At 30.7% G+C, this 57,671-nt stretch carries 52 protein-coding genes and 1 tRNA gene (1 of these 53 running past the window's edge); 14 read left to right on the top strand and 39 right to left on the bottom strand.

The annotated features are described in order from the left end of the window. The 3 genes in view from B0A57_RS05090 to B0A57_RS05080 are tightly spaced (at most 7 nt apart) and all read right to left on the bottom strand, a layout consistent with a single transcriptional unit that may run on beyond the window. A protein-coding gene (locus tag B0A57_RS05090) for a hypothetical protein (RefSeq protein ID WP_034098268.1) crosses the window boundary here: on the bottom strand, positions 1 to 224 show its 5' portion. 121 nt of this gene lie to the left of the window's left edge; the window shows 224 of its 345 coding nt (coding positions 1-224); the start codon lies at positions 222 to 224; the stop codon falls past the left edge of the window. Between the two features lie 7 nt (positions 225 to 231). Next, complete coding sequence (locus B0A57_RS05085; protein ID WP_034098266.1) at positions 232 to 813, bottom strand: YIP1 family protein; 582 nt, start codon at positions 811 to 813, stop codon at positions 232 to 234. Between the two features lie 3 nt (positions 814 to 816). Further along, positions 817 to 1,095 (bottom strand): DUF2089 family protein, encoded by a 279-nt coding sequence (locus B0A57_RS05080; protein WP_011963064.1) that lies wholly within the window; start codon positions 1,093 to 1,095, stop codon positions 817 to 819. 375 nt (positions 1,096 to 1,470) lie between these two features. On the opposite strand from B0A57_RS05080, the gene B0A57_RS05075 reads away from it, so the two are divergent. Next, a complete protein-coding gene (locus B0A57_RS05075) occupies positions 1,471 to 2,115 on the top strand; it encodes a peroxiredoxin (RefSeq protein ID WP_011963065.1) in 645 nt (214 codons plus the stop codon). A gap of 121 nt (positions 2,116 to 2,236) precedes the next feature. On the opposite strand, the gene B0A57_RS05070 is transcribed toward B0A57_RS05075, so the two are convergent. The 14 genes from B0A57_RS05070 to B0A57_RS05005 form a co-directional block, all read right to left on the bottom strand. Further along, on the bottom strand, positions 2,237 to 2,638 hold the full coding sequence (locus B0A57_RS05070; protein ID WP_034098264.1) for a hypothetical protein: 402 nt from the start codon (positions 2,636 to 2,638) through the stop codon (positions 2,237 to 2,239). Positions 2,639 to 2,715: 77 nt separating this feature from the next. After that, positions 2,716 to 3,600 carry a helix-turn-helix domain-containing protein gene (locus tag B0A57_RS05065; RefSeq protein ID WP_052079123.1) on the bottom strand — a complete coding sequence of 295 codons (885 nt, stop codon included), beginning with the start codon at positions 3,598 to 3,600 and terminating at the stop codon, positions 2,716 to 2,718. Positions 3,601 to 3,606: 6 nt separating this feature from the next. Next, entirely contained in the window at positions 3,607 to 4,005 is a 399-nt protein-coding gene (locus B0A57_RS05060; RefSeq protein ID WP_011963068.1) for a cytochrome c, read from the bottom strand. A gap of 2 nt (positions 4,006 to 4,007) precedes the next feature. After that, entirely contained in the window at positions 4,008 to 4,268 is a 261-nt protein-coding gene (locus B0A57_RS05055; protein ID WP_034098263.1) for a hypothetical protein, read from the bottom strand. Between the two features lie 5 nt (positions 4,269 to 4,273). Continuing rightward, entirely contained in the window at positions 4,274 to 5,287 is a 1,014-nt protein-coding gene (locus tag B0A57_RS05050; protein WP_034098261.1) for a cytochrome c, read from the bottom strand. Between the two features lie 6 nt (positions 5,288 to 5,293). Beyond that, on the bottom strand, positions 5,294 to 7,462 hold the full coding sequence (locus B0A57_RS05045) for a cbb3-type cytochrome c oxidase subunit I (protein WP_034101133.1): 2,169 nt from the start codon (positions 7,460 to 7,462) through the stop codon (positions 5,294 to 5,296). Between the two features lie 122 nt (positions 7,463 to 7,584). Next, complete coding sequence (locus tag B0A57_RS05040) at positions 7,585 to 8,265, bottom strand: ABC transporter ATP-binding protein (protein WP_011963072.1); 681 nt, start codon at positions 8,263 to 8,265, stop codon at positions 7,585 to 7,587. Continuing rightward, positions 8,262 to 9,506: an ABC transporter permease gene (locus tag B0A57_RS05035; RefSeq protein ID WP_011963073.1), complete on the bottom strand. Its 1,245-nt coding sequence runs from the start codon at positions 9,504 to 9,506 to the stop codon at positions 8,262 to 8,264. The genes B0A57_RS05040 and B0A57_RS05035 overlap by 4 nt, the downstream gene beginning before the upstream one ends. Positions 9,507 to 9,624: 118 nt before the next feature. Then, entirely contained in the window at positions 9,625 to 10,755 is a 1,131-nt protein-coding gene (locus B0A57_RS05030) for an efflux RND transporter periplasmic adaptor subunit (protein WP_034098259.1), read from the bottom strand. After that, positions 10,752 to 11,330: a TetR/AcrR family transcriptional regulator gene (locus B0A57_RS05025; RefSeq protein ID WP_034098257.1), complete on the bottom strand. Its 579-nt coding sequence runs from the start codon at positions 11,328 to 11,330 to the stop codon at positions 10,752 to 10,754. The genes B0A57_RS05030 and B0A57_RS05025 overlap by 4 nt, the downstream gene beginning before the upstream one ends. Positions 11,331 to 11,493: 163 nt before the next feature. After that, the gene (locus B0A57_RS05020) at positions 11,494 to 12,120 is read right to left on the bottom strand and encodes a Crp/Fnr family transcriptional regulator (protein ID WP_011963076.1); all 627 of its coding nucleotides are present in this window, start codon (positions 12,118 to 12,120) and stop codon (positions 11,494 to 11,496) included. Between the two features lie 476 nt (positions 12,121 to 12,596). Continuing rightward, positions 12,597 to 12,678: transfer RNA gene (locus B0A57_RS05015), tRNA-Tyr, on the bottom strand. Between the two features lie 148 nt (positions 12,679 to 12,826). Beyond that, positions 12,827 to 13,243 (bottom strand): TlpA family protein disulfide reductase, encoded by a 417-nt coding sequence (locus B0A57_RS05010; protein WP_074460262.1) that lies wholly within the window; start codon positions 13,241 to 13,243, stop codon positions 12,827 to 12,829. 8 nt (positions 13,244 to 13,251) lie between these two features. Then, positions 13,252 to 13,974 carry a DUF4369 domain-containing protein gene (locus B0A57_RS05005; protein ID WP_016362008.1) on the bottom strand — a complete coding sequence of 241 codons (723 nt, stop codon included), beginning with the start codon at positions 13,972 to 13,974 and terminating at the stop codon, positions 13,252 to 13,254. Between the two features lie 110 nt (positions 13,975 to 14,084). Between B0A57_RS05005 and B0A57_RS05000 the strand changes: the two genes are divergently transcribed. The 5 genes from B0A57_RS05000 (at position 14,085) to B0A57_RS04980 (ending at position 20,824) form a co-directional block, all read left to right on the top strand. After that, the gene (locus B0A57_RS05000; protein WP_011963077.1) at positions 14,085 to 14,459 is read left to right on the top strand and encodes a YchJ family protein; all 375 of its coding nucleotides are present in this window, start codon (positions 14,085 to 14,087) and stop codon (positions 14,457 to 14,459) included. Between the two features lie 109 nt (positions 14,460 to 14,568). Further along, the gene (locus B0A57_RS04995; RefSeq protein ID WP_052079124.1) at positions 14,569 to 14,949 is read left to right on the top strand and encodes a hypothetical protein; all 381 of its coding nucleotides are present in this window, start codon (positions 14,569 to 14,571) and stop codon (positions 14,947 to 14,949) included. A 171-nt stretch (positions 14,950 to 15,120) separates the two neighbouring features. Further along, entirely contained in the window at positions 15,121 to 16,203 is a 1,083-nt protein-coding gene (locus tag B0A57_RS04990) for an efflux RND transporter periplasmic adaptor subunit (protein ID WP_011963079.1), read from the top strand. A gap of 24 nt (positions 16,204 to 16,227) precedes the next feature. Next, positions 16,228 to 19,395: an efflux RND transporter permease subunit gene (locus tag B0A57_RS04985; protein ID WP_034098253.1), complete on the top strand. Its 3,168-nt coding sequence runs from the start codon at positions 16,228 to 16,230 to the stop codon at positions 19,393 to 19,395. Beyond that, positions 19,388 to 20,824, top strand: coding sequence for a TolC family protein (locus tag B0A57_RS04980; RefSeq protein WP_034098251.1), 1,437 nt, complete (start codon positions 19,388 to 19,390; stop codon positions 20,822 to 20,824). The genes B0A57_RS04985 and B0A57_RS04980 overlap by 8 nt, the downstream gene beginning before the upstream one ends. A gap of 191 nt (positions 20,825 to 21,015) precedes the next feature. Here B0A57_RS04980 and B0A57_RS04975 read toward each other — a convergent pair whose 3' ends face one another. After that, positions 21,016 to 21,480 carry a universal stress protein gene (locus B0A57_RS04975; protein ID WP_034098292.1) on the bottom strand — a complete coding sequence of 155 codons (465 nt, stop codon included), beginning with the start codon at positions 21,478 to 21,480 and terminating at the stop codon, positions 21,016 to 21,018. A gap of 265 nt (positions 21,481 to 21,745) precedes the next feature. After that, complete coding sequence (locus B0A57_RS04970; RefSeq protein WP_034098249.1) at positions 21,746 to 22,909, bottom strand: glycosyltransferase; 1,164 nt, start codon at positions 22,907 to 22,909, stop codon at positions 21,746 to 21,748. A gap of 107 nt (positions 22,910 to 23,016) precedes the next feature. Here B0A57_RS04970 and B0A57_RS04965 point away from each other — a divergent pair, with 107 nt between their 5' ends. The 3 genes from B0A57_RS04965 to B0A57_RS04955 are packed head-to-tail and all read left to right on the top strand — an operon-like array spanning position 23,017 to position 28,884. Beyond that, positions 23,017 to 26,106, top strand: coding sequence for a membrane protein (locus tag B0A57_RS04965; protein WP_034098247.1), 3,090 nt, complete (start codon positions 23,017 to 23,019; stop codon positions 26,104 to 26,106). After that, a complete protein-coding gene (locus B0A57_RS04960) occupies positions 26,106 to 27,344 on the top strand; it encodes a hypothetical protein (RefSeq protein ID WP_034101131.1) in 1,239 nt (412 codons plus the stop codon). The genes B0A57_RS04965 and B0A57_RS04960 overlap by 1 nt, the downstream gene beginning before the upstream one ends. Next, entirely contained in the window at positions 27,328 to 28,884 is a 1,557-nt protein-coding gene (locus B0A57_RS04955; RefSeq protein ID WP_011963086.1) for a glycoside hydrolase family 2 TIM barrel-domain containing protein, read from the top strand. Before B0A57_RS04960 ends, B0A57_RS04955 begins: the two co-directional genes overlap by 17 nt. Here B0A57_RS04955 and B0A57_RS04950 read toward each other — a convergent pair. Next, positions 28,881 to 30,047: a glycosyltransferase family 4 protein gene (locus tag B0A57_RS04950; protein ID WP_034098241.1), complete on the bottom strand. Its 1,167-nt coding sequence runs from the start codon at positions 30,045 to 30,047 to the stop codon at positions 28,881 to 28,883. The two genes, B0A57_RS04955 and B0A57_RS04950, sit on opposite strands and share 4 nt — an antisense overlap. 24 nt (positions 30,048 to 30,071) lie before the next feature. After that, the gene (locus B0A57_RS04945; protein WP_011963088.1) at positions 30,072 to 31,331 is read right to left on the bottom strand and encodes an oligosaccharide flippase family protein; all 1,260 of its coding nucleotides are present in this window, start codon (positions 31,329 to 31,331) and stop codon (positions 30,072 to 30,074) included. Between the two features lie 1,471 nt (positions 31,332 to 32,802). Between B0A57_RS04945 and acs the strand changes: the two genes are divergently transcribed. Continuing rightward, positions 32,803 to 34,710 (top strand): acetate--CoA ligase, encoded by a 1,908-nt coding sequence (gene acs / locus B0A57_RS04940; RefSeq protein ID WP_038466936.1) that lies wholly within the window; start codon positions 32,803 to 32,805, stop codon positions 34,708 to 34,710. Between the two features lie 137 nt (positions 34,711 to 34,847). Here the strand turns inward: acs and B0A57_RS04935 are convergent, their stop codons facing one another. The 5 genes from B0A57_RS04935 to B0A57_RS04915 all read right to left on the bottom strand — a co-directional run bounded on the left by B0A57_RS04935 (position 34,848) and on the right by B0A57_RS04915 (position 41,020). Next, entirely contained in the window at positions 34,848 to 35,414 is a 567-nt protein-coding gene (locus B0A57_RS04935; RefSeq protein ID WP_011963091.1) for a PolC-type DNA polymerase III domain-containing protein, read from the bottom strand. A gap of 1 nt (position 35,415) precedes the next feature. Then, complete coding sequence (locus B0A57_RS04930; RefSeq protein ID WP_034098239.1) at positions 35,416 to 37,326, bottom strand: DUF294 nucleotidyltransferase-like domain-containing protein; 1,911 nt, start codon at positions 37,324 to 37,326, stop codon at positions 35,416 to 35,418. A gap of 136 nt (positions 37,327 to 37,462) precedes the next feature. Further along, positions 37,463 to 38,797: a DEAD/DEAH box helicase gene (locus B0A57_RS04925; RefSeq protein ID WP_034098237.1), complete on the bottom strand. Its 1,335-nt coding sequence runs from the start codon at positions 38,795 to 38,797 to the stop codon at positions 37,463 to 37,465. Between the two features lie 89 nt (positions 38,798 to 38,886). Continuing rightward, entirely contained in the window at positions 38,887 to 40,431 is a 1,545-nt protein-coding gene (locus B0A57_RS04920) for a DEAD/DEAH box helicase (protein WP_011963094.1), read from the bottom strand. Between the two features lie 73 nt (positions 40,432 to 40,504). Continuing rightward, the gene (locus B0A57_RS04915) at positions 40,505 to 41,020 is read right to left on the bottom strand and encodes a DUF6155 family protein (protein ID WP_011963095.1); all 516 of its coding nucleotides are present in this window, start codon (positions 41,018 to 41,020) and stop codon (positions 40,505 to 40,507) included. Between the two features lie 104 nt (positions 41,021 to 41,124). On the opposite strand from B0A57_RS04915, the gene B0A57_RS04910 reads away from it, so the two are divergent. Together B0A57_RS04910 and B0A57_RS04905 are read left to right on the top strand one after the other, a co-directional pair. Then, positions 41,125 to 41,403 (top strand): DUF3817 domain-containing protein, encoded by a 279-nt coding sequence (locus B0A57_RS04910; protein ID WP_034098235.1) that lies wholly within the window; start codon positions 41,125 to 41,127, stop codon positions 41,401 to 41,403. Further along, positions 41,396 to 42,658 (top strand): mechanosensitive ion channel family protein, encoded by a 1,263-nt coding sequence (locus tag B0A57_RS04905; protein ID WP_011963097.1) that lies wholly within the window; start codon positions 41,396 to 41,398, stop codon positions 42,656 to 42,658. The genes B0A57_RS04910 and B0A57_RS04905 overlap by 8 nt, the downstream gene beginning before the upstream one ends. A gap of 144 nt (positions 42,659 to 42,802) precedes the next feature. Here B0A57_RS04905 and B0A57_RS04900 read toward each other — a convergent pair whose 3' ends face one another. Both B0A57_RS04900 and B0A57_RS04895 read right to left on the bottom strand, forming a co-directional pair. Next, positions 42,803 to 43,189, bottom strand: a complete 387-nt coding sequence (locus tag B0A57_RS04900) for an acyl-CoA thioesterase (protein WP_011963098.1) — start codon at positions 43,187 to 43,189, stop codon at positions 42,803 to 42,805. Next, positions 43,186 to 43,602 carry an NUDIX domain-containing protein gene (locus B0A57_RS04895; RefSeq protein ID WP_034098233.1) on the bottom strand — a complete coding sequence of 139 codons (417 nt, stop codon included), beginning with the start codon at positions 43,600 to 43,602 and terminating at the stop codon, positions 43,186 to 43,188. The genes B0A57_RS04900 and B0A57_RS04895 overlap by 4 nt, the downstream gene beginning before the upstream one ends. 88 nt (positions 43,603 to 43,690) lie before the next feature. Between B0A57_RS04895 and B0A57_RS04890 the strand changes: the two genes are divergently transcribed. Further along, positions 43,691 to 44,083: a hypothetical protein gene (locus B0A57_RS04890; protein ID WP_034098230.1), complete on the top strand. Its 393-nt coding sequence runs from the start codon at positions 43,691 to 43,693 to the stop codon at positions 44,081 to 44,083. 11 nt (positions 44,084 to 44,094) lie between these two features. Here the strand turns inward: B0A57_RS04890 and hisIE are convergent, their stop codons facing one another. From hisIE to B0A57_RS04845, 9 genes are all read right to left on the bottom strand, one after another. Further along, complete coding sequence (gene hisIE / locus B0A57_RS04885) at positions 44,095 to 44,694, bottom strand: bifunctional phosphoribosyl-AMP cyclohydrolase/phosphoribosyl-ATP diphosphatase HisIE (RefSeq protein WP_034098228.1); 600 nt, start codon at positions 44,692 to 44,694, stop codon at positions 44,095 to 44,097. Positions 44,695 to 44,696: 2 nt separating this feature from the next. Then, complete coding sequence (gene hisF, locus B0A57_RS04880) at positions 44,697 to 45,452, bottom strand: imidazole glycerol phosphate synthase subunit HisF (RefSeq protein ID WP_034098226.1); 756 nt, start codon at positions 45,450 to 45,452, stop codon at positions 44,697 to 44,699. A gap of 3 nt (positions 45,453 to 45,455) precedes the next feature. Beyond that, positions 45,456 to 46,181, bottom strand: a complete 726-nt coding sequence (hisA, locus tag B0A57_RS04875) for a 1-(5-phosphoribosyl)-5-[(5-phosphoribosylamino)methylideneamino]imidazole-4-carboxamide isomerase (RefSeq protein WP_011963103.1) — start codon at positions 46,179 to 46,181, stop codon at positions 45,456 to 45,458. A 168-nt stretch (positions 46,182 to 46,349) separates the two neighbouring features. After that, positions 46,350 to 46,931, bottom strand: coding sequence for an imidazole glycerol phosphate synthase subunit HisH (gene hisH, locus B0A57_RS04870; RefSeq protein WP_038466940.1), 582 nt, complete (start codon positions 46,929 to 46,931; stop codon positions 46,350 to 46,352). A gap of 80 nt (positions 46,932 to 47,011) precedes the next feature. After that, positions 47,012 to 48,148, bottom strand: coding sequence for a bifunctional histidinol-phosphatase/imidazoleglycerol-phosphate dehydratase HisB (gene hisB, locus B0A57_RS04865; RefSeq protein WP_034098290.1), 1,137 nt, complete (start codon positions 48,146 to 48,148; stop codon positions 47,012 to 47,014). Then, complete coding sequence (hisC, locus tag B0A57_RS04860; RefSeq protein WP_034098221.1) at positions 48,148 to 49,188, bottom strand: histidinol-phosphate transaminase; 1,041 nt, start codon at positions 49,186 to 49,188, stop codon at positions 48,148 to 48,150. The genes hisB and hisC overlap by 1 nt, the downstream gene beginning before the upstream one ends. Next, entirely contained in the window at positions 49,181 to 50,470 is a 1,290-nt protein-coding gene (gene hisD / locus B0A57_RS04855) for a histidinol dehydrogenase (protein ID WP_034098219.1), read from the bottom strand. The genes hisC and hisD overlap by 8 nt, the downstream gene beginning before the upstream one ends. 11 nt (positions 50,471 to 50,481) lie before the next feature. Then, positions 50,482 to 51,339, bottom strand: a complete 858-nt coding sequence (gene hisG / locus B0A57_RS04850; RefSeq protein ID WP_034098217.1) for an ATP phosphoribosyltransferase — start codon at positions 51,337 to 51,339, stop codon at positions 50,482 to 50,484. Positions 51,340 to 51,630: 291 nt separating this feature from the next. After that, complete coding sequence (locus B0A57_RS04845) at positions 51,631 to 52,074, bottom strand: hypothetical protein (RefSeq protein ID WP_011963109.1); 444 nt, start codon at positions 52,072 to 52,074, stop codon at positions 51,631 to 51,633. Positions 52,075 to 52,167: 93 nt separating this feature from the next. Between B0A57_RS04845 and B0A57_RS04840 the strand changes: the two genes are divergently transcribed. Next, positions 52,168 to 54,261, top strand: coding sequence for an LTA synthase family protein (locus tag B0A57_RS04840; RefSeq protein ID WP_011963110.1), 2,094 nt, complete (start codon positions 52,168 to 52,170; stop codon positions 54,259 to 54,261). Positions 54,262 to 54,343: 82 nt separating this feature from the next. On the opposite strand, the gene B0A57_RS04835 is transcribed toward B0A57_RS04840, so the two are convergent. Both B0A57_RS04835 and fabG read right to left on the bottom strand, forming a co-directional pair. Further along, positions 54,344 to 56,371, bottom strand: coding sequence for a hypothetical protein (locus tag B0A57_RS04835; RefSeq protein WP_038466944.1), 2,028 nt, complete (start codon positions 56,369 to 56,371; stop codon positions 54,344 to 54,346). Between the two features lie 281 nt (positions 56,372 to 56,652). After that, positions 56,653 to 57,399, bottom strand: coding sequence for a 3-oxoacyl-[acyl-carrier-protein] reductase (gene fabG / locus B0A57_RS04830; protein ID WP_038466947.1), 747 nt, complete (start codon positions 57,397 to 57,399; stop codon positions 56,653 to 56,655). Positions 57,400 to 57,671 lie beyond the last annotated feature (272 nt).

The raw sequence follows: 57,671 nt of genomic DNA, 5'->3' as shown, positions 1-57,671 counted from the left end.
CAAAAGTTGCGTTTACCTTTATAATAATATGTACCAGCAGTGATTAAAAAAGGTATAAAAGTGCCAAATTTAATGCCTTTAAAACCTTTTAATTCCTCTTTATTTTGATATACTTTAACTATGTTTTTTTTGGCTATTTTTATATTACTTTTTAAAGACCAAATTTTATGTAATCCTTTTACTTCAAAAATAAATTCGTTTTCGGTTGTTATTATTTTTACCATAATTTTATTATAAAAGTTTGTAAATGATTATTTTAGATGTTATTTCGGCAATTATAATAGCTAGAATAAACAATAAAGTATGTTTTGTTTCTTTCGAGTTTGTTGCAATTTTAAATCCGTTATAAAGAAGCGAGATAAACCAGATTAAAGCAATAATTAATATTATAGATTGAAATAGGATAAACCCAATATCATTGGTATTTAATGTGTTTATTTTTTTAGAAACGGCTAATTCTAATATTTTATTACCAATACTATATGATTTATTATTGATGTTAAATAATGTACAAAAATATAATGGGATTCTCGAAATTAATACCGTAATGAGAACATCGACTAATCTTGTTTTTTTATTAATGTATTTTCCAACCCAATATAGTGAAGCAGTTAATATTAAAATGGCTAAAAATTGGTAAGTCGCAGATTCAAAAAAATTAACTTGACTGTCAAAATGTAAATCGATCACACCATCAAATTTGGCATTAAAATTATAGGCTAGGAGAGAACCAAATACCGTAAAAGTAATTCCGAAAAGTAATAAAATAGTATCAGAATATTTCTTAAAAGGATTCAAAAAAAGGATTTTCATAAATTAAGATTTAGTTTTTAAATTATTTATTTTCTGAATAATATCATCTAATTTGTTTCTCACAGTTGGGTAACTATTGCCCATTTGCGAGGCCATTTCTTTCAGGCTTCCGCTGGTTAGGAAAAATTGTAGTATAAAGTTTTGTTCCTCTTCAGATATTTGAAGTAAAATGGGTAATGGGTAATGACCAGAAACCAATGTAGTACAATTACTACAAGATAGCTGTGTTACCAAAAGCGAACTTTCGCAACTAGGACATTGTATGGGAAGTTTAGGTTGCATAATGTTTATTATATATTACACAAAGTTAAATAAAATTAGTTTTAAATTAATATTATTAATATAAAAATTAATAATATTAATATTTTGTAACTATTCAAACTGCAAAATAGGAATAGTTTTAAAGGCCTTCAAGATATTTTGCCAATTTTCAGGCAAGCATCAATAACAATTTTAAAGTAATCTAATATTTTTTTGTACAGTTTTTAGAAGTAAAATTTCTAATTATTCTATAATTTCATTTCTTTTTTGATACTCTTATTTGATTTTAAATAAATAGATTTTAAAAAACTATTAAACGTGATAAATATCACAAAATCATACTTTTATATAACCTACATTTACTTCATTAAAACAATAAATTTAAAACCAAAAAAAATGGAAGATAAAGTATTTTTAATGCCTAGAATTGGAGATATGGCTCCAGATTTTGACGCACTAACCACAACAGGAATGTTAAAATTTTCAGAGTACAATAAAGGAAGTTGGGTCGTGTTTTTTTCGCATCCTGCCGATTTTACTCCAGTATGCACAACAGAAATGAGTGGTTTTGCTAAGGAAAAAGAGTTCTTTACAAAAAACAACACAAAATTAATGGGTTTGAGCATAGATAGTATTCATGCTCACATTGCTTGGGTAAATGCAGTTAACGAAAAAACAGGCATTTTATTTGATTTTCCAATAGTGGCAGATATTTCTATGGAAGTCTCTAAATTATACGGAATGCTACAACCTGGCGAAAGCCAAACAGCAGCAGTTAGAGCTGTTTTTATTATAGATCCAGAAGGTAAAGTTAGGCTAATGATGTATTATCCACTTAATATAGGTAGAAATATGGCAGAAATAAAAAGAGCATTGTTAGCACTTCAAACTTCTGATGAGTACAAAGTTGCAATGCCCTTAGACTGGCAACCTGGTGATAAAGTAATTGTTCCGGCCCCAAAAACGATAGAAGCTCTGGCCGAAAGAAAAAGTAGCGACTTAGAAATGGTAGATTGGTATTTAGCTAAAAAATCTATTTAATAAATTGTACAAAAAAAAAGATTGCTTCAAAAGAGCAATCTTTTTTTATAGAAGGGTTTAACTTTCAAAAATAACCATTTGCAAACAAATACTAATACTCAGCGGCAATAAATGTGCATGATTATTTTATTTTAGTATTATTTTTATGATATTGATCATCACCACCATAAAATGCGGTTAGCCAAATTACTCTTGACAAACGCATTAACCAAGGTTGCATAAATAATAAAGCTGTAATATTAATGGGTAACCACCAAAACAATTCTTTATTTTTGAAAGTATATCCAGTAATTAGTATCCAAATAATAAAAGTAACAATAGAAAAACCAACAGTTAAAGCGTAACTTACATAACCAGTACCTTGGTAAAACCCAGGTTCTAGTTCGGTTCTTTGGCTACATACAGCACATCGTTCGACCATTTTATTGCTTTTTGAAAAATTGTACCATTTGTTTACAAATAGTTCGCCTTTATGGCATCTTGGGCATTTAAAAGACAGTAAGTTTTTAAGGAATAATAGCATTTTTTTTATTTTGAACAAATTAAGATTAATTGTAAAATTAGATTTTTGATGTAAGTAATGTAACACTCGTTACTTTATTAAATTTGGAAAAATTTACTAGTATTAATAAATTTACGTTTAAAACCATCGGGGGTTATATTTTCATATTTTTTGAAGAAACGACCAAAATAGGAGTTGTCTTCAAAACCTAGTTCGTAGGCAATTTCAGAAACTGTTTTTTGCTCATGTATAAGCAATCTTTTTGCTTCAAGAAGAATCCTATTTCGTATTAACTCTCCAGCAGAAATATTTGTAATCTCATTGCAAACTGCATTTAGATAATTAGGACGAACATACATTACAGAAGCATAATCTTTTACAAAATGTTTTTGTTTGTAGTGTTTGTCTATCAATTCCTCAAAATGGCAAATGAGTTGTAAAGACTGACTAAATTCTTTGTTTTTAGGCATAGGTTCAAATAGTCTATTGAGGTCTAAAAGCATTAAATTGAGTAATGAACGCAGACTTTTTTCAAAATCAGTTTGGTTATCATTCCATTCTTTTAACATCCAAAGTACGATTGATTTGAGATGTTGAAATTTTTCTTCTGAAACTTTTACGTAAGGTTGTTTGTGCCTGCAGGTTAGAAATGAAAACTCACTTAATTGATAATTTTGATACCGAAGCGCAAAAAAATCGCTTTCAAAGACCAATATGTAACCTTCTATTTTATCGAAATTTAGCCATTGGTGTATTTGACCATAATGCAAACAGGTTACAGATAATGGTTCTATGTCAAATTCTTTAAAATCGATTAATTGAGAGCCAAAATTATTTTCGTTAAGCAAAATCATAAAATAATTGTGCCTGTGCGGAATGTTTAATTTTTGCATAAAAGGCAAAAAATCTGATGTGTGGTACACGGCAAACTTTAATTCGTTTTGTGTTACTTCGCTACATTTTATGTTTTTAATGTCGCACATAATTAGTTATCCTAAAGAGGTTATAGTAAAATAAATTGCCCATGCAACAAATGCAATTATTGCTGCAAATAACCAAGAAGGTACGCTTTTGGGTGTTTCGCTTCCATTTATTAAAAATTGTTTTTGATTTCCTTTGCCATAAGCGTTAATCATTAGTGGTAAAACTCCATCAACTACGTCATTATCATTTAGCCCTTCTATGGTAATTGCTGGTCCGTTTCTAACTATAAAAGGGATAATTTTTATGCCTTCTTTTCCTGTTGGGTCTTTACTTACTATTTTTAGTTGGTGCAATCCATCGGGAAGTTTATGAGTATCTAATTCAAAATTTACTGGCGCTTCAAATTTGCCTATTGGTTGAATTTCATTATCAACAAATATAATCACTTTGCTTTTACTATCCATAATTATTCAAAATTTATAATGGTTCTTTTTATGTGATTAGTTTGGTTTTCTTTTGGTTTTATTAGGTATTTTAATGCAAAAAATAAGGTTATTAAAACGGTTATTACCATTGTCCAAACGATAACATAATCTAAATTACTTTCTGGACCTGCACCGTGAGTAATGCCCCGTAAAACTTTTGGTTGTTGTTTTTCGCACATTGGGCAGGCATAAGTTGTTATAGATATTGTTGCAAGAAGTATTGCGTATAATTTTTTTTCCATTTTGCTTATTGTTTAGGAGCGCTTAATTTGGCTAGATCCATTAGTTTTTGAACTTGCTCTGGGCTTACTTTTTTAGCATTATTTCCCCAACTTGATTTTTCGTGGTTCATGATTGCGGCTATTTCTTGGGCAGATAAATTTGCATTTATGCCCACAGGAGGCATTACCCCGTATTCTTCTCTTGGGTTATAACCATTCATAATGATTCCTACCATAATTTCGGGATTATCATCTAATACAATTTTGCTTGCTTTAAGGGCTGGAAAAGCGCCATTTAGTCCTTCTCCATTTTGCTGGTGACAGGCCATGCAATTTGCAGCATATAAATCGCTACCATTTAATTCAGTTTTTGTGTCGCTAGGGGCAGTATTGGCTTGTGTTTTTGCTTTTTTGTAAAGAAATTCAGGACTAGGCATACCGTCTGGAAGTTTTACTTGTTTTAAGGATTGTAAATAAGCCACTAAGTTTAATGCGTCTTTTGTTGCTACAACAATGCCTTTTTGGCCATGCATAAATTCTTCAGGTACATTTACTTTGATGTCGTCTTTTGTTGCTTTATCCTTAATTTCAAACAACCATGGGAATGGCGCCATGATTGATTGTGGCATTACAATTCTTGGATTGTATAAGTGTACCAAGTGCCAGTCTTGGCTGGGTTGTCTTACTCCAATGTTAGATAAATCTGGCCCTGTTCTTTCTGTTCCCATTAGTGTTCCTGCGCTTTGCCAAATACTTTTTCGTGTGCTTAATGCGTAATCTGAAGCAACATTAGGTCTATCGCCCCAGATCTTGTCCATGTCAACATCTCTAACTTGTTGAGTATGGCAACTCACACAGCCGTTGCTAATATATATTTGTCTTCCTGCTTCTTGCTCTGCTGTAAGGGGAATACTTCCGTATAATGGTTGGCTTATCATTTCATTATGTACTGATGGGAATACTGCTACAAAAAGTGTTAATGTACCAAAGAAAAGGGTTGCTATTAGGTATAATTTTTTGTGGTCGTTAAATATATTCATTGGTATTTATTGTTTAGATTCAACAGAATTGAGTTCCAGATTTTGATTTATTATTTCAAAGGCTTTTTCTTTAACATCAATTTCATTATTTGGTTTTATCATTTTATACATGTTATACACTAATACAATATGAGAAAGCCACATTAATGAACCGCCAATTGCTCTCCAAAGCCAATAAGGTCCCATCATAACTACACTGTCTATAAATGGTTTTCCTTCTGCCCACATTAATCCTTTTAGTGTGCCACCAATCATTAGTGGTATGGTGTAAAATTGTAATCCGATTAATGCCAACCAGAAATGTGCTCCAACCCCTAGTTGTGGTGGTTCTTGTCCTGTAAGTCTTGGTACGATAGCATAGATACTTCCAAATAATAGAAAAGTTATAATGCCATACATTGTTATATGCGAATGGGCAATGGTAAAATCTGTAAAATGCCAAATTAAATTAGTAGATCTAAATGCTTCAGCAGTTCCTTGAAATGAACCTGTAAAATAGTAAACAACACCTACTAAAAGGAAAGGCAACGAATAACTATTGCTAACTTTACTCCAAGAACCTTTAAATGTCATTAAATAATTTATAGTTCCAGATGTTACTGGAATTAACATGCCAACACTTCCAATAATAGCAACAGTTTGTAACCACCACGGCAAAGAACTAAAAACAAAATGATGCGTGCCTATGGTGGTATAAAAAAGAATTTGTGACCAAAAAGCTAAAACGCCTAAACTATAGGAATAAATAGGTTTGTTTACTTGTTGGGGTAGTATATAATATAAAATACCTAGCATAGAAAACATAAACCACATTCCAACTGCTTGATGCATATAATATCCTTGCACAATAGTTTCTCCAATGCCATCTTGTCCCATCGGAATGTAGGAAAGAAATGCAACTATAAGTATAAATATATAAGAAGCAACTATAAACCAATTAGAAATATAAATTTCGTGAGTTGTTCTTTTTGCAATAGTTTTTATAAAATTAGTAACAGTTAGTAGCAAGCCATAAGCCCAAACAGCCATTATGGGCCAAATAATTTCTCGGTATTCGCCACCAGCATTATTTATTCCTGCCATAAGTGTAATTGCACCAACGAACATTGCCAAATTTACCGCAATTAGAGCCTTCCAGCCATTTTTTATATTGTTTAAAGGGGTATTACTTACCATAGGAACAATATAATATCCCAAACCCATAATTCCAATAGTAGACCATGCCCAAAATACTAAGTTGGTATGTACCGCACGTAGTCTTCCTATGCTTAGCCAACTATAAGTATCGGCATCAGGGGCAATAAATTTGATGCCAACATATTCTCCAATACTACTTCCTATTAGGAGCCAAAAAACTGCGGTTCCTAAAAACCATAATACTAATTTTGTTAATTCAGGATCTATTTTAGGACGTTTTATAGCTGGTCTTTTAGAAGCAAAAAAGCGATAATTAGTTTCTGAACTTATGTTTTTTAATAATCCCTTTGCATCATTAGCTTTTTTATTACCAGATAATTCATTTGAAGTTATACTATAATTCAATTTTTTTCTAATTCTCTCTAGCTTTGCATTGGTTGGAATGTTGTCTGCTAACGAAATATAAGCAGCAAAATCTTCTGCTTCTTTTGTTTTTTGAAAATAAAAATAATCATTAAAACCCTTATACACTTTTGTAGCCAAATAAAGTAAAGCAAGAAATAAAGGTATAAATATTAGAACTAACGTAATTAGTACACCTGGTTGCGAAAAAATACCCTCTCTTTTTGCTGGAGCTGTTTGCGCAAATGTAAATTGTGGTGCTAATGAAATGAAACCTAAAATAAGGATAGAAATAATTTTATTTATTTGATTTCGCTTCTTTTTTAATACTTCAATTTGCCAAGAATTTAGATTTACTAAATATTTTTTAAATTTTTTATCATTGCCTAAATTTGTATCTTCTAGATTATCATTTGCTTTTGTAATTATTTTTAAGACTAAAAAAAGTACAAAGCCCACAATAATCATTACAAATATTGTTAAAATTTCTATAAAACCTATCGATTTATTAGGAAAAAAGCTAACTCCATTATCTGTTTGTGCAGATGCAATTAACGGATAAAAAAATGCCATTAGTCCCAGTAATGTAAACTTTTTTTGAGGTTTAGAAATGAGATTTTTGTTTTTGAGTTTCATAATTGACCTGTTTTTAAATGATTAGGCAAAATTGAAACAAAAAGACACATTACCAATGGCAATAAAAGGGTTATTGATGGTACTTTTTACTTTAAATAAAAAACACTGATAAATATCATTGTTTATAAAATTATCCCATCAGCCATTTCAATAATGCGATCACTAGCTTTGGCAAAATCATTATCGTGGGTTACGGCAAGAACAGTTTGGTCGAATTGGGTTGTAAGTTGCTTAAATAAATCGAAAACAATAGCTGCATTTTTACTATCTAAATTGCCTGTTGGCTCATCTCCCATAATAATTTTGGGATCATTTATTAAAGCTCTTGCAATGGCTACACGTTGTTGTTGTCCTCCTGAGAGTTTGTTAGCAGGTTTAAGTGCTTGGTCTTTTAAATCTAATTTTGTTAGAATCGAATAGGCTCTTTCTTCAATTTCTGGTTTAGAATATTTGCCTAGTTTTAATGCTGGTATCATGACATTTTTTAAACTCGAGAATTCAGGTAATAAATAATGAAACTGAAAAACAAAACCTATTTTCTCGTTGCGTATTGCGGCTAATTCTTCTTTTGTTTTGTGGGTTAAATTTTCGCTATCAAAAAAAATATTTCCTTCATAATCTGTGTCCATTGTAGAAAGAAGGTATAGTAAAGTTGATTTTCCTGAACCCGATTTTCCTACCATAGTTACAAATTCGCCCTTATGTATATCGAATGAAATATTATTTAGAACCTTAAATTTTTCAGGTTCATAAAAATATTTACTTACATTTTTTGCTTGTAATAAAAGTTCTTTTTGTATCATTTTCTAAAAATTGTTATTGGATCTAATTTTGCTGCTTTTCTTGCAGGAATATAGCCCGATAAGGTTGTTATTAGTAATCCTAGACCAATTCCTGATGCGAAAAATGTTGGGAAAAACCGAATTGGAAAAAAGCCAATATCGCCACCAACCCACATATTACCCATTAATTTGACTAAAATTAAGGCTAAAATTAATCCAAATGCAATTCCTATTATTCCGATAATCATGGCTTCTTTTACAAAAATCTTAATCACATCTTTACCAGAAAAACCAATGGCTTTTAGGATTGCAATGTCATTTAATTTTTCGATAATAGTCATATTTAGAATATTATAAATACCAAATCCTGCCACTAGCATTATTGATAATGAAATTGCCATTGCCATCATTTTTCTAATTTTGTTGGATGCTGATGCTGATGCGTTTGCGGTTTCCCAATCTTCGACCTCGTAACCACTTAATTGTTTGAATTCGGGTAAAACTTTTTTAGCGGTTTCGAAATCTTTAATGTTTACAAATATATCTGTAATATAGTTTGCGCCTTGCTTGTTTAGTTGTTGTGCTGCCGAAATGTTTGTATAGGATAGGGTTTTGTCTGTATTGGAAACGCCTGTTCTTAATAATGCGACGACTTTCATTACTTTTGAAACGCCATAGGCTGTGGCTACCGAAATATTATCGTTTAATCGTACGTTGAGTTTTTGGGCTATGCTAACGCCAATGATGATTCCGTTTTGGTTTGATTTTAAGTCGGAGTATTTGCCTTCTACAATATAATTTTCGAGATGAAACATTGTGTTTTGCTCTTCGATATTTACACCAGATGTTCTGCCTATTACTTGTGCTTCGCCATTGTTATAAAAAACATTTGCCGAAACATTTGGTGTTACGCCAATTACTCCAGGTTGTTTTTTTAGTGTTTCGATGATTAAATTGGGATTGATTAGTCTCTTGTTTTCCTTTGTGATTTTTGGGTTGGCGAGTATTGCTAGATTGTTTGCTGAATCTGCTACTAGGGGTTGACTAATTTTTTCTTCTTTGTAAATGCGTAAATGTGGTGTTGATTTGAATAAACTTTCGATCGAATACACTTCAAAGCCATGCATTAGCGAATTCATAAATATGAAAATGGCAATTCCTATTGTTACACCAAATGCGGCTACTAAGGTTTGTTTTTTTTTTGAAAATAAATGGGTGTAGGCTATTTGAGCATTAATGTTGTGGTTGTAGTTTTTAGCCATCTGGTTTTTTTGCGTTAAGGATTGTAGTGAAAATCCTTTTTGGCGATTTTTCTTCGCCAAAAAGATTGTAACGGAAAGCCTGACCCCGATTTTTCTTCGGGGTAACGCCCTAGTTTTTCTAATCTAATTCTTTTAGAATGGTTTGGTTTTCTTTTAGACCTTGTAAAATTTGTACGTAATTTGAGGAGATAATGCCTGTTTGTACATTTATTTGTTTTTTATTGGTGTTTAAAACTTTATTTCCATAGCCTAGATAGCTTCTTGGAATTACTAATGTGTTTTTGCATTGGCTCACTAGAATATTGGCTTCTAGTTGTGTTCCTGATATGGCAAAATCTATTGGTTTGGTAAAAATGGCTTTGACTATGAAGGATTGCGATTGCTCATCGAAGGTGGGTAGGATTTCTGAAACTTTGGCTTTGTATCTTTTAAGGGCATTTACATTTAGTTTGATAATGATTTCTTGGTTAAGTTTTATTTTTGCTATGTTGGTTTCGTCTATGTTCAGGTTGGCATAAATTTTTTTGTTATTGGCTAGTATTGCAATAATATCGCCTTTGCGTACATAATCGCCAACTTGCTTTTTTTGTTTGTAAATTTTGCCGTTTGCTAATGCTTTTACTTGGTTAAAATCCTGAATTGTTTGGCTGTTTTCGAGTTGTTGGTTTAGGATGATTACTTGCTCATTGGCTTGAATTAGGAGGTTTTGATATTGTTGGGCTAATGATAAAAGTGTTGCTTTTGATGTTTTTGTAGCAATAATTTTATTCTCGTATTCTAGTTTTGACGTGGCGTTGGCCTCTATGAGTCTTTTGTAGCGTGCTTCTTGTAGTTCGTCTTGTTGTAATTTTGCCTTGGCTACTTCAAGATTTGCTTTGGTTTGTAGTAATAGTGGTGCTTTGTAAGTGCTATTGTTTTTTGCGATTTTTAATAATTTTGAGCTGCTATTTGTGTTTGTTGCACTTTGAGGATTGTTTATTATAGCTAGTATTGTTCCTGTTTGTACTTCGTCGCCTTCATTAAAATTAATTTTGGTAATGTAACCTTCGGTTTGTGACATCAGGTTGTATTCCTTGTCTGCTTTTAGTGTTCCTGAGGCAAAAATCATTTCGGTAATGTTCTTGCGTTCTACTTTTGTTTGTTCTGTTTTTTTGCCACATGCAAATAGGGATAGAAGTGCGATTACAGGGCTTATTTTGTTTAATATTTTTGTGCTATTTTTGTTTCGGAAATATTTTTTTTCTTTCATTTTATAATTGTTAGTAATGATTGGATTGTTTTATTTCCTTGGGTTTCTATATCAAATTTAAAATTTGCAATGCGCCATTTGTACATTTGTAATCTAAAAGTTCCCATGGCAATGTGTGTTATGTCATCTGCTGAAATTGTGTTTTTAAATAGGCCTTTGTTTTGGCCTTCAATAATAATTGGTTTTAAATGTTTTATTTTGATGCGCATCAAATTTAATATGGCTTCATTAATTTTTGTGCTTTCTTCCCATAAACCATCAGAAAGTAAGGCTACTAAAAAGTGCGGATTTGCTTTGAAAAAGATAAATTGGTTCTGAAATAATTGCACAAATTTTGTTTGGCTATTTTGATTTGAAATGTAGTTTTGTGATAATCGCTGATCGATATTTTCTGCCAGAAAAGTAAGCATTGTGATTATTATTTCTTCTTTGCTTTTGAAATGTCTGTAAATGGCACTTTCTGAAAATTGCATTGCAGATGCCAATTTTTTTATTGTAAATCCGCTTGTGCCAAAGGAAGTTAAAATTTTTCCTGAGGCTTCAATGATGGCTTGTTGTTTCTCTGAAATTTGCATTTTATATACTTGTTAGTGAATACTCACTCTGCAAATTTGCAATATTATATTTTTTTGTAAAGTGATAATTATCACATAGTTGAAATAAAATTTAAAAAATAATAATTTTACTGATAAATTAGGAAAGAAAATATTGAAGAAAATACAATTACTAGTGCCTGTTTTATTTTAAAAATTCGATATGATTTCGTTGTAATTTTAATACTCCACGTTGTTCTAATTTTTTTAATAATCGAGAAATAACTTCTCGTGAGGTATTTAAATCGGTAGCAATTTCCTGATGCGATAATTTTAAATTTAGGCAACCGCAAGTATCTTTATGGCGTTTTAAATAAAACTCCAAACGTTCATCCATTGCTTTAAAGGCAATACTGTTTACTACTTCTAAAACTTCTTCAAAACGACTTCTGTATGTATCAATAACAAATTCGTACCAACTGCGGTGTTCCATCATCCACTTGTTCATAAGGGTTAAGGGTACCATAACTAATTCTGTGTCTTCAACAACTTTTGCCATTATCTGGCTTTGTTCATTTTTTGTAGCACAAATCATAGAAATTGCACAAGCTTGCCCTGGCTGCAAATAATACATGAAAAACTCACCACCATCAGCGTCTTCACGATAAATTTTTATGCTCCCGCTTAAAACCAATATCGTATTTTTGATGTACTGACCTGTTCTCATTACAACATCTCCTACTACAAAAGATTGATCGATTGCATTAGCATTTATATCTTCTATTAGTGTATTTGAAAACGATGGAAATAGTTTTTTAAGATTCTTGTTCATATTTGTACAGTTTATAAAAAAATCTGTTAGATGTTATTATTTAGTGCTTAATTGTAGATTTTCAAAACGTTATGATGTGAGTTGATTTAATTTTGATTCAAATTTAGGGTATTCTTTTTAAATTTATTGGGTGTTTTTATTAACATTTTAAGGTTTTAATTGATTACCATTTTTCTACAACATTAAAAGGTATTTTTATTTTTAGACTAACTAATATTTATGCCTAATTTTTGTCAATCTACAGGTTTTCGACTTGATCTATTTATTGCTAAAAGCGTTTCTCAAAATTTGTCGATAGAAACCACAATGAAGTTCTTAAGCTTATTGCCAAAGCTTTTTCCAAATAGGGCAAAGTGTATTGAATATTTAAGTGTTGATCCGATTGATCCTAGTTCTGGATAATTTTTAGGGTGCAATATATAAATAAAAAACACATTTTTAATGAAGCAAGCTTCTTAAAAATGTGTTTAATTTTGTGGGGAGAGTAGGATTCGAACCTACGAAGACGTAGTCAGCAGATTTACAGTCTGCCCTCGTTGGCCGCTTGAGTATCTCCCCTTAATAGCCAGTGCAAATATAATACATTTTTTTTGTTTTGCAAGCAAAAAAACAAATAAAACTTATAATTTTTTATAACTATTTGAATGTAAGTAAAATAAAAATCTCCTATTGCTAGGAGACTTTTAGTATTGCCTTATTTTCTAATTTATTTAGCTAATAATTCAGTAATTTTAGCTTTTAGTTCGTTGCCAATAAGATTTTTTGCAACAATATTCCCACTTGCATCTAATATATAAGTTGTAGGAATGCTTTCTATATTATATATTAGGGCAATAGGATCATTCCATTCTTTTAAATTAGAAACTTCTATCCAGGTTAGTTTATCTTTTGCGATAGCTTCTTTCCAGTGGGTTGCCTCTTTATCTAAAGAAACACCAATAATATTTAAACCCTTGCTATGAAACTCTTTATATAAGCTTACCATATTTGGATTTTCTTTTCGGCAAGGTGCGCACCAAGAAGCCCAAAAATCTATAACTGTTACTTTACCAAGAGATTCTTTAAGCGAAACTAATTTTCCATCAGCATTTTTTGCTGTAAAATTTGGGGCGCTTTTTCCTATGGATAAATCTATTTTTTTAGATTTTTTTTTTCTGCGTCAAGTTTTGTTTCAATGTTTTTTCCAGGTTTTGTAGCTTTTACATCAGCATCTAAAGCACTGTAATATTTTTTTATTTTTTCAAAATTAGCTTGTGGATCATTAAACATACCTTCAACAAGTAAAACGGAAAGAAATGATTTAGGATTGTTTTCGATATATTTGTAATTTGTTGTTGTAAATTCTTCCTGAAATGCAGTATATTCTTTTCTAAGTTTGTTTATTACAACTGTATCCTTTTTTTCTGATGCAGTCTGCATAACTGACATGTTTGTGTTTTGAAATGCCATCATTCTTTTCTGAATTTTCATCATTTCAGCGTTATATTTCACTAATTCGTCGTTATTAAATGTTCCAGAAACTTTTGCATTTTGTATGCTATCTTTGTTTATTATAACATTAATATTTCCTTTTTCAACCACAACTATAAATCCACCTTGGGTTTTGTCGAAACGTATGCTGTGTATTTCTGGTTCTTCAGCTTTACCTTCAAAAGTAAATTTACCATTCTTCACTTGTACAGTATCTATGGTTATTGGGCCACCTGCTGCGGCAGAACTATTTTGTTTTTCTAAGAAAACATTTGTACCATCTGCTAATCCTTTAATTTCTCCCGAAATTTTAAACCCATTTCCAATAATTCCTGTACATGACATTACAAAGGCAGAAAGAGCAATTAAAATTATTTTTTTCATTTTTTTTAAATTATTTTTGAATGCAAAAATAGATTTTTTATTTGTTCTACAAACTTTATAAATACAGATTTTTAGTTATATTGTTGTTAAATTATTATTTTTAAATATTTATGAAAAATTGTTATTGTAATAAAAACAAATTATTTTCAGAATGCTGTGAACCATATATCTTAGGTGCAAAAAAAGCACCTACGGCCGAAGCTTTAATGCGTTCTAGATATGCTGCTTACTGCATTAGTGATGTAAGTTATATTCTGGAAACAACACATATTTCGACTAGAAAATTTCATAAAAAGAAAGAAATACTTGCTTTTGCCTCACAAAATGAGTGGGTAAAACTCGAAATTGTAAATGTTACTGAAACAATTGTAACCTTCAATGCTTTTTATTTAGATAGTAAGCAAAAATATGCGATGCATTGCGAAAAATCGACTTTTAAAAAAGAAGGAGATACATGGTTTTATGTAGATGGGGAATGGGATTGAAAATTAGGCACTATACATACGACTCTATAAAAATGATTTTCGGTACTTTATGTTTTTCTTAACTAAGATTATTTTTTTCTTTTTTAAAATTCATTACTTTTGTTTCCAAATGAGAATAGTAGTTTTTTTTGTATCACTTTTTTTCCTCTTAGTTGGCGCTAAAGATTCCTCTTTTGCAGCTAATTGTCATAGTCATGTCCTTTATTCTTCAGCCAAAACATTTGTTAGTAAGCTCAATGCAGGTTTTATGAATGAAGATTTTGATCTTACCATGATTGATGATACAGATTTAGATGAAGATTATTTAACATCTCATGATGTTACTGAAAACAAACTGTTTTTAAAAAAATACAATATTCAAAATATTTGGTTTTTACCAAAATTTTGTTCAAGCACGATAAAATCCTGCAACAATCGTTTTAAAATATTTTCTAATTTTTGCGGTTATTCATATCCTATTTACATTTCACAAAGGGTATTAAGAATTTGATCCTTTAATTCTTCAGGATAACCAAAATTGTAATCTCCTATCTTTAAGGAGTTTATAGCAGTTACTTTTGCTTTATATGATTTTATTTCATGTTTAGTAAATAATCTATATTTTAAATACCAGATTTTTCCAAATTTAAGCGTTTTATCGCCCCACTTTTTATTTAAACAAATGAAAAAAAATGTTTTATTTATAGGCGTAATGGCCTTGTTGTGTCTTACAAGTTGTACAACTAAAAAACAAGAAAAAGAAGAAGCAATTAAATTTACCGTTACCAATGCAATGGTTATAGATACCTCTTTTACCAAAGAATATGTTTCTCAGATAAAATCTGTTAGAAATATCGAAATTAGAGCACAAGAAAAAGGCTTTTTGCAAAATATTTATGTAGATGAAGGTCAATATGTTGCGGCGGGTCAATTATTATTTCGAATTATGCCTAAATTGTATGAAGCAGAACTGCTAAAAGCACAAGCAGAAGCCAAAGGTGCCGAAATCGAATTGCTTAACGCTAAGAGTCTTGCCGATAAAAATATTGTATCTAAAAGCGAACAAGCTTTGGCACAAGCCAAACTAGAACAAGCACGAGCCGAAGTTGCTATGGCAAAACTTCATTTGTCATTTACAGAAATTAGAGCACCATTTGCAGGAACTATAGATAGGCTTCCAAAAAAATTAGGAAGCCTCATAGATGAAGGAGAATTGCTAACTAGTCTTTCTGACAACAGCAAGATGTTTGCTTATTTTAATGTATCTGAACCAGAATATTTAGAATATCAAGCCAATGTAAAAGGTCGAGGTAGTAATACTGTAGGCCTGCTTTTAGCAAATGGAAAACCTTTAAAATACAAAGGAAGAGTAGAGCTTATAGAAAGTGAATTTGATAGCGAAACGGGTAATGTTGCCTTTAGATCTAGTTTTCCAAATCCAGATAAATTATTAAAAAATGGTGAAACTGGAAAAGTTTTGATGACCATACCTGTTATAAATGCATTAGTCATTCCTCAAAAAACAACTTACGAAATTCAAGACAAAAAATATGTTTTTGTGATAGACAAAAATAATATTGTAAAATCGAGAGAGATTACAATAACTGGCGAAATGACAGATTTATATGTAGTAAAAAGTGGAATTTCGGCAACCGATAAAATTTTGCTTGAAGGCGTTCAGAAAGTGAAAGATGATGATAAAATTGTATATGATTTTGAAAAACCAGAAACAGTACTCTCACATTTGAAATTACACGCAGAATAGCCATAACACCTTAAATCATAAAAAATGTTTAATAAATTTATAGAAAGACCAGTACTATCGATAGTAATATCGCTAATGATTGTCTTGCTTGGGGTGTTGGCAATGACCAGTTTACCTGTTACTCAACTACCTTCCATTTCGCCTCCAAAAGTGAATGTTGCAGCCTCATATCCTGGAGCTAATAATGAATTATTAATTAAAGCAGTTGTAATCCCTTTAGAAAGAGCTATAAATGGAGTTCCTGGAATGAAATATATTGCTTCTGATGCAGGAAATGACGGAGAAGCTTCAATACAAGTTATTTTTAATTTAGGAACAGATCCCAATCAGGCTTCTATTAACATTCAAAACAGAGTAGCATCGGTAGTAAATAAATTACCACCACTTGTTGTTCGTGAAGGCGTAAAAATTACTAGAGAAGAATCTAATAATTTAATGTACATAAACTTGTATAGTAAGGATCCAACGATGGACCAAAAGTTCTTATTTAACTTTGCAGATATTAACCTAATTTCAGAACTAAAAAGAGTTAATGGAGTAGGGGTTGCAGATATTGTTGGGAACAGAGAATATGCGATGCGTGTTTGGTTGAAGCCTGACCGAATGTTAGCGTATAAAATTTCTGCAGCGGAAGTCATGGAAGCATTAAGCCAACAAAGTTTAGAAGCTGCACCAGGAAAAACAGGCGAAAGTTCCGGCAAACGATCGCAAGCCTTTGAATATGTTTTAAAATATTCGGGTCGTTTTACCACTCAAGAACAATACGGGAATATAATTATAAAATCTAGTCCAAACGGAGAAATACTTCGACTTAAAGATGTGGCCAATATCGAATTTGGAAGTTCGATGTATGATATTTATTCTAACCTAAACGGAAATCCATCGGCAGCAATTACTATCAAACAATCTTACGGAAGCAATGCCAGTCAGGTTATTAAAGATGTAAAAGCAAGATTAGAAGAAATAAAAAAAGAATCTTTTCCAAAAGGAATTGATTATGAAATTAGTTATGATGCCTCTAAATTTTTAGATGCCTCTATAGAAAAAGTACTGCACACTTTAATAGAAGCATTTATTCTTGTAGGATTAGTTGTTTTCTTATTTTTAGGAGATTGGCGTTCTACAATAATCCCAGCAATTGCAGTACCGGTATCGCTTGTAGGAACATTTGCTTTTATGAACTTTTTTGGGATAAATATAAATTTAGTAACACTATTTGCCCTTGTATTAGCTATTGGTGTGGTTGTAGATGATGCCATTGTGGTCATAGAAGCCGTACACGCCAAGATGGAAGAAGAGCACTTAGGACCACTCAAGGCTACTAAAAAAGCCATGCACGAAATTAGCGGTGCTATTATTGCTATTACTTTTTTAATGGCTGCTGTGTTTATTCCTGTGGCTTTTATGTCAGGACCAGTAGGTATATTTTACCGTCAGTTTTCTATCACAATGGCAACTGGTATCATTTTGTCAGGTATTGTAGCACTAACACTTACCCCTGCACTTTGTGCAATGATGCTCAAAAAAACGCACGGTGTAGCTAGAAAGAAAACCCCTTTAAATAATTTTTTAGATGGTTTTAATCATAAATTCGAGCAACTTACAGGAAAATACCAAGGAGTACTCGGAAAAATTGTTAACAAAAGATCGATTACTTTTATAGCTTTTATAGGTTTCTGTACAGGAATATTTTTCTTAAACAATAGTTTGCCAACAGGTTTTATTCCAAATGAAGACCAAGGAATGTTTTATGCTATTATACAAACACCTCCAGGATCATCTCTTGAAAGAACCAATGATGTGGCTTTAAAATTGCAAAAAATTTCAGAAAAAATTGAAGGTGTTAAATCTGTATCAGCATTGGCAGGTTTTGAAATATTAACCGAAGGAACAGGCGCCAATTCTGGAACTTGTTTGGTTAACTTAAAAAATTGGGAAGACCGCAAGCATTCCGCAAATGAGATTATGAAAGAGCTCGAAGAAAAATCGAAAGATATTACTGGAGCAACACTCGAATTTTTTCAACCGCCAGCTGTACCAGGTTATGGAGCTGCAGGAGGATTCGAGTTGCGTTTGTTAGACAAAGCTGGGTCAGGCAATTTTAAAAAAATGGAAACGGTAAATAATGATTTCGTAAAAGAACTTAACAAACGTCCCGAACTATCCTCTGTTTTTAGCTTTTATAGTGCTAGTTTTCCGCAGTATATGATGAAAATAGACAACGATATTGCCCAACAAAAAGGCATTACGATTGACAATGCGATGAATACACTTTCTACTTTGGTAGGTAGTAATTACGAAATTAGTTTTATTAAATACGATAGACAATATAAAGTAATTGTACAAACATCGCCAGAATACAGAGCCTTGCCAGAGGATATTATGAAGTTATATGTAAAAAATAGCCGTGACGAAATGGTCCCGTTTTCTGCATTTATGAAAATGGAAAAAGTATATGGTTTGTCTGAAATTACAAGGCACAATATGTACAATGCTTCTGAAATAAGCGGACAATCTGCACCAGGATACAGTAGTGGTCAAGCCATTAAAGCAATACAAGATGTTGCCCAGAAAAAATTACCAAGAGGATACGGTATAGATTGGGCAGGAATTTCTAAAGATGAAGTAGGTAGAGGTAACGAAGCTATTTATATTTTCTTAATCTGTTTGCTGTTTGTTTATTTAGTTTTAGCAGCACAATACGAAAGTTTTGTATTACCATTTGCTGTAATTCTATCACTTCCTGCGGGTATTTTTGGATCATTTTTATTGCTTTCCATGTGCGGATTAGAAAATAACATTTATGCACAAGTAGCCTTTGTAATGCTTATAGGATTATTAGGTAAAAATGCGGTTCTGATTGTTGAATTTGCCGTTCAAAAGCACGAAGCAGGAGCCACTATTTTAGAAGCAGCTATGGAAGGTGCAAAAGTACGATTCAGACCTATTTTAATGACTTCATTTGCCTTTATTGCAGGATTGGTTCCATTAGCACTTGCTTCCGGACCGGGTAAAATTGGTAACAGAACCATAGGAACTGCCGCACTTGGCGGAATGCTTCTAGGAACAGTCATAGGAGTATTACTAATACCTGGATTGTATTATATATTTGGTAGTATTGCTGCAAAAATTAAGATGGTCAAAAAACAAAATAACAATCCATTAACCGAAGAAATTGATCAAAATGTATAAGAAAATAAAAACATATCAATTCCTTATCCCGCTAGGCATTTGCTTAGCGGTGGTAAGTTGTAAGACTCCTGAAGTTGTATCATCAAGCACTAAAACAATCCCAGAATCATATATTACTGCAAATAAAGATACTATAAATACAGCTAATATTCCTTGGAAAACATTTTTTAAAGATCAAAATTTAGTAGATATAATCGATGTTGCGCTAAAAAATAATCAGGAACTTATGATTACTTTGCAGGAAATTGAAATAGCAAAGAATGATATTCGAATGCGAAAGGGAGCATTATTGCCTTCTTTTGGTCTTCGTGCAGGTGCCGGAATTGAAAAAGTTGGGACATATACTAGCCAAGGAGCAGGAGATGCATCTGCAGAAATAACACCAGGCAATAAAGTACCTGAAAACCTGCAAAATTATACTCTTGCTGCTGTTGCACATTGGGAAATTGATATTTGGAAAAAGCTACGCAATTCAAAAAAAGCAGCAGTTAGTAGGTATTTATCTACTATTGAAGGTAAAAATTTTGTAATTACAAATCTTATTGCAGAAGTAGCCGATTCGTATTATGAATTGCAAGCACTCGATAACCAATTAGACATTGTAAAACAAAATATAATATTACAATCGAACGCATTAGAAATTATAAAAATCCAGAAACAAGCAGCTAGGGCTACTGAATTGGCAGTTCAAAAATTTGAAGCAGAAGTATTATCATCTAAAAGTAAAGAGTTTGATATTCTTCAGGATATAAAACAAACAGAAAATAGAATTAACTTTTTGTTAGCTCGCTATCCGCAGGAAATAAAAAGAGATAATAGTAACTTTCTAAAGTTGTTACCATCTATTATTCGATCAGGAATTCCTTCGCAATTATTAGCAAATCGTCCTGATATTAAGCAAGCTGAGTTACAATTAGTCGCAGCAAAATTAGATGTAAAAGTAGCAAGAGCAGAATTTTATCCTTCATTAGATATATCTGGAGCAATAGGATTGCAAGCATTTAATCCCTCTTACTTGTTTCAATTGCCAGAATCATTGCTTTACTCTTTAGCTGGCGATATTGCAGGGCCACTAATTAATAGAAATGCAATTAAAGCCGAATTTAAAAATGCAAATGCTCGCCAACTTCAAGCAATGTATAATTATGAGCGTACTATTTTAAATGCTTATTTAGAAATTTCGAACCAACTTTCTAAAATTGATAATTTGCAAAAAAGGTATGATTTGAAATCACAACAAGTAGAGGCTCTTAACAAATCTATTGAGGTTTCTAATGATTTATTTAAGTCAGCTCGAGTAGATTATTTTGAGGTATTGATGACACAGCGCGATGCTCTTGAAACAAAACTGGAATTAATTGAAACAAAAAAAGAACAACTAAACTCTGTAGTTCATGTTTATAAAGAGCTAGGAGGCGGTTGGAAATAAAATTGTTTGGTACATTTAATAACTAAAAAAACAGTTGTAAGAATTTTCTTGCAACTGTTTTTTGTTTCGTTTAGCGTTATGGCAGATAATCAATAAAAAAATTATTTTAGTTTTAACAATATTTAGCAAACAGCACACTATTAGTATTGTTTTTTATACTAAATTTTGTACTTACGTTGTCTTAATGCTTCTTATAAATCTTTATTTGTAGGCACTATCAGAACAGGAATATTAGTGTCATGTAATATTTTTTGGGTGGTGCTACCCAAAAGTACTTTTTCTAACCATTTTTTATTATGATTTCCTACAATTATAATATCTGCTCGTTGCATATTTGCGGTTTCAAGAATTGCTTCAGAATAATCTCCTTCTTTTACAATGGTACTAATGGTTGTGTCCTCTAAATGTTTTTTTACGTTTTCTAAAAATTCAAGAGCCATTTTTTTTAAGAACTCGTTGTCTATTTCGACGATATCTAAGTTTACAAAACCATCAAAACCCATGATAGGATTATAAACAGTAGTATAATTAACAGGTGCAGATAAAACATGTAGCAAGATAATTTCTGCATTCATCGACTTTGCTAATGAAAAGCCAACTTCGGCAATTTTTTGTGCCGTAGGATTATAATCTAAAGCTATTAAAACTTTGTTCATTTTGATATCTTTCATTTTACAAGTATATTAATGTGTTACACAAATTTACAAAATGTATCGTTTGTTTGTTAATTTTCAATAGATTAAAATAAAAATAAAATAACTATTCAAAATAATACATATCTATTTTATGATTAGAAAATTAGGAGTTTTTATAGTATTTTTTTATTAGTTACGTTAGCACAAAAAAAATAAAATAATAGCCCTTTTTTTTAAAAATAAATTCAATTACAGCTAGCGGGTTAAAAAAAAACTGTATAATTTTTTATCGGTAATGAAAGGCAATTTGAAAAATTTGAAAAACAATTTTTACAGAATCTTTCATAGATAATTTTGAGCCATCTGCATGAATCCACTTTTTTAGTGGTTGTTCGCATATTAAATTTTGCGCTTCCTTATGACCATATATTTTTTTCATTCTCATAAAAATTTCTACATCAAAAAGCCACTTGGTCAAGAATTTTTTCTGAAAGGTTTTTTCTACAATTTCTTTGGTCATAATTTTAGCACCACATTGTGTGTCTTTAAAATCCATATCTAGTGTTTTACGGATAAAGAAATTTATCGTTTTGCTAATTATAGCTCTTGCCGATTGCTTTGTTATATCTGCCCCCATTCGATTAATTCTTGAGCCACTTACAATTTTAAAATTCGAATTCGAAATAGTTGTTGCTAGATCATTAAAATCTTCAAAATTAGTAGATAAATCAGCATCTAAAAATCCTATATAATTAAATTGGGATTGTTTTGCTAAATGTAGCATTCCTAGGCGAACTGCTTCTGCTTTGCCACCATTTTTCGTACAATCGTAAACACTTATTCTGTCTTCGTTTCCTAAAGCTAGTTCTTGTAATACTTGTAAAGTCTTGTCTTTGCTACCATCATTTACAAAACACAAATGATACCCTAAGTTTTTGTGTATAAATATTTTAAAATCTTCACCTAACAATCTGCTTTCTTCATTGTAACAAGGTATTACAACTCCAATAATATTGCTTTGTATGTACCTGTTTTTTTCTGTTTTTGTGTTTTCTAGATTACTACTACCTATAAGTTTTTTTACTCTCAGCGCAATTTCTGTAAAACTTAAAGGTTTTTTCATATAGTCGTCTATGCCTAATTCAAAACCTTTTGAAAGTACATTTTCATCTGTACTTCCTGTTAAAATCATCACTGGGGTTTTATGATTTTTTGTTATTTTTATGTATTTTACAATATCTAATCCGGCATAAGTAGTGCTGGTTTCAATATTTTGATCAGTGGTAGATAAATTAATGTCTGTTATCACTAAATCTGGAATTTCTTTATCATAAATCGAAATAGCATGCGCTACTGTTTTTGAAGTGTACACTTGGTAGCCTAAATCTATTAAGCATTTTTCTAAAGAAAGTAGTACTAATTCTTGATCGTCTATAATTAAGATTTTCATTGTGAATTTGTTTTGATTTTAACAAATATAAAAAAAAATGCGTAGCAGTTTTATTTTTTTAAGTTTATTATTATTTACTTTTACAACTTCAATAGTACTAATGATAAGTGAAAGAAAAATCGAATAAATATTTATTGACGGCATTGCTTGTTGGAATTGTTTTCCACGCAAGTGCTATTTTTTTTACTTTAGAAAATACTTATGACGCACTTATTCATTTATTCTTTGGAAATCATTATGCACAAAGTTGGTTTGAACCCTGGAATTACAGTTGGTACACTGGGTTTACGGTTATGGGATATCCTCCATTAGTGCATCAATGTATTGGATTGTTATCCTTCGTTGGCGGATTAAAATTTGGTTTGTTTACAGTTGCTATTATTGGTATTATTTTATTTATTACAGGTGTTTTTAGGTTTTCACTCCTCATTACGGGCAATCGAAATGTTGCGGGATATGCCGCATTATTATCTGTTTTCTCCTCCTCATTTATAGAAACCCTTCATATTTTTGGTCAATTGCCAAGTATTATAGGAATTTCTATTTTGATGCATGCTTTACCCGAAATTTATCTTTGGATAAAAACAGGCATAAAAAAATACTATTTTACTTCCGTTTCATTAATTGCGGTTACCGTTTGTTCGCATCACGTGACTCCATTGTTTGGAATGATTTTTTTTATATTTCCATTAATAGGAATGACCGTAATAGATGCTGCTCGAGAAAAGGTTAATTCGTATAAAGAAGTTACATTAAAATTATTTATACAAACCTTATTCCCGCTATTAAAAAGGATAATTATTTTTGGTGCAACGTCAGTTTTCTTAATTGTTTTTTGTATTCTCCCGTATTGGATTAATTCTAAGAACAATCCCATAACACAAGTGCCAATTCCCCACGGAAGTCGGGATAATTTTATCCAAGTTACTTCTTCAGGTTTGATGTTTTTTTTAATTCCTTGGGGAATTTTACTGTTCCTTTTGCCATATATATTTTACAGATATTATAGCAAACGTTATCTCTTTTTTGGATTGTCAATTTCCTTATTATTTGTTTTAGGAACAGGAGGAACAACTCCAATTCCTCTAAAGATTTTAGGTGCTAATGCGTTTAATATTTTAACACTAGATCGTTTCACACTTTGGGCAGCCATAATGAGTTTACCCATGTTTGGAGAATTTGTGTACAGATTGCTTGAAGGCGATTTACGAATTAATTTTCAAGAGCGATTTGGGTCAGTATATTACAAAATCATCTCCGGATTATTAGCTGGTTCTTTCTTATTTGTGGCAATTGTAACAATTACTTTGGGGTATTTTCGACCTTTTCAACCTCAAAAAATAAATACATTACCCATAATAAACTTCCTAAACCAAGATCAACATGACCAATGGCGTTATTTACCTTTGGGTTTTGGCGATCAAATGGCAACGTTATCCTATCAAACTAATGCTTTGACTGTTGATGGTAATTATCATTCAGCCCGAAGATTGCCAGAACTCACTTCCCGTGCTGTTGAACGCTTAGAAAATTCGAAATTTAGAGGTTTAGAAGGCATTGGTTCATTGCAACAATTTTTGACAGTTCCCGAAAAATATAATTTAAAATATGTTTTTTCTAATGATAAATTTTATGATCCAATTTTATATTTCTGTGGTTGGCATCGCTTAACACAATTAGAAAACGGTATTATGGTTTGGGAAAAACTCAATGTTCCGCCATTATCTAAAATCCGTCCATTTGAAGATGTTCCGCTATATCAAAAATTAATGTGGGGAATCATCCCATTGCTAACGGTAATTATTGCCTTTGTTTTAAATATTCAGATGATACTGTACCAAGCCTTAAAGCTAAAAACAATTAGAAAACCTGATTTTTTTAAATTTGCGCTAGAATACAATAAATTTCCACAAAAATTGGTTACACTTTTGCATCTTTGGACAGGATTTTTAGTAGTAATTATTTTTTATTTTACATACCAATTTTATCTTAATAATTCTTCACAATTAAGCCCCATAAATGTCATAAAAGCCTATTATGATGCCATTGATTTTAAAGAATTTGAAAAAGCACATTCGTTTTTAGACCCAAAAAGCGACAAATCGTTATCACAATTTATGCTAGAAACCGCCGTTCAAGACGGGATTTTAAATTCGTATGCAAAAATGGATGCAATAGATATTCAAGTGCTTAGCCAAACAAAAAAAGCAGCAAAAATTATTGCAAAAACCAAATGGATTACACCATTAGAAATTATTAAAAAAGATTATATACATGAGGTTATTAAAGAAAATGGAAAATGGTTTATTGTGCCAAATAAAATCGATTTAGATATTCCTCCAGATCAATTTATTGCCAACAATAACACCCAATATTTCAAACACGGAAGACGTGCCGTTTCTACACAACAAACCTATCACGACGATGTTTTAAAACAACCTGTATTAGAAATTTTATCAGCAAAACTAATCCAATACAATAAACAATATATAATAATTGGTGAAGTTCAAAATGTAGATAATGTACCTGCCGATGTAGTTTTAAAAGCTTCTTTGTACGGTTATAACGACAAAAAACTTGCCTCTTTTAATTCGAAATACGAAATTAAGCACAAGCTGATGCCAAAAGAAATTACAAGTTTTAAAGTAAATTTTGAAGATATTGCTTGGCTAAAAAATACCGATATAAAACCCAAAACTTTCAATCCTAACGAGTTTACACCTTTAGAAATTCAGGAAAATCCAGTTACATTCGATATTCAATGTGCAGGAAATGTAGCCATTACCGATTTATATACTCAAGTTGCTCTTTCTGATTTTGCAATAGAAAGCAACCACATCAAAGGAACCTTGTTTAATTTTGGGATTCAAGAAAGTACCATTCCAGAAATTTTAGTTTCGTATTACAACGAAAAAAAAGAACTAATTTATGTAGATCATCTCTTTATGAATGCAGGAGTACGAGTGCAACGCAAAAATTATTTTGATTATAAATTATTAAATTTAATGAATTGCAAAATACTAAAATCATCATTAGAAAATTGTTTTGTAAATGGTTTGGCCAACGCATCAATATCTAAAGCGGTAGTTCCGAATAGAAAATTTGCTCAAAACGACGAACAATTGCAAATGATAAAAGGTAAAGGGTTTAATTTTATTAAAATCGAAATTAACAATTATATAGGAAATCCAAGATAATGAAAAAAGTAATTTACACAGTATTTTTATTAGGTACTTTGCTTCTTTTAGCATTCGGAACTACTTGGGTCTCCTCAGATAATAAAGTAGTGTTTGAGTTGGTTTCTAAAAACAAAAAAAATATTGCAGGACATAGTATCAAATTAGAGTTTTATTCTAAATCTGAAAATGAAAAACCGCAACTTTTTATTGTGCATTCGTATGGCAAAACAATTCTTGATGCAACTCTAAAAAAAGGAAATTACGTTTTTAAATTGCCCCTTAATTATTGCCAAAAAACAGGTAATGTTTCCTGGTTCCTAATTAACCAAAATGAAACAATAAATTCTGGAATATTTGAAATTTTGCCAAACGACAAAACAAAAACCGTTATCGAGAATTATCTTGGTCCACGAACTATTTTAGCTGGCGCAAAAGAATTTACTATGATGGTTACTGTACCAACAGATAGTTTTGATAATCCTAAGGAAGAAGATACTGAAATTATCCTAAAACATCAATTTTTGCAAAACATTACAAATTTGAAATTAAAAACCAAAAACTTTATTGCTTGGTATGACATTTTTTCGCCTACAAAATCTGGAAAAATGTTAGTGTCATCAGAGTGTAATGCTATCGAAACCAAAGAAATTGAAACCGAAGTTTATCCAAACCTACCTACAAATTTTACCATCAATTATACTAGAAATCATGATTTTGCCGATGGAAACCAGATAACACACTTTACAACATCTGTCATAAAAGACAAATATGGTAATATTGCTAGCAATGGTACAATGATTACATTTATTATTAAAACAAAAAAAAATATAATTTTAAAAACATTTGGAACCACTATAAACGGAATTGCAATAGCACAAATATTGCATCCAGATCATCAAGAAATCTATTCAGTAAAAGCCTTTATAATGGGAATAGCAGAAAGTAACTTACTGTTTATTAGTTACAAACCTATTTTGTCGTCATTTAATTATTTATTTACAAATAAAAATAGAACGATAAAAATTGGACCCATTAAAAGTTTTATGAATCAAATAGCTCCAAACGGAATTAAAGTTATACTTAAAATTTTTAATCAAAATATTTTAGTAGCAACTTTGCAAGAAGACACTTCAAAAGGAATGGCTACATTTCAACTTTCGCAAGATTTTTTTACAGCTAAAAGTTATCGATTCGAAATTATTGCATTAGGGATTATCAAAAAAACAGAAACTATTAACTATGAGCTTCATAAATAATAAAAATACGATTCGAATTGTTTTAATATCTTCATTTATAATCTTAAATGCATGTCTGCTTTTTGGGTTAAGTAGTATTTTGCAATATTTAAATTCTGGTGCCAGCAGAAGTTCTATGTTGCATTTAGAAAAAGAAACTATAAATACTTATTTGCCAAAAGTAACTTGGCAAAACAATATAAATGTAGGCCGAGAAATGGAACCCAACACACTAAAAATGATAGAAAAAGACTATCTTTTTTCTTGGTATGTAAGAAACAAATCGTTAGAAAAGAACAAAAAACAAGGCATAGAAGATTTTTATTCTAAAAGCGCAAGAATAAATTTATACCAATCTATTGCATACAATTTAAAAAATAAAATAGCTATAGAAAGCACGACTATCAAACACAATCCAAAATTAGAATTTTATAGCGAAGATGGTCAACAAGTTGTTTTTACAGACAAAAATGTAATTGAATACCAAAAGGTTTTTAAAGACGAAAAACTAATAACCGAAGTTCAAGATACAGCCACATATAAAGTTTTGATGTTGCTCGAAGACGGTTTTTGGCGTGTACGGCACTTTCAGAAAATGAAGCCAGAACCATTTGCAAAAGACACCTTAAAATCAAATCCAGAATTTAAAATAGACGCAAAAAAAATAAAATATAAGAATGCTGATTTTATAATTAAAGGGATTAATTATTATCCAAAAAAATCCGCTTGGGATACTTTTGGCGTTTTATTTAATAAAGATACAATTGCTAAAGATTTTGATATTATTAAAAAAGCAAAATTAAATTCGATCCGAATTTTTGTTCAATATGACGATTTTGGCAAAGCCAATGTTAATCCTGAGAAACTGAAAAAACTAAAAATTTTATTAGATTTAGCAGAAGAAAAAAACTTAAAAGTAATTGTAACTTTGTTTGATTTTTACAGCGATTATACGCTAGAAAGTTGGACATTAACCAGTCGCCATGCAGAAAAAATAGTTTCAGAATTTAAAAAACACAAAGCCGTTTTGGCTTGGGATATTAAAAATGAGCCCAATTTAGATTTTGAAAATCGCAATAAAAAAAATGTATTAAGTTGGTTACAACAAATGATTACTATTGTTAAAGAAAACGACCCAAATCATTTAGTAACTATTGGTTGGTCTAACTCTTACGAAGCCACAAATTTAGAAGACAAAGTAGATTTTGTTTCGTATCATTTTTACAATTCGATAGCTGATTTCGAAACCGAAAATGCAACATTAGAAAAATTTACAAAAAAACCTGTTGTCATTCAGGAATTTGGTGTTCCTTCTTACCATGGTTTCTGGAACTGGACAGGAAATAATGAAGAGGATCAAGCAGAATATTACAAGAAAATACAAGCAAAATTTAAAAAGAATAAAGTTTCCTTTATGTCCTGGACACTATACGATTTTCCTAATGTTCCTGACCAAGTGGCAGGAAAATGGCCTTGGCAAAAAAACAAGCAAAAAAACTTTGGATTTATTAATTCAAAAGGAAAAATTAAACCATCATTCGAGTTTATAACTTATGATTAAGCAATTTGATTAAATTTTTCGAGATACATATCTGTAATTTTATCCATAGACAAGGTGCAGGCCGCTTTATAATTGGCTTGGGCAATTTCTTTTCTGTAAGAATCATTTTCCAGTATTTTATTTATTGCAATTGCTAATGAACTTGCACTTTCTGGACTAAAAAATTCACCTTTATACCCCTCATCTTCCACTAGCAAAGCCAGATCTCCCAAATCTGGCATTACAACTGCTTTGCCATAACTTCCTGCTTGATGCAAAACTCCAGAACTCCCTGTGGTAGAGGTATATGGAAAGGCTACAATCGTACTTTCTGTAAAAATACGCTCTACATCATTTTCTTCTACATATCCAGTAAATATAATTCCTTCTACTGCAGCATACTTTTCTTGTACAGATTTCAAATATCCAGGTGTATTGGGACTATCTGTTCCTGCAATAACTACCTGAATTGGTTGTGTATTAGTTTTTCTAATTATTTGAAGTGCTTCTATTAAAATTTCTACCTTTTTATACGTTCCAAATTTACCAAAAGCCATTATTTTTTTTGGCCCATCAGGCAAATCAAAATTTGGATTTTGTGGTGTTTCAAAAGAGCCGTGTGGTATTAAAATAATATTATTCGTTTTGTATTTTTTGTTTAATACTGCTACATATTTATTGATGGTTACTGCTAAAAAATTAGCTTTTAGCATACATCTAGTTAGTGTTGTACCAATAAAAGTATATATTTTTTGAGCCAATTTATTACTTGTAAATCCAGCATTTTCTAAATCTACCTGCTCCAAAATATTGTGCAATAATACTATGGTTTTGAAACCAAAAAAGCGAAGAAACATAGGAGTTATTAATCCCAAGGCTGCTGGTATTTTTTTATCGCCAAATTTTACAAATTGTAAATTGAATAAAACGGCATCTGGTTTTTCTTTATAAACAGCTTTTATAATTGTAAAAAAATTCCAATAACTATTAAATTCCCAACATTCATTTACAATAACTTTTTCTGAATTATCAAAATCTAGTTGTTTGGTCTGGATAGTTTTATCTGAAATTATGACTAAACTTGAAACAGCTTCTTTTTTTACAAAGTTTTTTACTAAATGATACCCATATTCATTTAAGGTCACTTTACTTGGCGGAAACGCAGTTACTATTGCTATTTTCATAAGCTATAAGATTTTTTTTTTTAACTAAAATTGTGCTGTTTTATTTTGATAAAAGTAAAAGAATAATTGAAAGAATAATAAGATTGACATTGCCAGAATTTGCATATTTACAACTTGTTCTAATGACGAATGAAATAAGCAAATAAGTACAATTTGTAACAATCCTAAAATACCAGTAATAACAACTGGCACATATTTATTTATCGATAAAAAATAATACGCAAAAATATTGGCTATTGCAAATATAGAGGTTGCAACAGCATATTTCCATAATAAAAAAGATATTGCAAGATATTTGTTACCAAATAGTAGCAAAATTGCTGTTTCTGGAAACAACCAAGTTACAATTACAATTGATGCCGACAAGCAAAATATATACAAAACATATTTTAATAAAATTGGTTTTGTGTTTTTATTTTCTTTTTTTAATTGTAAAACCTTTGGTAATAAAAGCATTACAAACATCCAGGCCACAAAATATACTACTCGACCAATGAGGGCTAGCGATGCATAAAGACCAGAGTTGGTATTATCAAAAAAATATTTGACCATAATAACATCGCTGTTGTTAATAATAATTTGTGTAAATTCATAAAAAGCTGTTAAGGCAAAAAAAGAGGCGATTTCCTTAATTTTAACTTGATTGTCCAGATTAGAGATTAAATTACTCGAATTGCTAATCTTGACAGGAATTAATCCAAATATAAACGACACTGCAATACCAATAGCAACAAGTATCGATGCGGTAAACTTGTAAAATAAAAATATAAGTATAAAAGTAAGTAACAATCTGCTTAGCATTTCAAAAATATAGGTTTTAGACAAGTCGATTAATTTATTTTTGCCTTGGCAAATACCTCGTTTTACACTCATTAAAAAATATAACGGAACAGAAAATCCAAAAATTACAAACATTAAAAAAGTATCGGTTTTAAAAATACTTTGTAAATATTTACTACAAAAAATTATTAAAAATCCAATAAAAAAGCCTAAAAACAAGGCTGCTTTATACATTAGTTTCGTGAAAAAAGAGGTTTTATTTTGGTCATAAATAACAATATATTTTGTGGTAACAATCTGAAAAGCCATACCTACAAAAGATAATATTAACAAAAAAGTGATTAAAATTGCTGCATCAGCAAATTTTTGTGGTCCTAAAATTCTCCCTAACAATAAGTTATACAAATAATTTCCTGCATTTACAAATACCATCGAAAACATAAAAAATTGCTCGGCTGTAAATTGTTTCTTAATAAACGGAAAGTTATAATTTGTTGTTTTCATTTCAATTATTTCTGGTATATAAACGAATTATTAGCTGTTATGCAAAATGATATGATTAATTGGTTTTAAGTGTTTTTTTATTTTTTTCTGGATTCTTACTTTTAGATCGTAGTGTTAACTTAATTTGTGGTATAATTTAAAAAAATTAACTATAATATTGATTACTTTCTTGTTATCTTATTCAATAATACAAAAAAAAATCTTTGTATGTAATATTTAGCATAAATTTATAATCGTCCTAAAGATATTTTTAATAGTAGTACTTAATTTTACCCCATGTGCGGTAGTTCCATTACTAAACTGTCTCCATTCTTGTAAATAATCTAAATCTACTTTCATCTTGCACATAAAGATTGAAAGAAGTAAATGTTTCTGGAGCATTTTTTAATGTATTTTCAAGAATTATTTGGAAGTTTTTTTAAAAGACTCTACTGAATTTGGGTCTTTTTTATGTGGCTTTTTCGAGATACTTTTAGCTTGGCACCAAAATGCCTTTTCACATACTTGTTTACAGTGTGATAGTTTCTACCCTCAGGAATGTTATTCTCTACAATCCAATTAATTAAATCCACATAAGATGTAAAAGCATCTTTTGGAGAAGTTAATCTTTTTTCAATAGCTAAATGTATTTCACTATTGATTTTTGATGGTTTAAAACCAACTCTTCCATCAAAAAGTAGCCCATCTATACCTTTCTCTGAATAAGTCTTTCTCCATTTCTGAGCTGTATTGTGGTTTACTTTTAGGATACTAGCCAGTTCTATAGAATTAACAGCATGTGAATAAGATTTTTTTTATGAATAGGTTGTTGCCTCATTATCTTCTTAAGTTCCAACTCACTTTCTTTTACTAATATGTTTTTTGAATTTGCCAAATACACATAATTAGAATTATAAAATTGTCTAAAATACATAAAAAAATAGACCAAAAAATTTTAGCCTATTTTATAAATCTAAATGGTATAACCCGTTTTTTTTTTTTTTGACCTATAATATTCTCATATCTCACCATTATTTGTGTTAAATTACTGATTAATAAATGTTTAATTTTGTAACAATTAATTCTGTATCAAAATTAATCAAAGCAGTGATGTTATATATCAGAAATTTAACCTCAGGAAAATAGGAATATTTTGTTTTTAGAATATTTTTTTTCATTTTAATACCATTAATTATTGCAGGTTTTACTATTTTTGAAATGTACTTATTAACTAACGATAGTATAGGCTACTCTAGCCAAACATATTTATGAAGGTTATGGAGATACAATTGCCATAATTTACGATTCGTGTTGTTACACAAATAATAAGAAAATGCTTTTAGTACAGTACCTAAAACAGTTAGGCGCAACTGGAAATCCTAAATATATAGTAAAACATTGATAATTAAAATATTATTGATGAGATTACAAGTATTAAAAAAAAAACAGGCATTTATAATAAAATAAGAATTAATAAAATTTAAGAATATTTATGAGTTATTACAAAATTGACAATCTAGAACAATACTTTAAGCATTACAACAAATCGATTCGAGAACCAAGGAAATTTTGGGGGAAAATTGCTTCAGAAAATTTTACTTGGTACCAAGAATGCGAAAAAGTAGTAGAATTTGACATGGTTGAAGCCAAAATAGAATGGTTTAAAGGCGCAAAAGTAAACATTGTAAAAAACTGTATCGATAGGCATTTGGCTCGTCGGGGCGAAAAAACAGCAATTATTTTCGAACCAAACAATCCAAATGAAGAAGCCTTGCATATTTCGTATAACGAATTGTATGTACGAGTTTCTAAAATGGCAAATGTATTGAGAGAACAAGGTATAGAAAAAGGAGACAGAGTTTGTATTTATTTACCTATGATTCCAGAATTAGCCATTGCAACTTTGGCTTGCGCCAGAATTGGAGCTATACACTCGGTTGTATTTGCGGGATTTTCGGAATCGGCAGTAGCCTCAAGAATAAATGATTCTGAATGCAAAATGGTTATTACTTCCGATGGTGGTTTTCGTGGAGAAAAAACCATCGATTTAAAAGCAATTATCGATGAAGCTTTAGAAAAATGTCCATGCGTAACAAAAGTCTTAGTCGTAAAAAGAACCAACACTTCTGTAAAAATGAAAGAAGGTCGTGATATTTGGTTGCAACCACTTTTAGATGAAGCACTAGACAATAATATGCCTGAAATTATGGATGCCGAAGATCCATTATTTATTCTTTATACCTCAGGATCTACAGGTAAACCTAAAGGAATGGTGCATACAACGGCTGGTTATATGGTTTACTCTGCCTATACCTTCAAAAATGTTTTTAATTATGAAGACGATGATATTTTTTGGTGTACCGCCGATATTGGTTGGATAACAGGACATTCATACATACTTTATGGCCCTCTTCTAAACGGAGCTACAACAGTAATTTTTGAAGGTGTTCCGTCATATCCAGATTTTTCTCGTTTTTGGGAAGTAATAGAAAAACATAAAGTTACCCAATTTTATACAGCCCCAACAGCTATTCGTGCTTTGGCAAAAGAAAATTTATCTTATGTACAAAAATACCCATTAAAATCGCTAAAAGTCATTGGTTCTGTTGGAGAGCCTATTAATGAAGAAGCTTGGTATTGGTACAACGACCACGTGGGAGGGAAGCGTTGTCCTATGGTAGATACTTGGTGGCAAACCGAAACTGGTGGAATTATGATTTCGCCAATTGCCTTTGTAACCCCAACAAAACCAACCTACGCATCGTTACCTTTACCAGGAATTCAGCCAATTCTTATGAACGAAAAACGCAACGAAATAGAAGAAAATCAAGTCTCAGGTAGCTTGTGCATTAAATTTCCTTGGCCAGGAATAGCAAGAACCATTTGGGGCAACCATCAGCGATATAAGGAAACTTATTTTTCTGCATTTCCTGGAAAATATTTTACTGGAGATGGTGCTTTGCGTGACGAAGTAGGTTATTATCGAATTACAGGTCGGGTAGATGATGTAGTCATTGTTTCTGGACATAATTTAGGAACAGCACCAATAGAAGACGCAATAAATGAACATCCAGCAGTTGCCGAAAGTGCTATTGTTGGCTTTCCTCATGATCTAAAAGGAAATGCATTGTACGGATTTGTAATGCTAAAAGAAAGCGGAGAAACGAGAGACAAAACAAACCTTGCCAAAGAAATAAACCAAAATGTTTCTGACCATATTGGACCAATCGCTAAATTAGATAAAATTCAGTTTGTATCTGGTTTGCCAAAAACTCGTTCAGGAAAAATTATGAGACGTATTTTACGCAAAATTGCAGAAGGAGATTTTGCTAATTTTGGTGATATCACTACTTTATTAAACCCCGAAATTGTAGAGGAAATTAAAGAAGGGAAATTGTAAATTATTATTATAAAAATTTTACAAGCTTAGTAGCCAAAGGTAATGTAGTAAAGATAGCATTACCTTTGGCTATTTTTTACTATTAAGCTTAAATAAAAAATTCAGTTTGGTTATCTGTTTTTTAATATGCAAAATGATTAATTAGTCATTTTTAATCTGCTTTTTAATTTCAAAAACAGCAAAGCTATTGAAAATGCCATGTTTGCCGATGTAGGAATATGTGGAGAATCAATTTTATAAATTGATAACAATTCGGTTAATGAAAATTGTTTAGCATTTTGGTCAATAATCCTGCCATGCATCACTTCAACATCTAGCAAGTTATTTTTAATGCGACCACTCTGCAATTTATGCAAATACTCATTAATAATTTGAATGTCATAATGAATGCGATGCCCTACCAGAGTTGCATTTCCTATAAAATTTATTAAGGATTCTATAGCCTGAATCTCTTGGTAACTAAAGTCTTTACCTTCTAATATCTCGGCTTTATTTAGTTCTATTTCTAAACAATTGTCTATACGAATCTGATTTTTTTCGATGGCAATGGCACCAATAGATATAATTTTATCTTTAGCTGGATTTATTCCCGTTGTTTCTATATATAATGCAACTTTTCTTTCGGTTTGCATTTCAAACTGAACAAGGTAATTTTTCCAAAATTCTGGGTAATCTTTGCCTATTTTTTTTAACCAATCGAGCATGTTATGAAAATTGTGTTAGTTGAAAAGTGTCTTTTAAAATCTCTTCTAAATCTTTTAAAACATGTAAAGATTCTTTTAGTTTTTCTTTATCTGATTTCGATATTTTTTCTAAATCGATATATTCTCCTGCATTATCATTTTTAATTCCTTCAAGAGTTCTATATCGTGACAAAAGTAAGAAAGTATCGGCAGCCTTCAAGAAAATCTCTGCATTTTGAGTGTCCTTTATTGCCAATTCTTTATACCTAGAAAAGGTATTCTTAATTCCTTTCAAACCGTGATGAATAGACAGCAAACGAGCAATATCTACCAATTGATTTATTCCTTTTTCTTTGATGTTAAATTTATATTTATATAATCCCTCTTCTTCTTCATTAAATTTTTTAAAGAAATTAAGCGGTGCTGGTTTTTTTAAGGCGTCATTGCCTAAATAATCAAAAAATAAGGCTTTATTTTTAATTTTATATATGGTTTCGGTGATGCTATTTTCTAGATTTGAATCTCCAAAAACAAATTCGTAATCAAAAAATATCGCACAATGCTCATTTGTAAATTCCCCCGGAGTGTTTATCCAGCTTTCGTATTGTTTTATCCATTCAGTTAATGACTTAGAGTAATTTTGATTGTTAGAATTATGTCCGAAATTACAGTGTTTGTATCCTATTTTTTCTAAAGTTTCATTTACTTTTTTTGTCAATTGATTAAAATAATCTTTTACACTACGAACTTGTTGAATATCTACATCATTAAATATTAATAAACTGTCATGATCCGTTAATAATAATTGTTCCTTTCTCCCTTGACTTCCTATGCTTAAAAACACGAAAGGAGCAGGGGGTGAGCCCAGTTCTAAAATACCTATTTCTATTGCTCTTCTAATAATTGCTAATGTAATTTCGCCAGAAATATTAAAAATATGCTGCAAAGGAATATTTTTTGTCACCGCTTGCTGTATAATATTTGAAAGAGAATTTCTTACAGATTTTAATTGGGCAGCATTTATAGCACGTTTTATTTCTTTGACTAATACTCCTGGAGAATTTGCTTGTGCCTGAACCAAATCATTTTGGGTGATAATACCTCTTATTTGGGTATAAATCGTACCATCTATCGTTACACATAAGTGATGTACTTTATGGGAAAGCATGACCAATTGGGCTTCTGCTAATGAAATATTTTCTGGAACAGTAATTACTGCATGGGTCATTATCTTATCGATATGTGACTGAATGGCATGCTTTCCTGTGGCTACTTTTTCTCTAAAATCAGCATCGGTAACAATACCAACTAATTTAGTATTATTATTTATAAATGCCGCATCTAATAGGTTGTCTGCCATTATTATAGCCACTTCACGAATGGTCTGATCGTATGTTACAATTAATGGATTTTTATTGTAATTTAGCGTTTGAAAATAAGAAAAATCATTCTGAAATTCAGATAATTGTACAGAATCTGAAATTAATTTATCACTATTTTTATCTGCTAAATTGTTAGAATTTTGGGCAAAACTTTCTAATAAAAAATGCAAAACTTCAGTGTTTTTAAGTACAAATGGTTTAAAACTTTCGATAGGAATTGCATATAAAATGGCTTCTTCGTTAGTTTTTGCAGTCATTTGGTAATTGTTTTTGGCAAAAAACGGACGCAATCCAAAAACATCGCCAGAATAGCATTTGTTGAGTAAAGTTTCTTCGGCGTCAGAAATAACAGACAAATGTATAACACCAGAATTCATGACATAAAATACATCATGTAAGGTATCATTAATTTGAAATAATGTTTGATTCTTTTCTAGATGAATTACACGAATCGTTTTAGAAATACTTTTTAAATCATCGAAACTTAAAAAACTAAAAGGTTTAAAATCTTTTAGAAAATTGGCAATACTTTCTGCAATTGAATTCTTCATGATAGGATAAGATTACTATGTTGTAAATTTATAATATTTTTTAGAAGATAGAAAGATAATTTGAAACATTCTATTTTACATAATATAAATTATAGTTCGTTTTTGTTACGTATTTAATATTATCATTTTTTTGCCTTTATTTCATTTTTTGCCTTTTTACAACTGGTGTGGTATCAGGTTTGTTTTGCAAAAAATAATTAGCCATTAATTTTTCAATTAGTTCATCTTTGGTAAGATGATGAAAAACTGTTTTTATTTTTTCTTTAATATCAATTGATAATTCATGATTTGGCTTGGTTTTGAAGATTTGTTTTGCCCACAAATAAGCATTATTTTCTTCGATGCTTTCTGGATTGGGTTTTTCAAATTTTTCAAATTTAATTCCTAAAGCTTTTTCAAAATCGGAAATTTCAGCAATTTCTTCTTGTTGCAAAATCGTTAGCGAAAAGCCATTAGCACCAGCTCTTGCTGTACGTCCGCTACGGTGTACATAAGTTTCATGTACATCTGGTAAATGATAATTTACTACATAGGAAATTTCTTTTACATCGATTCCACGAGCGGCTAAATCTGTGGCTACTAATATATTAATGTGTCCTGCACGAAACTGATCCATGATTCTATCACGGATTGGTTGCGTTAAGCTTCCGTGTATTGCTCCAGATGAAAAGCGATTAATGGCTAAATTTTTAGCTAATTTATTAACTGCGGCTTTGGTTTTGCAAAAAATAATACCTCTTTGTCCTTCTTTTGAAGTTAAAAAATGCATGAGAACTTCTAATTTTTCTATTGGATCTACAACAATATATTCGTGATTAATGCTCGAATTACCCACAATTTCCATACTAGCACTTACTTGTGTCACTTTTTTTGACATATAGTTTTGTACTAATTGTTTTACTGTTCCTGGCATTGTTGCAGAAAATAACCAAGTTTTTCTGTTTTTAGGTAAATCGATAGCAATTTGGTCTAATCCTTCTTTTAGGGCTGTTGCCATTTCATCTGCTTCATCAAGAATTAAATAGTTAATTTCTTTAATGTTTATTGCGCCTCTTTTTATCAAATCGATCAACCTTCCTGGTGTTGCAACGACTATATGAGTGGTTTGTTGCAAACGTTCTATTTGAGGTTTTATAGGTATTCCGCCACAAACAGAAGCTATAGAAACTTCTGGTAAATATTTAGCAAAGCTTTCTAAATTTGTAAATATTTGGTTACCTAATTCTCTGGTTGGTACTAATATTACGGCTTGTATTTTAGCATTATTTACGTTAATTAATTGCAATAAAGGCAATCCGAAAGCTGCTGTTTTTCCTGTTCCTGTTTTTGCTAATCCAATAAAATCGTCTTGGCTGGAAAGCAATACTGGCACTGATTTTTGTTGAATTTCTGTGGGAACAGTAATTTTAAGATCTAGTAATGCTTTTAAAATGGGTTCTGCTATTCCTAAATTTGCGAATTGTTTTGACATATTTTTATGCTTTAAGCTCAAAGCAATACGCTTTAAGTATATTGAATTATTTTTTTGCTAAAGCATTATTGCTTAAAGCTTACTACGATTTAATCTTCTTCTGCAAATAATTTTTCTCTGTATTTTTTTCCTATTAGAAGTAATAATTTTACTTTATAATCATCTACTAGCCATTCTCGGTAGTTTTTGCTACATTGGCTAAGGCATTTTGTATAGCGTTTCATACGACATTCGATATCATCGTGTAATTCTTTCGACAAATTTTTTGCCTCTATTAATTCTTCGGTGTTATAAACACACATTTCTGCGTGCTGATCTAGTGATTTTTCTAGTACTACTTTCGAGCGCAAATTTAAGGAAATAGCTAGTTTATGTTCGGCATCTACATCGAAAGTTACGATTTCAGTTTTACTAAATTTTTCTCGTAATTCTGGTGGCATTTGGTATTTGAAGTACAATTCGATTTCTGCATCTTCTCGTAAATTGTCTAGATAATATTCGGGAGATTTGAAAATATGTTGCCAATCTACTGGTTCGCTCCATAGTCCGAAACGTGCGGCATTATTACCTAAATCGATAATTGTAAACTCATCTTTATTGGGTAATTTTCTGGAACCACGACCAATCATTTGGTAATATAATGTGAGTGATTTTGTGGCACGATTTATAATTATCGTTTCTACTGTTGGCTCATCGAAACCTGTTGTAAGAATTCCTACAGAGGTTAAAATGGCATCGGGTGTTTGTTTAAACCAGATTAAGATATCCTTTCTGTCTTCGGCAGTGGTCGTATTATCTAGGTGTCTTATAGGGTAACCAGCTTCTTTAAATGTTTCGTAAACGTATAAAGATGTGTTTATTCCGTTATTAAAAATTAGGGTTTTCTTTCCTTTAGATTTTTCTTCGTACGAATGCAATAATTTATTTTGCATATCGAGTTGCGAGTACAATTCGTCTGAAGATTTTATTGTATAATCGCCATTTATTCCTACTTTTAAACTAGATAATCCTACGTCATAGCTATAAGTGTTCGCTTTTGCTAGAAATCCGTTTTGGATTAATTTATTTATAGGATCTCCTACAATAAGTTCCTTGTAACTTTCATACATTGGTAACTTAACATTTGAGCTTAAAGGGGTTGCTGTAACACCTAAAATAAAGGCGTTGTTAAACGACCCTAGTAGTTTTCTGAATGAATTATAATGGGCTTCATCTATAATTACAAGACCAATATTGTCTATAATTAGTTTTTCATCATTTAGTCTGTTTTTTAAAGTTTCAACCATGGCCACAAAGCAAGAATATTCGTCTTGGTCTGGTAAATCTTTAATTTTAGAGTTTATGATTTTATTTTTTACACCAAAACCTTTAAGCATTTTTGATGTTTGCTTGCAAAGTTCTATTCTGTGGGTAAGAACCACTACTTTCTTGTCATAAAGTTCTAAATAACGACGAACTATTTCAGAGAAAATAACAGTTTTCCCCCCTCCTGTTGGCAGTTGATATAATAAATGATAACTGTTACCAACATTGTTCATTTTGTTAAAAATAGCATCAATGTCACGTGATTGGTAATCGTATAATATTTTTTTTGCTTCTACTTCTACTTCAAGTTCGAGTTCGTTGTCTAACATACTTTTTTTGTAATTTTGGCAAAAGTACGGCATAAAAAGGGTAATTTGGTCATTTTAAGAAAAAAATGAAAAATTAATATTCAAACCTTTCTATAATAGCATTAAAATCAGAGTGATTAGCCCAATTTTGAGCTAGTGTTTGGTCTTTTATTGCGACTATCCTATTTTTAAAATCATTTAGGATTCCTTTTTCTATTAAAAATTTAATAACTTGATTAAAAGAGGTTAACATACTTTTATAAAACAATTCTGTTTTTATTTCTCTTTCTGACGATAGTGTTTGGGCTATTTCGATGTTATACAGCATGACATCAGCAATGAGAAAAGGATCTACACCGAGAGTGATGAAATGTTTGATAAATTTTTGTGCTACAGAACGTCTCATTTTGGCTTTTTTGCCCCGAATTGGAAAATATTCGCTCGAAATTTTAAGTTTTGCTTCTTTTACTAAACCATTTTCATTAGGATTAAATACAAAATCATAATAGGTTTTTACAGAAATAAATTTATCGTATAACTCGATTAGTTGCTCTTGAAGTTGCGTATTATTTAGTTCTGAAAGATATTTTTTTAAATCTCGTTTGCTCATTTAAATAATTTATAAATGCAAATATAAATTACTTTGGGTTTTGATAGATATATTATCGATGATAATTCTTAATTTTGCACACAAATTAATTTATAAAAATAAAAATGCTAAAATTTTTCAAATATCTTGCAATTACAGAAGGAATTTCTGCCCTATTATTATTATTCTTTGCGATGCCTATGAAATATGTTTTTCATAATCCTATATATGTAAAACATTTAGGAATGGCACATGGAATACTATTTACTACTTACATCATTCTCGCCACGATATTAAAATTTAAAGAAAATTGGACTGTAAAAAAATATGCCGAAATTTGCCTAGCTTCTATCCCTCCTTTTGGTACATTTTACATCGAAAAAAAATACTTAAAAGATGCTTAAATTTACAGAAAAATTGTTTGGTTGGTGTGACAAACTTTTAATGAAATTTGGATTTAACGAAATTATAGCCTCCTACTTAGGATTGCTAGTTAATTTAGTTATCCTTTTTGCCATTTCGTACTTCTTATATATCGTTTTTAGATTTATTCTAGTAACTATCATGGCAATTGTAGCTAGAAAAACTAAAACTAAATTTGATGATTTATTGGTTTCTAACCAAACCGCAAAATACATATCGCACTTAATACCGTTAATTTATGTTTACAAATCAGTACCCGTAATTCTTGAAAATTTTAACTCTTGGGAATCTATTTTCGGAAAATTAGTCGGAATTTATATCATTTTATTGGTTTTATGGATCATTAGAACAGTCTTTAACGTACTTCGAGACCATCTAAAAACAATTCCGTCTTATAGCGACAAACCAATAGATAGCTACATTCAGGTTATTATGATTATCCTCTGGATGATAGGTTTTACGGCTATTTTGTCTAAATTATTTGAAATAGAAATTAGAGATCTTCTAACCACTTTTGGAGCTATTTCGGCCATTATATTATTAATATTTAGAGATACTATTCTGGGCTTTGTAGCCAGTATTCAGGTATCAGTAAACGATATGGTTCGTATTGGAGATTGGATTACCATGGATAAATTTGGTGCCGATGGAGATGTTATCGAAATAAATTTAGCCACTGTAAAAGTTCGAAATTTTGATAATACAACCACTACAATTCCTACTTATAGCTTAATTTCTGATAGTTTCAGAAACTGGCGAGGTATGCTAAATGCAGACGGAAGACGTATCAAACGACATATTCTAATAAAATCCAGCAGTATTCGTTTTGTAAAAGAAGAAGAATTAGAAGATTTTAAGCAAATACAATTAATAAAAACCTATATCGAAAAAAAACAAGCAGATATAAACAAATACAATTTACAATATAATGTCGACAAATCGTTATCTGTAAACGGTAGAAATTTAACCAACTTCGGACTTTTTAGAAAATACCTAACTAATTATCTAGAAAATTACCCAAGCCTAAATAAAGATATGATATTGCTTTGCAGGCACTTACAGCCAACTGCGCAAGGAGTCCCTTTAGAAATTTATGCTTTTACTAGTGACAAACGCTTCGAAAATTACGAATACATTATGAGCGATATTTTCGATCACATATTAGCATCAGTAGTATATTTTGATTTAGAAATATTCGAAATGCCATCTCATAAAAATGGGTTTACAGAAGCTTAAGTATTTCATTTACAAATAAAAAAAGCCACAAAAAAATTTCCTTTGTAATTTCTAAAAAAAAAACAGTATAATATTTAACTGGTCGTAACTAATACCAAGTTTCTAAAAAAATAAAGGTACAAGTTACGAACAGTCAAATTAAAACTACTTTATCCTATTTCTCACAAATTCAATTTCAGTCTTTCCGTGTGCTTTTGGTTTTCCTTCTTCACCTAAACTTACCATTGTAATAGAATCTATTGTAATAATAGTTTCTCTTGTCATGATGTTTCTTACTTCACATTTTAGGATTAATGATGAGTTGCCAAACTTTACTACATCAAGTCCAATTTCGATAATATCTCCTTGTTTTGCCGAACTTACAAAGTTAATTTCCGACATGTGTTTAGTAACTACTCTCGGATTTTCTAATTGAACTATCGAATATAAAGCCGCTTCTTCATCTATCCAAGCCAATAGTTTTCCTCCAAAAAGAGAATGATTAGGGTTTAAATCCTCTGGTTTTACCCATTTTCGTGTGTGAAATCTCATATTTTAAATGTTTTTAAAGCTTTTTCTATAATTTCTTGATGATCAAACGCTAAATTAGGCAATTCATTTACAGCAAACCAAGCCACTTCTTTAGCATCATCGGAAGCAATGGCAATGGTATTTTCTGGAACTTCTCCGAAATAAGCCACCGAAATCATGTGCCCTCTAGGATCACGAAATGGTTTGCCAAAAGTGCCAAATTGTTGCAACGAATCTATTTTTATTTGCGTTTCTTCCTCTAATTCTCGTTTTGCTGCGACTTCTAAATCTTCATTTTCATCTACAAAACCACCAGGCAAAGCCCAACAATTTTCAAAAGGTTTGTTTTTTCTTTTTATTAAAAGCAACTGATTATCAGTCGATTTTCTAATAATAACTGCATCTACTGTGACAAATATTTTTGAAATTCTCATAATTATCTTTTCAACACTAAATTACTAATAACTTTTATATTTCAACCTTAATATTACTGTAATATTCATTAATTTTAAAAGAAAAAAAATGGAAAATCGTGATACAATAATTTTTAATTTAAGAGGTGGCGCTTTAGGAATTGTAACGCCACAATCATCGGAAGAAGAAGCTTTTCAGAACATTACTTTGCGACCTATTTTAAAATTGCAAAACGATTTACTAATTCGAGTTTTTGTTAACTATGCACAGAAGCAAAAGAGTATTTTCTTTGCCTTATCGCCCGAAAAAAAGCAAAGCTATATCGAAAATGTGATTCAAAAAGATATAAAATTTAGAAACTTGCTAAAAGGAATTATTATCGGATTTTTTACCGTTCATGAATACCAAGATTATATAAAAAATTCCTCGAATCTAAACAAAAGAATGATGCAATTATTAATCGAAAGGTTTAAAAGCCAATTGCAATTATTAGTAGCATAGTGTCGTTGTCATTATTTCTCTCTCAACTCTAAAAGATGCACCACATCTTGCAATTTAAATCCTTTGGCTTGTAATAAAATAAGATAATGAAAAAGTAAATCGGCACTTTCGCTTACAAACAAATCATCGTTATTGTCTTTGGCTTCAATAACAACTTCTATGGCCTCCTCGCCTACTTTTTGCGCAATTTTATTAATGCCTTTCTCAAACAAACTGGCTACATAACTTGTAGTAGCATTGGCATTTTTTTTTCTTTCTGAAATTGTATTTTCTAGTTTTGATAAAAAATTAAAATTCTGATTTTTAGATTCTTGCCAGCAATTATATGAACCCGTATGACAGGTATTTCCTTCTGGATTTACTTGCACTAAAAAAGTATCATTATCGCAATCTAGTTTGATAGTTACCAGATTCAAAAAATGACCACTCTCCTCGCCTTTTGTCCATAATCTGCTTTTTGAACGGCTAAAAAAAGTAACTTTTTTGGTCTCTACTGTTTTAGTATAGGCTTCTTCATTCATGTAACCCAGCATCAAAACTGTTTTAGAATTATCGTCTTGAATAATGGCCGGAATTAATCCGTCTGCGTTTTTTTGAAAGTTTGGTTTCATCTCTATAATCGTATTTGAATAGTATTGTTTTTAAGTGCTATTTTTAAGTCTTGAATTCTAATTTCTTGAAAGTGAAAAACACTGGCAGCCAAAGCAGCATCGGCATTTCCTACAAGAAAAGCATCGGCAAAATGTTGCATTGTTCCTGCGCCACCCGAAGCAATTATAGGAATATTTACAGTTTGTGATAATTTGGCTAAAGCTTCATTTGCAAAACCGTTTTTAGTTCCGTCATGATCCATCGAGGTAAACAGAATTTCTCCAGCACCACGATTTTCTACTTCTTTTGCCCAATCGAACAAATCGATTTCGGTGGCTACTTTACCGCCTACCAGATGTACTTTCCAATTTCCGTTAATTTGCTTGGCATCGATAGCCACCACAATACATTGGCTTCCAAAAGCTGAAGCCAAATCATTGATTAATTGTGGATTTTTAACCGCCGATGAATTAATAGAAACTTTATCGGCTCCATTTTTAAGCAATGTTTCGACATCTTTTACAGACGAGATTCCACCCCCAACAGTAAACGGAATATTGATGGTTTCGCTTACTTTTCGAACCAAATCGATTACTGTTTTTCTATCTTCTTCAGTGGCAGAAATGTCAAGGAAAACCAATTCGTCGGCTCCTTCTTCAGCGTATTTTTGGGCTAATGCTACTGGATCTCCAGCATCTTTTAAATCTAGAAAATTAACCCCTTTTACGGTTCTTCCATTTTTAATGTCTAGGCAAGGAATTATTCTTTTTGTTAGCATTCGTTATTTGTTTAGTATGAAATTTTCCAATTGTTTTAATGTAATTCGGTTTTCGTAAATGGCTTTTCCAATAATGGTTCCTTCGCAGCCTAATTGAGCTAATTTTGGTAATTCATCAAAAGTGGAAATTCCTCCAGAAGCGATGAGTTTTATGCCTTTTGTTTCTGATAAGATTTTTGCATACAAATTGAAACTTGGTCCTGCTAACATGCCATCTTTAGCAATATCTGTACAAATAACATACTCAATTCCTTGATTTTGATAGTTTTGAATAAAAGGAATTAATTCTTCCTTACTTTCTTCTAACCAACCTGAAATAGCTACTTTTTCGTTATTAGCATCAGCTCCTAAAATGATTTTATCAGCTCCATATTTAATAATCCATTCGTTAAATACCTCTGGATTTTTGACAGCAATACTGCCGCCTGTTATTTGATTAGCACCAGATTCGAAAGCAATTCGCAAATCGTTATCGGATTTTAAGCCGCCACCAAAATCGATTTTCAGAGCCGTTTGAGAAGCAATTTTTTCTAAAATTTTATAATTTATAATTTGGCTAGACTTCGCACCATCTAAATCGACCAAATGCAAATATTGCACACCGTGGGCTTCAAATTTTTTGGCGACTTCTAATGGATTTTCGTTATAGATTATCTTCGTATTGTAATCGCCTTTGGAAAGTCGGACACATTTTCCGTCGATGATGTCTATGGCTGGAATTATTCTCATTTATTTAAGTCTTAAAGTTTAAAAGTCAAATGTCATAAAGTCATTTAGATTTCTAAAAAGTTTTTTAATTGGTATGCTGTTTTGCGTTAGGGATTGTAGTGGAAATCCTTTTGTTTTTTCCTTTAAAAAACAAAAGATTGCAACGGAAAGCCCGCTCGAACGCCCAAATTATAATTGTAAGAAATTAGACAAAATTTGTTCTCCTATTTTCCCGCTTTTTTCTGGGTGAAATTGTACGCCGTAGAAATTGTTTTTTTGTAATGCTGATGAATATTCCGTTTCATAGTTTGTAAAAGCAATGGCTTCGGCACATTTTGGAGCGTAAAAACTATGCACTAAATACAGGTATTCGTTTTCAGAAATTCCTTCAAACAAACTAGATTTCAAATTATAAATGTTATTCCAACCCATTTGTGGCACTTTTACCTTGTTGGAAAATTTAATAATATCGATATCGAAAATTCCTAAACCTTTTGTATTTCCTTCTTCAGACGAATTACACATGAGTTGCATACCGAGGCAAATTCCTAAAACGGGTTGTTTGAGATTTGGAATTATTTTGTCTAATCCGCTTTCTCGGAGTTTTTGCATGGCAGAACTTGCTTGGCCAACGCCAGGAAAAATAACTTTATCGGCTCCTTGAATTTCGGCAATATTTTTTGATAAAATACCTTCATAACCCAATCTTTGAAGGGAAAATTGGATACTTTGTATGTTTCCTGCTCCGTAATTTATAATGACTATTTTCATTTATTTATGTCTTAAAGTTGTAAAGTCATAAAGTCAATTCTAAACGCATTAGACTTTAAGACTTTATATATTATGACTATTTAAAGCATTCCTTTTGTGCTTGGTAAAATCATTTTTTCTGAATCTCGTTTTACAGCTGCTTTTATAGCTTTTGCAAAAGCTTTAAAAATAGCTTCAATTTTGTGGTGCTCATTGGTACCTTCGGCCTTAATATTTAGATTGGCTTTTGCGCCGTCAGAGAAAGATTTAAAGAAATGAAAAAACATTTCGGTTGGCATTTGTCCAATCATTTCCCGTTTAAAATTGGCTTCCCAAACCAACCAATTTCGTCCGCCAAAATCGATGGCTACTTGTGCCAAACAATCATCCATTGGCAAACAAAATCCGTAGCGTTCTATTCCTAATTTGTTTCCTAGGGCTTGTGCAAAAACTTCTCCTAAAGCAATGGCTGTGTCTTCAATGGTGTGGTGTTCGTCAACTTGCAAATCACCTTTTACAAGAATTTCCAAATCCATTTGTCCGTGGCGTGCAATTTGATCTAGCATGTGGTCGAAAAATGCGATGCCGGTATTAATATTACTTTTTCCGGTTCCGTCAAGATTAAGTAGAATAGAAATATCGGTTTCGTTGGTTTTTCTAACGATAGAAGCCCTGCGATTTTCGAGTTTCAAAAACTCATAAATTTTTTGCCAATCGTTGGTTTCTAAAGCAATATATGGGTTTAACTCTTCTTTTTTTACCGATATTTCTGCTGTTCCTAAATTAGTATTATCATTGATAAAAATTGCTTTCGAACCAAGGTTTTTCCCTAATTCGACATCCGTTAATCGGTCTCCAATTACAAATGAATTTTGTAAATCATAATCATCAGAAAAATAGTTAGTTAGCAAGCCAGTTTTTGGTTTTCTAGTATTGGCATTCTCTGAAGGAAATGTTCTGTCAATGCACACTTTATTGAAAATTACACCTTCATTTTCGAAGGTTTTCATAATAAAATTGTGTACCGGCCAAAAAGTTTCTTCAGGAAAACTAGCCGTTCCCAAGCCGTCTTGATTGGTAATCATCACCAATTCGTAATTTAATTCTTGTGCAATTTTGCTCAAAAAAGGAATACATTTTGGATAAAAAATCATTTTATCGAAACCATCAATTTGTTCATCGATTGTTTCTTTTATCATCGTGCCATCACGATCTATAAATAATACTTTCTTCGTCATTATAATGCTTTTAAAACTGTTATTAATTTTTCGTTTTCTTCTTTGGTTCCAATCGTAATTCTCAAACAATTTTCGCACAAAGGCTGATTGGTTCTGTTTCTAATGACGATTCCTTTTTCGATTAGCTGGTTGTATCTTTTGTTGGCATCCTCTACTTTTATCAGAATAAAATTAGCATCCGAAGGGTATATTTTTTCTATAAATGGTATAGAAATTAAAGATTGAACCATTTTTTTTCGCTCATTTATAATTTTTTTGACATGGAAATGTAAGGTACTTTGTTCTAGTTTTTTTAAAGCCGATTCTTGTGATAAATTATTGATGTTATACGGTGGTTTTATCTTATTTAATATCGAAATTATAGCTGCAGAAGCATATAAAATTCCTATTCTTAAACCTGCCATGGCATACGCTTTAGAAAGTGTTTGTGTAATAAGAAGATTTGGATAATCGCTTATTACGTGCAACCAACTGCCATTTTTAGAAAAATCGATATAGGCTTCATCAATAACGACCAATCCGTTAAAGTTTTTTAGCAAGGTTAAAACAGCTTGATCATCAAAAGAATTCCCTGTTGGATTATTGGGCGAACAAAGGAAAATAATTTTTGTATGGCTATTTACATTCTTTAATATTTCATTAATATTAGGTTGAAAATTAGCAGATAATAAAACTTCTTTGTTTTCGATAGCATTAATATTGGCCAAAACGCCATACATTCCGTACGTTGGCGGAAGCGTAATTACATTGTCTACATTGGGTTCACAAAAGGCTCTGAATACTAAATCTAGTACTTCGTCGCTTCCATTTCCTAATAGCATTTGATTTTCATTGATCTTATTTTGCTGTGCTAAAAAACCTTTCAATTTCTTTTGTTGCGGATCTGGATATCGATTAATTCCATTAGAAAACGGATTTTCATTGGCATCAAGATAAACCATATTATGAGTAAAATCTTTAAATTCATCTCGTGCAGAAGCATACGCTTGCATATTTTTTATATTTTCTCTAACGAGATTATTGATATTGAAATTATTCATTTTCTATCGCTTTTAGTCGTAATGAAACGGCATTTTTGTGTGCTTGTAAACCTTCGGCTTCTGCCATTATTTCTATGGCAGAGCCAATGTTTTGAATGCCTTTTTTAGTTATTTTTTGAAAAGTCATCGATTTTAAAAAACTATCTAAGTTTACCCCTGAATAATTTTTTGCATATCCGTTTGTTGGCAAAGTATGATTGGTTCCCGAAGCATAATCGCCTGCACTTTCGGGCGTATAATTTCCTATAAAAACAGAACCTGCATCTTGAATATTATTGATGTAAAAATCTTCATTCTTAGTACAAATGATGAAGTGTTCTGGTGCATAATCGTTAATTAAATTTAAAGCAATTTCATCATTTTCAACATAAATTAGTTTAGAATTTTCGATTGCTTTTTGTGCGATATTTTTTCTTGGTAAAACTTCGATCTGCTTGTTGATTTCGATTTCTACAGCATCAATTAGTTTTTTTGAAGTTGAAACTAGAATCACTTGGCTATCGGTTCCGTGTTCCGCTTGGCTTAATAAATCGGAAGCCACAAAACTCGGAATCGCAGTATCATCAGCAACAATAAGTAATTCGCTTGGACCCGCAGGCATATCTATAGCGACTCCAAATCGTGTAGCAAATTGTTTTGCAAGGGTTACAAACTGGTTTCCAGGTCCAAAAATTTTATAGACTTTTGGAATAGTTTGTGTACCAAAAGTCATTCCTGCTATGGCTTGAATCCCTCCTACTTTTAGAATTTTGGTTACACCGCATAAATTAGCAGCGTATAAAATTTCGGGATTTATTTTACCAGATTTATCAGGAGGAGAACACAAAATAATGTCATTGCAACCCGCAATTTGAGCAGGAATGGCTAACATTAAAACGGTTGAAAACAAAGGTGCGGTTCCGCCAGGAATATACAAACCAACTTTTTGAATGGGACGCTTTTCTTGCCAACAATTTACACCTTCGGTTGTTTCGACTTCTATTTTTGAAGTTTTTTGAGCCGTGTGAAATTTTTCGATATTCGATTTTGCTAAAGCAATAGCTTGCTTCAATTCTGTTGAAACTAGATTAATTGCTTCATTAATTTCATTATTAGAAACTTCTATATTATCTAAAACAATTCCATCAAATAAAGAAGTATATTTTCTTACCGCAACATCTCCTTTTTGTTGTACTTCTTTGAAAATTCCTTTTACAGTTTCTTCGATATCATTAAAAGATTGTGTTGGTCTTTTTAGAATTTCTGACCATGTTTCTGGTTTTGGATTGTATATTTTATTCATTTTATTGCGATTTAAATAACCATTTTTTCAATTGGACAAACAAGAATACCTTCGGCGCCAGCCGCTTTCAATTTATCGATTACTTCCCAAAATTGATCTTCGTCTATAACTGATTGTACACTACACCAACCTACTTCACTTAAAGGCACCACTGTTGGACTTTTTAATACGGGTAAAATTTCGGTTATGGCCTGTATTTTGTCGTTTGGCACATTCATCAAAATATATTTTGCTTTTCTAGCCCTAAGTACCGATTGAATTCTGAATCTTAACTTATCTAAAATTTCTTGTTTTTTAAGAGTAATTAGAGGTGAAACAGCCAGAACAGCTTCACTTTTCATGATGACAGCAACTTCTTTCAAATTGTTTTTAAAAAGAGTATTTCCGCTAGAAACAATATCAACAATAGCATCGGCCAGACCAATATTTGGCGCAATTTCTACCGACCCAGATATTTCGTGTAATTCGACTTTTATATCGTTGTTTTTAAAATAATTTAAAGTTGTATTGGGATAAGAAGTTGCTATTCTCTTATTTTTTAAATCATCTAAAGACTTAAAATTAAAAGATTTAGGAACTGCTACAGAAACTCGGCATTTAGAAAATCCCAATTTTTCGGCAATTTTAATATTTCCTCCTTTTTCGACTAAAATATTATCCCCAACAATAGCAATATCTACAACACCATCTATTAAATATTGAGGAATATCTGAGTTTCGAAGAAATAATACTTCTAAAGGAAAATTTGAAGCAGATGCTTTAAGTTGGTCGTTTCCATTGTCGATTGAAATGCCACAATCTTTTAAAATTTTTAAGCTATCCTCGTTAAGGCGACCTGATTTTTGAATTGCAATTTTTAGAGTACTCATTTTTTTTTTAAATTAAATATTAGGAATGAGTACAACTTGGAGAAAATAAAAAACCCGTTTGATGTACTCAAACGGGTTTTAGAATATTGTGATTTACACGCATACCATTAACACTTCGCCTGAGAGCAAATATGAAAATGATGATGATGTAATTGATTTAGAGACATTTTTGTTTTTTTATACCTTGCAAATATATGTTCAAATAAAAATAGAAACCAAATTATTTTTTATAAATCTTACTAATTTATGATTTGTTTAATCTTAATCTTAGTATTGGTTGGTGTTTTTATTCTAATTTGTTCTAATTTCAGTATGGCGAATTTCTCCTCCAGAAGTTCCGGTAAATTTGGCTAAAATAACACCTGCTATGGCAATGATAAGAACTAAAAATGAAATAAAATTAGCTTTAGCCTGTTTTTTTAGATTAAGATATAATCCTCCTATAGATATTGCCCCTAATATGTATAAAACAATGGCTAATTTTTCTGCCCATTCTTCATGTATGTGAATTATTTTTTTGCCAATATTAGGCATATCTTCTACCATTTCTTCGGCACCATCGCCTGTGTACATACTTGTAAAAGCAAAAATTGCCGACACAATAAATACAAAATATGCCGTGTTTTTTACAGTATTATTTTTAATAAATATGCCTGAAATTAAAATTCCGAATCCAAAAATTATCCCAATAATTGGAAAATGGTTTACTACCATATGCAAATGTGCGTTGTTCATGTTTTTCTATTTTAGTTATTCCAAATATATTCATTAATTTATTTTAATTATTATAAAAAAGCTTTTATTACTTTTACAAAAAAAAATATTTTTATGAAGTTCTTCAAAATTTTTTCTCCTTTTTACAATCTAGCGCTACTTTATATATTAGTAAGTGTCATTTCTAGGATCGTTTTGCTAGCACACCCAATAACTCAGTCTTCATTTGGATTTTTAGAAACCATCAAAATTTTTTGTTTTGGTTTGCTATCTGATTTTTTTGTTTTCGTAATAGCAAGCTTTTTTTTGTGGTTATATTTAATATTTTTATCTAATTCAAAATACTTAAAACCATATGGTTATATAATTTTTGCATTGTTAGTTTTATTACTCATTTATGTTTCCTTTTTTAATACAATCCTAAACGAATATGGTGGTTCTTTGCCTGAAATAGGAATTACTTTTATTTCGATCAAAACCATATTATTTGGATTATTCTTGTTTTTACCAAAATACAGAAGCATATTTAGATTTTGGATGTTCTCTTTCGTGCTATTTATTTTTGTAGTTTGTATCTTGCAAAATGCCATAAGTGAGTACTTATTTTGGAACGAATTTGGCGTAAGATATAATTTTATTGCGGTCGATTATTTAGTTTACACTAATGAAGTTATAGGAAATATCATGCAATCTTATCCTGTAATTCCTATATTCTCAGCACTATTCTTAATTGCTGGGCTTATTACTTATGTAATTGTAAAAAAGTCTAAAAATTACTTAGATGAAATTCCAAATTTTGTTGATAAAATAAAAATTTCAGCAATATATTTCTCACTATTTGCCCTTTCTTTAGTAACAATTCCTATTATATCCGATAAAGAAAACTCTCAAAATATATTTGTTAATGAGATGCAAGCCAACGGATTACATAAATTTTATTTGGCTTTTACAAATAGTGAATTAGATTATTTTAAGTTTTATAAAACACTTCCTAATAATAAAGCATTTGCAGTTTTAAAAAATCAAATTCCTACAATTTCGAATGAATCAACATTAAGAAATATTAAAGCCAAAGCAGCCGAGAATCATAAAAATGTAGTTTTAATTACCATTGAAAGTTACAGTGCAGATTTCCTAAAAACTTATGGAAATGAGCAAAATATTACACCTTTTTTAGATAGTTTAGCCACAAAAAGTTTATTATTTACTAATTTGTATGCAGTTGGAAACAGAACAGTGCGAGGCTTAGAATCTGTTACATTGTGCGTTCCTCCTACTGCTGGCGAAAGTGTGGTAAAGCGAAAAGACAATAAAAATAAATTCTCGACAGGAAGTATTTTTGCAAAAAAAGGATATAATGTAAAATATATTTATGGTGGAGATGCCTATTTTGATAATATGGAAGATTTTTTTGCAGGAAATGGTTACGGAATTGTAGATAAAAAAACTTTTAAACCCGAAGAAATTACTTTTTCGAATGTTTGGGGCGTTTGTGACGAAGATTTATACAAAAAAGCAATTAAAACCATGAATGAAGAAGCAAAAGAAAATAAACCTTTTTTTAATCATATCATGACCGTAAGCAACCATAGGCCTTTTACCTATCCTAATGGAAAAATTGATATTTCTGGAGATGCAAAATCTCGTGAAGGTGGCGTAAAATATACAGATTATGCGATGAAACAATTTTTTATAATGGCAAAAAAACAACCATGGTTTAAAAATACTGTTTTTGTAATCCTTGCTGATCATTGTGCTTCTAGCTCAGGAAAAACAGAACTTCCTTTAGATAAATACCGCATTCCAGCCATGATTTATGCACCAGAATTCGTGCAACCAACTCATTACAATAATATGATGTCACAAATAGACGTAATGCCAACTGTTTTGGGTTTATTAAATTTTAATTACCAAAGTAAATTCTTTGGTCAAGATGTTTTAAATACAGATTATAAGCCAAGAGCCTTAATCGCTACTTACCAGAATTTAGGACTAATAAAAGATAATATTCTAACTATAATTTCACCAAAACAAGGAGTAAAACAATTTGGTTTAACCGTAATTGAAAATTCAAAATTAGGTGCTGATTTTCAAATTATGTATGATGAAAAATTGCTAAATAAAGAAAGAACAGATTTAATAAATGAAACCATTTCGTATTATCAAACCGCTTCAGATATGCTAAAAAAGAAAAAATATCAGAAATAGGTTTTAGTTTTAATACCATAACAAAATTTAATAGTAATGTTAATTATTTTTTAATTGATTATTACTATTAAATTTTAACATTTTATAGCATTCCGTTGTATTTTCTAATAAACCATTCTGTGGCTAAAGTAATTGCTAAAAGAATTAATAACCAAATTGACTCTATTAGAGCAGATTTTTTAACTATTTCTTTCTGAATGGCTGGAAAACTTTCCTTTTTAAGTAATTCGGTAATTAATTTATCTACTTGATTTGGATAAAATATTTTCGAGTTCGTGTTTCTTGCTAACTGAGTTAAACGAGAAATATCAGGATTTACAAATTGCTTTTCAATTTCAAAATATAAAACTTCAAATTTATTTGAATAGGAAGCTTTCGAATTATTTTCTTTGACAGTGAAGCTATAATTTCCAGCTTCTAAACCGTCTAGATTTACTTTATATTCGCCATTTCCTTTTAAAAAATCATATACTTTTGTGGTTTTTGTTTTATTGTTTTTTAACTGAATGGTTAATTTTGCATTTTCTTCAAATTCATAATTTTTATTAAAAAATTGAGCTGAAACTTCGATATTTTCACCAGAATTATAAAAGCTTTCGTGCGTAACAATTAGCGATTTTTTTGAAACATTAGAGGCTAAAAACTGAATAATTTTATCTATAAAAATATCAAATTGTTCGAATGATTTAGTTTTTACATGACTTTCTAGACGCCATTTCCAGATATTCTCTCCAAAAAGATAGGCATTTCGTTTTATTCCGATTTCTGCAAAAGCCAATAATGGGTTTTTAGTATTAATATTCCTAATTTGAGATTGCAATAAAGTATTTACATTCCCTGTAATATTTATATTACCAAACGAATTTTCTAAAGGAGGAAACTGTTCGAAACCAATATTATCTAAAGCAAATAAATTAAATTCAGGATTAAATTGAGCTGTAAAATTTTCATTCTGATTAGACATTCTAAATTTCAATTGGTCTTGGTATTCATTCAGAATGTTATAATCTGTACTTAATCCTGTAATTACAAAAGTGTTTAATTGTAGGTTTTTATTTTGCTCTAAAATAGGTTTAAATTGGATATTGGGCTGGTATAATATTAAAACATTATAACTATTTAATGATTTAATTTGCTGTGGTTTAACAAGCGTTACTTTGTGTTGTACATTAGTTTCTATAGCTCGTTTCAAAGCCCCTAAATCTGGATGATTTATTGCTGATATTAATGCAATTTCTGATCGCTGGTCTATAATTTCGACCGCAAAATTTTTAGTGTTATTATATTTATTTTTCTCTATTTCTGAAGTTGTAATACTTGCTTTATAAGAATGAACTCCTACTTTATTAGCGTTTAGCAAAACAGATATTTCTTGCGATTTCTTGTTGGCAGAAAAAGAAATGATTTGTTTGTGAATTGTATGATTTCCTTCTTGAATACTAAATGTGGTATTGATGCTTTTGTCGCCGTTGTATTGTAAGAAAACTTCGACTGGAAATTTATTTTTTAAGAATGCGTATTTATTTACATTCAATTGATTAATTTTTATATCTAAAAAGCTCGTTGTATCACCTAATACTAATGGATAGAGTTGATTGTTTTGAGGAAATGAATATACATAATCGTTTCCAATGGTTTGGTTTCCGTCTGACAGCAATACAATTGGAAAATTTTGATTTCGATATAATTGCTTCATGTTTTGAGCAACTTTATGAATATTGGTTTGTTTTCCTTTATAATCTATTGGTTTGTTAGTGTAAAAATCATTATCAAAACTAAACAATTGAACATCATATTTGTCATTCAACTGAGTGTTTTCTAATAATTTTTGAGATAATTCTTTCGATATTTTTTCTTGTTTTAATTCTGATATAGATTGAGAATTATCTACAATTATTGGTAATGGTGTTTTACTTGTTTCGTAGGTTTTTCTTGATATAACTGGATTAATTAGCAATAAAATGATAGAAAAAATAGAAATAAAACGCAACAAAGCCAATAAAAAATTGACCTTGTTGTAGTTTTTATTTTTATAAAAATATTGGTAAAACGACAATCCTCCAGCAGTTACTAAAGAAAGTATTATGAGTAGAATCGTGTTGGTATTCATTTATTTTTAATTGAAGATTAAAAAATTGAAACATTGGCAAAACAGAGCTTAATTTTATTAATTAGTGCATTTTTCGTTAGCAATTGAAGTGAAAACCCTTTTTTGAGATTTTTTTGCCTCAAAAAAATTATTCATATACTTTTGTTTTTATCGGAGCTTAGTGAACTTCGTTTGTAACATGAAGACTACACTTATGATAAGGTCCTAATCATGATATTTAAAAAAATGCTGTTTATTATTGCATGAAGCTGAAAACCTTAATTTTTCAATATTTTAATTTATTAGGTAAGCATTCCTCCATCTACATTAAGAACCTGTCCTGTAACATAAGCACTCAAGTCGGAAGCTAAGAAAAGACAAGCATTTGCAACATCTTCGGGTGTTCCGCCACGACGCAACGGAATGGTTTCTCTCCAAGTTTGTACTACCTCTTCGTTTAGTTTTGCAGTCATTTCGGTTTCTATAAATCCTGGCGCAATAGCGTTGCAACGAATGTTACGAGAACCTAACTCTAGAGCTACTGATTTTGTAAAACCAATAACACCTGCTTTAGATGCTGCATAATTAGTCTGACCAGGATTACCTTTTATTCCTACGACACTACTCATATTTATAATTGAGCCTGAACGTTGTTTTAAGAATGTTTTTTGAATAGCTTTAGTCATATTAAAAACTGATTTTAAATTGACATTGATAACTTTATCAAAATCTTCTTCAGACATTCGCATTAGTAAATTATCTTTAGTAATTCCTGCGTTGTTTATTAAAATATCTATTGTACCAAATTCTGCAATTACTGCATCTACAAAGGTTTGTGCTTCATTAAAATCGGCAGCGTTAGACTGGTATCCTTTTGCTTTAATTCCTAAAGTGTTTAATTCTGTTTCTAAAGCCATTGCAGATTCTACAGATGAACTGTATGTAAAAGCTACATTTGCTCCGTGTTGTGCAAATACTTTAGCAATTCCACTTCCTATTCCACGGCTTGCACCTGTAATGATGGCTACTTTTCCTTCTAGTAATTTCATTTTATTATTGGTTTTATTCTTTAATTGTCAAATATAGGATAAATACTTTTTTAAAAAAAATACATTTTTAAATATATAAAGTCAAATAGATATTATTTTATATGACTCTCTATAACTTGTGTCAGGTTATTCTTTTATGTACAAATTACATTAGTAGCACAAATTTTATAAGATCCGCAATATGATTTTTTATTAATTCATGTAATTTGGGGTAAGCTTTTTTTGTGTTTTAAACCCTTAGTATTATTTGGATGAATTATACCATTTAAAGT

The organism is Flavobacterium psychrophilum DSM 3660 = ATCC 49418 (assembly GCF_002217405.1).
GTDB lineage: Bacteria > Bacteroidota > Bacteroidia > Flavobacteriales > Flavobacteriaceae > Flavobacterium > Flavobacterium psychrophilum.
Note: the sequence above shows the minus strand (reverse complement) of the source record. Positions and strands in the feature narration are given on the sequence as shown.

What these genes read in the sequence shown, in the direction of transcription:
- B0A57_RS04955 (WP_011963086.1), top strand. Translation starts at nt 27,328, where the DNA reads ATGAGCTTCATAAATAATAAAAATACGATTCGAATTGTTTTAATATCT.
- B0A57_RS05080 (WP_011963064.1), bottom strand. Translation starts at nt 1,095, where the DNA reads ATGCAACCTAAACTTCCCATACAATGTCCTAGTTGCGAAAGTTCGCTT.
- hisB (WP_034098290.1), bottom strand. Translation starts at nt 48,148, where the DNA reads ATGACGAAGAAAGTATTATTTATAGATCGTGATGGCACGATGATAAAA.
- B0A57_RS05000 (WP_011963077.1), top strand. Translation starts at nt 14,085, where the DNA reads ATGAAAAATTGTTATTGTAATAAAAACAAATTATTTTCAGAATGCTGT.
- B0A57_RS04905 (WP_011963097.1), top strand. Translation starts at nt 41,396, where the DNA reads ATGCTTAAATTTACAGAAAAATTGTTTGGTTGGTGTGACAAACTTTTA.
- B0A57_RS05050 (WP_034098261.1), bottom strand. Translation starts at nt 5,287, where the DNA reads ATGAATATATTTAACGACCACAAAAAATTATACCTAATAGCAACCCTT.
- B0A57_RS05030 (WP_034098259.1), bottom strand. Translation starts at nt 10,755, where the DNA reads ATGAAAGAAAAAAAATATTTCCGAAACAAAAATAGCACAAAAATATTA.
- hisIE (WP_034098228.1), bottom strand. Translation starts at nt 44,694, where the DNA reads ATGAAACCAAACTTTCAAAAAAACGCAGACGGATTAATTCCGGCCATT.
- B0A57_RS04970 (WP_034098249.1), bottom strand. Translation starts at nt 22,909, where the DNA reads ATGAAAATCTTAATTATAGACGATCAAGAATTAGTACTACTTTCTTTA.
- hisG (WP_034098217.1), bottom strand. Translation starts at nt 51,339, where the DNA reads ATGAGTACTCTAAAAATTGCAATTCAAAAATCAGGTCGCCTTAACGAG.
- B0A57_RS04960 (WP_034101131.1), top strand. Translation starts at nt 26,106, where the DNA reads ATGAAAAAAGTAATTTACACAGTATTTTTATTAGGTACTTTGCTTCTT.
- B0A57_RS04835 (WP_038466944.1), bottom strand. Translation starts at nt 56,371, where the DNA reads ATGAATACCAACACGATTCTACTCATAATACTTTCTTTAGTAACTGCT.
- B0A57_RS04990 (WP_011963079.1), top strand. Translation starts at nt 15,121, where the DNA reads ATGAAAAAAAATGTTTTATTTATAGGCGTAATGGCCTTGTTGTGTCTT.
- B0A57_RS04915 (WP_011963095.1), bottom strand. Translation starts at nt 41,020, where the DNA reads ATGAGCAAACGAGATTTAAAAAAATATCTTTCAGAACTAAATAATACG.
- B0A57_RS05085 (WP_034098266.1), bottom strand. Translation starts at nt 813, where the DNA reads ATGAAAATCCTTTTTTTGAATCCTTTTAAGAAATATTCTGATACTATT.
- hisH (WP_038466940.1), bottom strand. Translation starts at nt 46,931, where the DNA reads ATGAAAATAGTCATTATAAATTACGGAGCAGGAAACATACAAAGTATC.
- hisA (WP_011963103.1), bottom strand. Translation starts at nt 46,181, where the DNA reads ATGAGAATAATTCCAGCCATAGACATCATCGACGGAAAATGTGTCCGA.
- B0A57_RS04995 (WP_052079124.1), top strand. Translation starts at nt 14,569, where the DNA reads ATGAGAATAGTAGTTTTTTTTGTATCACTTTTTTTCCTCTTAGTTGGC.
- B0A57_RS05045 (WP_034101133.1), bottom strand. Translation starts at nt 7,462, where the DNA reads ATGAAACTCAAAAACAAAAATCTCATTTCTAAACCTCAAAAAAAGTTT.
- B0A57_RS04975 (WP_034098292.1), bottom strand. Translation starts at nt 21,480, where the DNA reads ATGAACAAAGTTTTAATAGCTTTAGATTATAATCCTACGGCACAAAAA.
- B0A57_RS04895 (WP_034098233.1), bottom strand. Translation starts at nt 43,602, where the DNA reads ATGAGAATTTCAAAAATATTTGTCACAGTAGATGCAGTTATTATTAGA.
- B0A57_RS04910 (WP_034098235.1), top strand. Translation starts at nt 41,125, where the DNA reads ATGCTAAAATTTTTCAAATATCTTGCAATTACAGAAGGAATTTCTGCC.
- B0A57_RS04920 (WP_011963094.1), bottom strand. Translation starts at nt 40,431, where the DNA reads ATGTTAGACAACGAACTCGAACTTGAAGTAGAAGTAGAAGCAAAAAAA.
- hisF (WP_034098226.1), bottom strand. Translation starts at nt 45,452, where the DNA reads ATGCTAACAAAAAGAATAATTCCTTGCCTAGACATTAAAAATGGAAGA.
- B0A57_RS05035 (WP_011963073.1), bottom strand. Translation starts at nt 9,506, where the DNA reads ATGGCTAAAAACTACAACCACAACATTAATGCTCAAATAGCCTACACC.
- B0A57_RS04925 (WP_034098237.1), bottom strand. Translation starts at nt 38,797, where the DNA reads ATGTCAAAACAATTCGCAAATTTAGGAATAGCAGAACCCATTTTAAAA.
- fabG (WP_038466947.1), bottom strand. Translation starts at nt 57,399, where the DNA reads ATGAAATTACTAGAAGGAAAAGTAGCCATCATTACAGGTGCAAGCCGT.
- B0A57_RS05065 (WP_052079123.1), bottom strand. Translation starts at nt 3,600, where the DNA reads ATGTGCGACATTAAAAACATAAAATGTAGCGAAGTAACACAAAACGAA.
- B0A57_RS05055 (WP_034098263.1), bottom strand. Translation starts at nt 4,268, where the DNA reads ATGGAAAAAAAATTATACGCAATACTTCTTGCAACAATATCTATAACA.
- B0A57_RS05005 (WP_016362008.1), bottom strand. Translation starts at nt 13,974, where the DNA reads ATGAAAAAAATAATTTTAATTGCTCTTTCTGCCTTTGTAATGTCATGT.
- B0A57_RS05070 (WP_034098264.1), bottom strand. Translation starts at nt 2,638, where the DNA reads ATGCTATTATTCCTTAAAAACTTACTGTCTTTTAAATGCCCAAGATGC.
- hisC (WP_034098221.1), bottom strand. Translation starts at nt 49,188, where the DNA reads ATGAATAATTTCAATATCAATAATCTCGTTAGAGAAAATATAAAAAAT.
- B0A57_RS04840 (WP_011963110.1), top strand. Translation starts at nt 52,168, where the DNA reads ATGAAGTTCTTCAAAATTTTTTCTCCTTTTTACAATCTAGCGCTACTT.
- B0A57_RS04845 (WP_011963109.1), bottom strand. Translation starts at nt 52,074, where the DNA reads ATGAACAACGCACATTTGCATATGGTAGTAAACCATTTTCCAATTATT.
- B0A57_RS04900 (WP_011963098.1), bottom strand. Translation starts at nt 43,189, where the DNA reads ATGAGATTTCACACACGAAAATGGGTAAAACCAGAGGATTTAAACCCT.
- B0A57_RS04945 (WP_011963088.1), bottom strand. Translation starts at nt 31,331, where the DNA reads ATGAAAACAACAAATTATAACTTTCCGTTTATTAAGAAACAATTTACA.
- B0A57_RS05075 (WP_011963065.1), top strand. Translation starts at nt 1,471, where the DNA reads ATGGAAGATAAAGTATTTTTAATGCCTAGAATTGGAGATATGGCTCCA.
- B0A57_RS04950 (WP_034098241.1), bottom strand. Translation starts at nt 30,047, where the DNA reads ATGAAAATAGCAATAGTAACTGCGTTTCCGCCAAGTAAAGTGACCTTA.
- B0A57_RS04890 (WP_034098230.1), top strand. Translation starts at nt 43,691, where the DNA reads ATGGAAAATCGTGATACAATAATTTTTAATTTAAGAGGTGGCGCTTTA.
- B0A57_RS04980 (WP_034098251.1), top strand. Translation starts at nt 19,388, where the DNA reads ATGTATAAGAAAATAAAAACATATCAATTCCTTATCCCGCTAGGCATT.
- B0A57_RS05025 (WP_034098257.1), bottom strand. Translation starts at nt 11,330, where the DNA reads ATGCAAATTTCAGAGAAACAACAAGCCATCATTGAAGCCTCAGGAAAA.
- B0A57_RS04935 (WP_011963091.1), bottom strand. Translation starts at nt 35,414, where the DNA reads ATGCTCGATTGGTTAAAAAAAATAGGCAAAGATTACCCAGAATTTTGG.
- hisD (WP_034098219.1), bottom strand. Translation starts at nt 50,470, where the DNA reads ATGAATAAAATATACAATCCAAAACCAGAAACATGGTCAGAAATTCTA.
- B0A57_RS05060 (WP_011963068.1), bottom strand. Translation starts at nt 4,005, where the DNA reads ATGGATAGTAAAAGCAAAGTGATTATATTTGTTGATAATGAAATTCAA.
- B0A57_RS05020 (WP_011963076.1), bottom strand. Translation starts at nt 12,120, where the DNA reads ATGAACAAGAATCTTAAAAAACTATTTCCATCGTTTTCAAATACACTA.
- B0A57_RS04930 (WP_034098239.1), bottom strand. Translation starts at nt 37,326, where the DNA reads ATGAAGAATTCAATTGCAGAAAGTATTGCCAATTTTCTAAAAGATTTT.
- B0A57_RS05040 (WP_011963072.1), bottom strand. Translation starts at nt 8,265, where the DNA reads ATGATACAAAAAGAACTTTTATTACAAGCAAAAAATGTAAGTAAATAT.
- B0A57_RS04985 (WP_034098253.1), top strand. Translation starts at nt 16,228, where the DNA reads ATGTTTAATAAATTTATAGAAAGACCAGTACTATCGATAGTAATATCG.
- acs (WP_038466936.1), top strand. Translation starts at nt 32,803, where the DNA reads ATGAGTTATTACAAAATTGACAATCTAGAACAATACTTTAAGCATTAC.